The sequence below is a fragment of the Jiangella endophytica genome (assembly GCF_003427025.1).
In the GTDB taxonomy this organism is placed as follows: domain Bacteria; phylum Actinomycetota; class Actinomycetes; order Jiangellales; family Jiangellaceae; genus Jiangella; species Jiangella endophytica.
This window is the reverse complement of record NZ_QVAI01000009.1, coordinates 1-57,671: the sequence shown is the minus strand read 5'-3', so window position 1 is coordinate 57,671 and position 57,671 is coordinate 1. Positions and strand designations below refer to the sequence as shown.

The 57,671-nt window shown below is 73.1% G+C and carries 45 protein-coding genes and 1 pseudogene (1 of these 46 running past the window's edge); 20 read left to right on the top strand and 26 right to left on the bottom strand.

The window, feature by feature from the left end:
- The 5 genes in view from DZA62_RS18515 to DZA62_RS36920 are tightly spaced (at most 2 nt apart) and all read left to right on the top strand, a layout consistent with a single transcriptional unit that may run on beyond the window.
- Positions 1-767, top strand: the 3' portion of a protein-coding gene (locus DZA62_RS18515; RefSeq protein ID WP_116950398.1) for a carbohydrate ABC transporter permease. The gene continues 58 nt to the left of window position 1, outside the view; 767 of the gene's 825 nt are visible here — the last part of the coding sequence; its start codon lies off the left edge, out of view; its stop codon occupies positions 765-767.
- Positions 767-1,822 carry a Gfo/Idh/MocA family protein gene (locus DZA62_RS18510; RefSeq protein ID WP_198663933.1) on the top strand — a complete coding sequence of 352 codons (1,056 nt, stop codon included), beginning with the start codon at positions 767-769 and terminating at the stop codon, positions 1,820-1,822. Before DZA62_RS18515 ends, DZA62_RS18510 begins: the two co-directional genes overlap by 1 nt.
- 2 nt (positions 1,823-1,824) lie before the next feature.
- Positions 1,825-3,648, top strand: a complete 1,824-nt coding sequence (locus tag DZA62_RS18505) for a heparinase II/III family protein (protein WP_116950397.1) — start codon at positions 1,825-1,827, stop codon at positions 3,646-3,648.
- Positions 3,645-4,406, top strand: a complete 762-nt coding sequence (locus DZA62_RS18500) for an amidohydrolase family protein (RefSeq protein WP_116950598.1) — start codon at positions 3,645-3,647, stop codon at positions 4,404-4,406. The genes DZA62_RS18505 and DZA62_RS18500 overlap by 4 nt, the downstream gene beginning before the upstream one ends.
- A complete protein-coding gene (locus DZA62_RS36920; protein WP_116950396.1) occupies positions 4,403-5,239 on the top strand; it encodes an amidohydrolase family protein in 837 nt (278 codons plus the stop codon). Before DZA62_RS18500 ends, DZA62_RS36920 begins: the two co-directional genes overlap by 4 nt.
- 48 nt (positions 5,240-5,287) lie before the next feature.
- Here DZA62_RS36920 and DZA62_RS36915 read toward each other — a convergent pair.
- Together DZA62_RS36915 and DZA62_RS18485 are read right to left on the bottom strand one after the other, a co-directional pair.
- Positions 5,288-5,728 (bottom strand): annotated as a pseudogene (locus tag DZA62_RS36915) (helix-turn-helix domain-containing protein); the annotation flags it as partial.
- Positions 5,729-6,343: 615 nt separating this feature from the next.
- Positions 6,344-7,195 (bottom strand): fumarylacetoacetate hydrolase family protein, encoded by an 852-nt coding sequence (locus tag DZA62_RS18485; RefSeq protein ID WP_198663932.1) that lies wholly within the window; start codon positions 7,193-7,195, stop codon positions 6,344-6,346.
- A gap of 198 nt (positions 7,196-7,393) precedes the next feature.
- Here DZA62_RS18485 and DZA62_RS18480 point away from each other — a divergent pair, with 198 nt between their 5' ends.
- Together DZA62_RS18480 and DZA62_RS18475 are read left to right on the top strand one after the other, a co-directional pair.
- Complete coding sequence (locus DZA62_RS18480; RefSeq protein WP_198663931.1) at positions 7,394-8,707, top strand: aspartate aminotransferase family protein; 1,314 nt, start codon at positions 7,394-7,396, stop codon at positions 8,705-8,707.
- 74 nt (positions 8,708-8,781) lie between these two features.
- A complete protein-coding gene (locus tag DZA62_RS18475; RefSeq protein WP_116950393.1) occupies positions 8,782-10,080 on the top strand; it encodes a transcriptional regulator in 1,299 nt (432 codons plus the stop codon).
- Here the strand turns inward: DZA62_RS18475 and DZA62_RS18470 are convergent.
- The 3 genes from DZA62_RS18470 to DZA62_RS18460 are packed head-to-tail and all read right to left on the bottom strand — an operon-like array spanning position 10,056 to position 12,336.
- Positions 10,056-11,243, bottom strand: coding sequence for an alanine racemase (locus tag DZA62_RS18470; protein WP_116950392.1), 1,188 nt, complete (start codon positions 11,241-11,243; stop codon positions 10,056-10,058). The two genes, DZA62_RS18475 and DZA62_RS18470, sit on opposite strands and share 25 nt — an antisense overlap.
- Positions 11,240-11,626, bottom strand: a complete 387-nt coding sequence (locus DZA62_RS18465; RefSeq protein WP_116950391.1) for a Rid family hydrolase — start codon at positions 11,624-11,626, stop codon at positions 11,240-11,242. The genes DZA62_RS18470 and DZA62_RS18465 overlap by 4 nt, the downstream gene beginning before the upstream one ends.
- Positions 11,623-12,336 carry a FadR/GntR family transcriptional regulator gene (locus tag DZA62_RS18460; protein ID WP_198663930.1) on the bottom strand — a complete coding sequence of 238 codons (714 nt, stop codon included), beginning with the start codon at positions 12,334-12,336 and terminating at the stop codon, positions 11,623-11,625. Before DZA62_RS18460 ends, DZA62_RS18465 begins: the two co-directional genes overlap by 4 nt.
- A gap of 93 nt (positions 12,337-12,429) precedes the next feature.
- Here DZA62_RS18460 and DZA62_RS18455 point away from each other — a divergent pair, with 93 nt between their 5' ends.
- On the top strand, positions 12,430-13,125 hold the full coding sequence (locus tag DZA62_RS18455) for an RraA family protein (RefSeq protein ID WP_198663929.1): 696 nt from the start codon (positions 12,430-12,432) through the stop codon (positions 13,123-13,125).
- A 20-nt stretch (positions 13,126-13,145) separates the two neighbouring features.
- On the top strand, positions 13,146-13,931 hold the full coding sequence (locus DZA62_RS18450) for an SDR family NAD(P)-dependent oxidoreductase (RefSeq protein WP_157987754.1): 786 nt from the start codon (positions 13,146-13,148) through the stop codon (positions 13,929-13,931).
- Here the strand turns inward: DZA62_RS18450 and DZA62_RS18445 are convergent.
- From DZA62_RS18445 to DZA62_RS18425, 5 genes are read right to left on the bottom strand one after another with little or no spacing between them, the layout of a single operon-like run.
- Entirely contained in the window at positions 13,903-14,949 is a 1,047-nt protein-coding gene (locus tag DZA62_RS18445) for a lactonase family protein (protein WP_116950388.1), read from the bottom strand. The two genes, DZA62_RS18450 and DZA62_RS18445, sit on opposite strands and share 29 nt — an antisense overlap.
- 19 nt (positions 14,950-14,968) lie before the next feature.
- Entirely contained in the window at positions 14,969-15,703 is a 735-nt protein-coding gene (locus DZA62_RS18440) for an SDR family NAD(P)-dependent oxidoreductase (protein ID WP_198663928.1), read from the bottom strand.
- On the bottom strand, positions 15,703-16,974 hold the full coding sequence (eno, locus tag DZA62_RS18435) for a phosphopyruvate hydratase (protein ID WP_116950386.1): 1,272 nt from the start codon (positions 16,972-16,974) through the stop codon (positions 15,703-15,705). The genes DZA62_RS18440 and eno overlap by 1 nt, the downstream gene beginning before the upstream one ends.
- Positions 16,971-17,996, bottom strand: a complete 1,026-nt coding sequence (locus DZA62_RS18430; protein ID WP_116950385.1) for a phosphotransferase — start codon at positions 17,994-17,996, stop codon at positions 16,971-16,973. Before DZA62_RS18430 ends, eno begins: the two co-directional genes overlap by 4 nt.
- Complete coding sequence (locus tag DZA62_RS18425) at positions 17,993-18,727, bottom strand: GntR family transcriptional regulator (protein ID WP_198663927.1); 735 nt, start codon at positions 18,725-18,727, stop codon at positions 17,993-17,995. The genes DZA62_RS18430 and DZA62_RS18425 overlap by 4 nt, the downstream gene beginning before the upstream one ends.
- A gap of 169 nt (positions 18,728-18,896) precedes the next feature.
- On the opposite strand from DZA62_RS18425, the gene glnT reads away from it, so the two are divergent.
- From glnT to DZA62_RS18390, 7 genes are all read left to right on the top strand, one after another.
- Positions 18,897-20,249 carry a type III glutamate--ammonia ligase gene (gene glnT, locus DZA62_RS18420; RefSeq protein ID WP_116950383.1) on the top strand — a complete coding sequence of 451 codons (1,353 nt, stop codon included), beginning with the start codon at positions 18,897-18,899 and terminating at the stop codon, positions 20,247-20,249.
- Between the two features lie 19 nt (positions 20,250-20,268).
- A complete protein-coding gene (locus DZA62_RS18415) occupies positions 20,269-21,159 on the top strand; it encodes a class II glutamine amidotransferase domain-containing protein (RefSeq protein ID WP_116950382.1) in 891 nt (296 codons plus the stop codon).
- An 11-nt stretch (positions 21,160-21,170) separates the two neighbouring features.
- The gene (locus DZA62_RS18410; RefSeq protein WP_116950595.1) at positions 21,171-21,851 is read left to right on the top strand and encodes a glutamate synthase; all 681 of its coding nucleotides are present in this window, start codon (positions 21,171-21,173) and stop codon (positions 21,849-21,851) included.
- Between the two features lie 13 nt (positions 21,852-21,864).
- Positions 21,865-23,166 (top strand): FMN-binding glutamate synthase family protein, encoded by a 1,302-nt coding sequence (locus tag DZA62_RS18405; protein WP_116950594.1) that lies wholly within the window; start codon positions 21,865-21,867, stop codon positions 23,164-23,166.
- On the top strand, positions 23,163-24,290 hold the full coding sequence (locus DZA62_RS18400; protein ID WP_198663926.1) for an FAD-dependent oxidoreductase: 1,128 nt from the start codon (positions 23,163-23,165) through the stop codon (positions 24,288-24,290). Before DZA62_RS18405 ends, DZA62_RS18400 begins: the two co-directional genes overlap by 4 nt.
- Entirely contained in the window at positions 24,287-24,904 is a 618-nt protein-coding gene (locus DZA62_RS18395; RefSeq protein WP_116950381.1) for a helix-turn-helix domain-containing protein, read from the top strand. The genes DZA62_RS18400 and DZA62_RS18395 overlap by 4 nt, the downstream gene beginning before the upstream one ends.
- A gap of 68 nt (positions 24,905-24,972) precedes the next feature.
- Positions 24,973-26,571, top strand: coding sequence for a hypothetical protein (locus tag DZA62_RS18390; protein ID WP_116950380.1), 1,599 nt, complete (start codon positions 24,973-24,975; stop codon positions 26,569-26,571).
- A gap of 33 nt (positions 26,572-26,604) precedes the next feature.
- Here the strand turns inward: DZA62_RS18390 and DZA62_RS18385 are convergent, their stop codons facing one another.
- From DZA62_RS18385 to DZA62_RS18350, 8 genes are all read right to left on the bottom strand, one after another.
- Positions 26,605-28,047, bottom strand: coding sequence for a GH1 family beta-glucosidase (locus tag DZA62_RS18385; RefSeq protein WP_116950379.1), 1,443 nt, complete (start codon positions 28,045-28,047; stop codon positions 26,605-26,607).
- On the bottom strand, positions 28,044-30,389 hold the full coding sequence (yicI, locus tag DZA62_RS18380; RefSeq protein WP_116950378.1) for an alpha-xylosidase: 2,346 nt from the start codon (positions 30,387-30,389) through the stop codon (positions 28,044-28,046). Before yicI ends, DZA62_RS18385 begins: the two co-directional genes overlap by 4 nt.
- Positions 30,390-32,738, bottom strand: a complete 2,349-nt coding sequence (locus DZA62_RS18375; protein WP_116950377.1) for a glycosyl hydrolase family 95 catalytic domain-containing protein — start codon at positions 32,736-32,738, stop codon at positions 30,390-30,392. It lies immediately after the preceding gene.
- A 5-nt stretch (positions 32,739-32,743) separates the two neighbouring features.
- Positions 32,744-33,589 carry a carbohydrate ABC transporter permease gene (locus DZA62_RS18370; protein ID WP_116950376.1) on the bottom strand — a complete coding sequence of 282 codons (846 nt, stop codon included), beginning with the start codon at positions 33,587-33,589 and terminating at the stop codon, positions 32,744-32,746.
- Positions 33,586-34,527 carry a carbohydrate ABC transporter permease gene (locus tag DZA62_RS18365; protein ID WP_116950375.1) on the bottom strand — a complete coding sequence of 314 codons (942 nt, stop codon included), beginning with the start codon at positions 34,525-34,527 and terminating at the stop codon, positions 33,586-33,588. The genes DZA62_RS18370 and DZA62_RS18365 overlap by 4 nt, the downstream gene beginning before the upstream one ends.
- Complete coding sequence (locus tag DZA62_RS18360; RefSeq protein WP_157987753.1) at positions 34,524-35,825, bottom strand: ABC transporter substrate-binding protein; 1,302 nt, start codon at positions 35,823-35,825, stop codon at positions 34,524-34,526. Before DZA62_RS18360 ends, DZA62_RS18365 begins: the two co-directional genes overlap by 4 nt.
- A 65-nt stretch (positions 35,826-35,890) precedes the next feature.
- Complete coding sequence (locus DZA62_RS18355) at positions 35,891-37,942, bottom strand: beta-galactosidase (RefSeq protein ID WP_116950373.1); 2,052 nt, start codon at positions 37,940-37,942, stop codon at positions 35,891-35,893.
- Between the two features lie 79 nt (positions 37,943-38,021).
- Positions 38,022-39,053 (bottom strand): LacI family DNA-binding transcriptional regulator, encoded by a 1,032-nt coding sequence (locus DZA62_RS18350; RefSeq protein ID WP_116950372.1) that lies wholly within the window; start codon positions 39,051-39,053, stop codon positions 38,022-38,024.
- 263 nt (positions 39,054-39,316) lie between these two features.
- Between DZA62_RS18350 and DZA62_RS37255 the strand changes: the two genes are divergently transcribed.
- Genes DZA62_RS37255 through DZA62_RS18335 form a run of 3 tightly spaced genes read left to right on the top strand, consistent with a single transcriptional unit; the run spans position 39,317 to position 48,896 of the window.
- Positions 39,317-43,537: a S8 family serine peptidase gene (locus DZA62_RS37255; RefSeq protein ID WP_198663925.1), complete on the top strand. Its 4,221-nt coding sequence runs from the start codon at positions 39,317-39,319 to the stop codon at positions 43,535-43,537.
- Between the two features lie 53 nt (positions 43,538-43,590).
- The gene (locus tag DZA62_RS18340; protein WP_157987752.1) at positions 43,591-47,898 is read left to right on the top strand and encodes a S8 family serine peptidase; all 4,308 of its coding nucleotides are present in this window, start codon (positions 43,591-43,593) and stop codon (positions 47,896-47,898) included.
- Between the two features lie 50 nt (positions 47,899-47,948).
- Positions 47,949-48,896, top strand: coding sequence for a helix-turn-helix transcriptional regulator (locus DZA62_RS18335; protein WP_157987751.1), 948 nt, complete (start codon positions 47,949-47,951; stop codon positions 48,894-48,896).
- A gap of 86 nt (positions 48,897-48,982) precedes the next feature.
- Here the strand turns inward: DZA62_RS18335 and DZA62_RS18330 are convergent, their stop codons facing one another.
- The 7 genes from DZA62_RS18330 to DZA62_RS18300 are packed head-to-tail and all read right to left on the bottom strand — an operon-like array spanning position 48,983 to position 55,167.
- Complete coding sequence (locus tag DZA62_RS18330) at positions 48,983-49,906, bottom strand: amidohydrolase family protein (RefSeq protein ID WP_116950368.1); 924 nt, start codon at positions 49,904-49,906, stop codon at positions 48,983-48,985.
- Positions 49,906-50,838, bottom strand: coding sequence for an MBL fold metallo-hydrolase (locus DZA62_RS18325; RefSeq protein WP_116950367.1), 933 nt, complete (start codon positions 50,836-50,838; stop codon positions 49,906-49,908). The genes DZA62_RS18330 and DZA62_RS18325 overlap by 1 nt, the downstream gene beginning before the upstream one ends.
- A complete protein-coding gene (locus DZA62_RS18320) occupies positions 50,835-51,683 on the bottom strand; it encodes an ABC transporter ATP-binding protein (RefSeq protein ID WP_198663924.1) in 849 nt (282 codons plus the stop codon). The genes DZA62_RS18325 and DZA62_RS18320 overlap by 4 nt, the downstream gene beginning before the upstream one ends.
- A complete protein-coding gene (locus DZA62_RS18315) occupies positions 51,680-52,477 on the bottom strand; it encodes an ABC transporter permease (RefSeq protein WP_116950366.1) in 798 nt (265 codons plus the stop codon). The genes DZA62_RS18320 and DZA62_RS18315 overlap by 4 nt, the downstream gene beginning before the upstream one ends.
- The gene (locus DZA62_RS18310) at positions 52,474-53,370 is read right to left on the bottom strand and encodes an ABC transporter permease (RefSeq protein WP_116950365.1); all 897 of its coding nucleotides are present in this window, start codon (positions 53,368-53,370) and stop codon (positions 52,474-52,476) included. Before DZA62_RS18310 ends, DZA62_RS18315 begins: the two co-directional genes overlap by 4 nt.
- Positions 53,367-54,377 carry an ABC transporter substrate-binding protein gene (locus DZA62_RS18305; protein WP_116950364.1) on the bottom strand — a complete coding sequence of 337 codons (1,011 nt, stop codon included), beginning with the start codon at positions 54,375-54,377 and terminating at the stop codon, positions 53,367-53,369. The genes DZA62_RS18310 and DZA62_RS18305 overlap by 4 nt, the downstream gene beginning before the upstream one ends.
- Positions 54,378-54,429: 52 nt before the next feature.
- Complete coding sequence (locus DZA62_RS18300; RefSeq protein ID WP_116950363.1) at positions 54,430-55,167, bottom strand: class II aldolase/adducin family protein; 738 nt, start codon at positions 55,165-55,167, stop codon at positions 54,430-54,432.
- A 276-nt stretch (positions 55,168-55,443) separates the two neighbouring features.
- Here DZA62_RS18300 and DZA62_RS18295 point away from each other — a divergent pair, with 276 nt between their 5' ends.
- On the top strand, positions 55,444-56,166 hold the full coding sequence (locus tag DZA62_RS18295; RefSeq protein WP_198663923.1) for a Clp protease N-terminal domain-containing protein: 723 nt from the start codon (positions 55,444-55,446) through the stop codon (positions 56,164-56,166).
- Between the two features lie 252 nt (positions 56,167-56,418).
- Here the strand turns inward: DZA62_RS18295 and DZA62_RS18290 are convergent, their stop codons facing one another.
- Entirely contained in the window at positions 56,419-57,423 is a 1,005-nt protein-coding gene (locus DZA62_RS18290) for an AraC family transcriptional regulator (RefSeq protein WP_116950361.1), read from the bottom strand.
- Positions 57,424-57,671: the final 248 nt, after the last annotated feature.

The following is a 57,671-nucleotide window of genomic DNA, read 5'->3' as shown; positions in this document are numbered from 1 at the left end:
TGCTGTTCGTCGGCCCGTTCCTCATCCTGATCACCACCGCCTTCAAACCGGCCGGCCAGGCGGTGTTCAGCTTCCCGCCCGCGCTCGTGCCCTGGCCGCCGGCGATCGACCACCTGGTCGAGGCGTGGCACGCCATCCCGTTCGGCCGCTACCTGCTCAACTCGCTGATCTACGTCGCCGCGACGATCCCGCTGTACATCACGATCTCCGCACTGACGGCCTATCCGCTGGCCCGCTACGTCTTCCGCGGCCGGCAGCTGTGCTTCTACCTGATCCTCTCGATCCTCTTCCTGTCGCCGGAGGTCATGCTGATCCCGCGCTTCCTGGTGGTCTCCGAGCTCGGCCTCACGGACACGTTCCTGGGCGTGATCCTGCCGAGCGGGCTCTCCGCGAGCGGCGTCTTCCTGCTGCGCCAGGCGTTCGCCGCCATCCCGGCGGAGCTGCCCGACAGCGCACGGGTGGACGGCGCGAACGAGTTCAGGATCTTCTGGAACGTCATGCTGCCGCAGGTGCGGCCGACCCTCGCGGTGCTCGGGATCTTCGGTTTCGTCTCGGTGTGGAACAACTTCGTCTGGCCGATGGTCGTCCTCAAGGACTCGGACAAGTACCCGATCGCGCTGGGCCTGGCCTACCTGGACAGCACCCTGGGGGCGGACGCCAGGACCGTGGCCGCCGGAGCGGTGATCGCGCTGGCGCCCGTCGTCATCTTCTTCCTCGTAATGCAGCGGCATTTCATCGAGGGCATGCAGGGATCGATGAAGGGCTGATGAGCATGCTGCCAACCGACCACCCACGGCTCGGCGTCATCGGGACGGGGCTGATGGGACGGGCCGCCGCGATCGCGGCCGGCGCCCACCCCGGCGCCACCGTCACCGCCCTCGCCAACCGCACCCGGCCGAGCGCCGACAGCCTGGCCGACGCCCTGGTCGACGACGGACACGACCGGCCGGAGGTCTTCACGCGACTGGACGACCTGCTCGCCGCGGGGCTGGTCGACGCCCTCATCGTCGCCACGCCGGACGACCAGCACGCGGACGCCGTCGTCGCCGCGGCCGAGGCCGGTGTGCACGTCCTGGTCGAGAAGCCGTTCACCACGCGGGTCGATGACGCCGACCGTGCGCTGGACGCCGTCCGGCGGGCCGGCACGCTGGGCATGTGCCTGTTCAACCACCGGTGGGTGCCGGCCTACGCACAGGCCAAGGAGGTCGCGGCCGGCCTCGGCGCCCCGGTGCTGGCGTACGCACGCAAGAACGACACCCTGCACGTGCCCACCGAGATGCTGAGTTGGGCCGGGGACACCACGTGCGCGTGGTTCCTCTCCAGCCACGACATCGACCTCGTCACCTGGCTGTTCGACGACGACGTCGCCGAGGTGGTCGCCTCGGCGCGCAGCGGCGTCCTGCGCGGCCGGGGCATCGACACCCCCGACGCCGTGCAGATCCAGTGCCGCTTCGACGGCGGCGCCGTGGCGACGTTCGAGTCGTGCTGGGTCTACCCGGACACCTTCCCCACCATGACCGACAGCTTCGTCGAGGTGGTGTACGAGGGCGGGGTCATCCAGCTCGACCGGCTGGCCGAGAACATCACCGTCGCCGACCACTCGGCGTACCGCCATCCGCGCAACGTCCTGCTCCGCTCGCTGCACGGGCGCCCCTCCGGCGCCTACCACGACGCGATCGGCCATTTCCTCGACTGCGTCCAGACCGGGGCGCCGCCGCTCGTCACCCTCGAGAGCTCTCGCCACGTCACCGCCGTGCTGGCCGCCGCGCACGAGTCGCTGCGGACCGGCGGGCCGGTGCGGGTCCCATCGGCGGTGGTGTGACGATGCGCGCCACACCGGTCGAGCGGGCCGACCACGTCGACGCCGCCCGCATGCGGCACATCTCCCGGACGGACCTGCTGGCCGGGATCGGGGCCGCGGACGCCGACCTCCCGGAGGTAAGGCACCGGCTCGCCCGGCGGGTCGCCGCGCACCCGCCGGTGTGGGATCCGCGGCGGCGGGCCGACGAGCTCGACGACGACGCCCTCGCCGAGGAGATCGCCGCCGCCGACGAGCTGCTGGAGCGGCACACCGACTTCCTCTCCCCGCAGGCGGGACGCTCCGGCCTCTACGGCCTGCACTACCTCGGCTGGCTGCGGCCGCTGGTGACGGCATACCTGGCGACCGGCGACGACCGGTACGCCGCCGGGTTCGCTCGCCACTTCGACGACTGGTACGCCAGCCGCGATGACGTCGTCGGCGAGTGGCCCGGCCTCGACGTCGTCTGGTATTCGCTGGGCGTGTGGGCACGCGCCACCGTCGTGGCGCCGGCCGTCTCCGCGTTCGCCGAGACCGACGCGATGCCCGACGACACCATGGCGGCGGCGTTGGCGACGCTGCTCGGCGGAGCCCGCTGGGCGGCCGAGGAGCACGAAGCCTTCCGCCCGGGCAACTGGCAGCTGGTCTGCGCCGGGGAACTGCTGCACGTCGCCGGGCTGCTCCACGAGGCGCCGGAGGCGCCGCACTGGGTCGACGTCGGGCGGGCCAGGCTGGTCGAGCACCTCGATCGCGACTTCTACGCCGACGGCGGGCACCTCGAGCGCTCCCCCGGGTACCACGCGTTGTGCCTGGAGGCACTCCAGCGGGCGGCCGTGGTCGCCCGCCGCGACCACGGATTCGACCTCGCCGTGCACCCCACGTTCCGCGCCGCGCACCGCTGGCTGGCCGAGATGGCCACACCGGCGGGCTGGGTGCCGCCCTGGCAGGACAGCGGGACCGTCTGGCCCGGGGAGGCGCTCGAGCGAGCCGCCGGCATCCTGCCCGGGAGCGGCGTGGACGAGCCCGCGAGGCGGAGCGTCCACCTGGCGGACAGCGGGTACGTGGTGCTGCGCGGCGACGGGCCGTCGTCGCCGTTCCTCGCGCTCAACGCCGGACCGTACGTCGCGCACGAACTGGAGTCGCACAGCCACCTGGCCGCGACCGACGTCGTACTGTCGGCCTGGAGGGCTCCGCTCGCGCTGGAGGCGGGCGGGCCGGCGACCTACGACGACCCCCGTTACCAGGACTGGTACCGGTCGCCGTGGTCGCATAACACGGTGACCCTCGACGGCCACGAGATGTCCGAGGACCGCGACGCCGCCGTGGTGGTGGCCGACCTCGACGGCCCGGTCCAGGTGGTGGTGGCGCAGCACGACGGGTATCCGCTGCGCGTCACCCGGCGCGTCCTCTTCGTGTCGGCCGAGCCCGGCTACTGGCTGTTCTCGGATCGGGTCGACGGCGAGGCGCCGGCCACGTGGTCGATCCTGGCGCCGCGGCCGTGGCTGGCGCACGCCGGAGGCTTCCGCAGCGAGGGCGCGCCGTTCCTGTCCGTCGTACCTGCCGACCCGCCCGGCCAGGTGGTCACCGAGACGGGACCGGGGCAGGTGCCCGGCGCGGGCGCGGCGTCGTACCAGGAGCTGACCGCGCTGCGACTGCGCTCGGCGACCGGCCGTTTCGACGTGCTGCTCGCCCCGGGCCGGGAGGCCGGCGAACCGGCCTGGTCGCTACGGCGCGCCGGGGGCGGCTGGCTCGTCGAGAACGGCCTCGTCGCCGACCGGCTCACCGACGGCCTCTGGGAGCGGCGTACGTCGTCGGGCCGGCTGCTCGGGTCGGCGCGGTGGCGCGCATGACGGCGGCGGGCCCGCGGATGCGGCTGTATGACGCCAACTGCCTGATCGGCCCGACGCCGTGGGGGTTGCCGGGCGACCTGGACGTCGACGCCCTGGAGCGCCGCATGGACCGGTTCGGCATCGAACGGAGCCTGGTCAGCCACACCGTCTCGTGGCGGCACGACCCGGCGACCGGCAACGACCTGGCGGTGCGCGAGCTCGCCGGACACCCGCGGCTGCGGCCGTGCTGGGTCGGCGTCCCCAGCACGTGCGCGGAGGTGCCACCGGCCAAGGAGTTCGCCGAGCAGGCGCTCCAAGCGGGCGTGGGGGCGGTCCGGGTCTATCCGGGCGACCACGGGTTCGCCCTCGACGGCCCCGACTTCGCCGCGCACGCCGACGCCCTCGGCGAGGCGGGGCTGCCGCTCATCGTCGACGTCGAGTCCACGTCGTGGGAGGCCGTCGACCGGCTGCTGTTCGCGCACCCCGACCTCGTGGTCGTCGTGTGCGGCACCGGCTATCGAGGGATGCGTCAGGCGGCGGGCCTGCTCGACCGGCACGTCAACGTCCGGCTCGACCTGTCGGACCTCTCCACACACGAGGGATTCGAATGGGTGTGCGCGACGTTCGGGTCGCACCGGGTCGTGTTCGGCACGGGCGCGCCCCTGCGCGACCCGGCGGAGGCGGTGACGAGGCTGCTGTGGTCCGAGCTCGACGACTACGACGTCGCGCAGGTGGCCGCCGGCAACCTCGAGGCGCTGCTCCCCGAGGCGCCGCGATGAACGGCCGAGGAGAGGAACTCACCCGAGCGTTGTGGGAGCGGCGTCCACAGACCGCGGTCCGCATCGTCGACGCGCACGCTCACGCGGGGCCGTACTCGCTGTTCTTCATCCCCCGCAGCTCGCCGGAGGGCATGATCGCCGTCATGGACCGGTGCGGCGTGGCGACCGCGCTGATCTCGAGCAACCGCGCCATCCAGCTCGACGCGGCCAGCGGGAACGACGCGACCGCGGCCATGGTCCGGCGGCACCCGGGCCGGCTGCTCGGCTACGCCGTCGTCAACCCGTGGCGCGACCCCGTCGCCGAGCTGGAGCGCTGGCACGGCGACAGCCGAATCGCCGGGATCAAGGTGCACCCCGACCTGCACCACTACGCCCTCGACGGACCCCGCTACGCGCCGGTCTGGGACTACGCCGAGGCGACCGGTCAGCCCGTGCTGACGCACACCTGGCTCGGCAGCGAGTACGACGACCTCGCCCATGTCGCCCGCGTCGCCGAGCGGCGCCCGGGGGTCCGGATCGTCGCGGGCCACGCCGGCGTGCGCCGGGAAGGCATCGACCGGGTCATCGCGCTGGCCCGGGATCACCCCAATGTCTTCCTGGAGATCTGCGGGTCACGCGGCCACGGTGCGCTGCTCGCCCGGATGGTCGGCGAGGTGGGCGCCGACCGGGTGATCTACGGGTCGGACTTCCCGTTCATCGACATGCGCACGTCACTGGGCCGCGTGATCTTCGCAGGGCTGGGCGACGCCGATCTGGCCATGGTCCTCGGCGGCACAGCCGCCCGGCTCGTCCCCGCCCTGGCCGAGGTGCCCGGCGCGCCCGCGGGAGCGTAGTTCGCTCGGGCTCAGGCCGACCTCGCGCAGCATCGTCGCCCGGAACTGCCGCGTCGTCGCGAACCCGCAGCGACGGCCGACCTCCGCGACCGGCAGGTCGCCGCCGCCGAGCAGCCCGAGCGCCTTCCGGACGCGCAGCCCGGTGACGAGGCGCCGGAACGTCGTGGCGGAGTCCTGTCGCAGCGTGTGGGCCAGGTGGAACGGGCTGACACCGAGTTCGGCTGCGGCCCGGGAGAGGGTGAGCCGATCGTCGGTGAACCGCCGGCCCAGCAGCTCGTGGGCGCGCCCCGCCAGACCCGGGCGACCGGCGGGGCCGACGAGACCCGTCAGGGCCTCGAACCGGTCCAGCAGCCATTCGTGGACCTGACTGCGCTCGTGCAACTCGCTGAGCGCGACCAGGTCGGCCAGCGGGAGCAGGCCGAGCGTGCTGCGCCAGCGTGCGGAGCCGTCGGCGGCGCGACGTGGGTCGACGGCGGCCGCGACGTCCATGACCAGGCCGGGCAGCCAGCGGACGAAGACGTCACGCGCGGAGGCGCCGTGGCGCAGCAGCGTCTCGACCCACAGCTCCACGTGCGCGACCGCGTGCGCGGTCTCGCCGCGGCGCAACATCGCCAGGACGGGGCCGGTGATGTCGGGCGGCTCGACGGGCTCGCCGCCCGTCCACGCCGTGAGGATCTGGCCGCCGCCCCCGAGCACCTTGCCCGCCAGCGTCTCCCGTGCCTGCCGAGCCGCCCGCGCCTCCGCTCCGTGACCGTCGGCGACCGCGCTGAGGGCAACCGACGCCGTCGCCGACGTCGACGCGGCGATCCGGCGCCGGATGCGACTCGCGAGCTCCCGGGCCTCGTCGTGCAGGCCGTCGGGCGCCGCTCCGGTGAGCGTGACCATCCAGGAGTCGGGCGGTACCGTGCCGACGCGGCTCGCTCCGTGATCGGCGCAAGCAGCGGCGACGACGCGCTCGGCCTCCGCGCGGGCCTGCTCGGCCCAGTCCGGCCCCCGGCGCTGCGCCTGCACGAGGTAGTCGTCGAGGTCTACGCACAGCGCGACGACACAGCGGGACACCCAGCTAATAGTACGCGATAAAACCCGTATTACGGAAGGCCTTAATTACTTCCACTGCACCGGGCTCACCAGCGTCCCCAGGCCGTCGATGCTGGCGTGCATGACGTCGCCGTCCTGGACGGGAGCGATCCCCGCCGTGGTGCCCGTCGCGATCACGTCGCCCGGCAGCAGCGTCATCCCGTCGGTGAGGTCGGCGATCAGTCTCGGGATCCGGTGCACCATGTCGCCGGTGTGGGCGTGCTGGCGCACCTCCCCGTCGACGGTCAGGGTCATGGTCAGCGCGTGCGGGTCGGGCACCTCGTCGGGCGTCACCAGGAACGGCCCCAGCGGCGCGAACGTGTCGAACGCCTTCGAGTGGTCCCACGGCTCCTGCCGCCGCATGCTCTCGAGCTGCAGGTCGCGAGCCGTCATGTCGTTGACGATGGTGTAGCCGGCCACCACCTCGGCCCAGTCGCGCTCCGCAACGTCGCGGCACCGGCGGCCGATCACGACCGCCAGCTCGACCTCGTGCTCGACGTGAGCGGTGCGTTCCGGCGGCCGCACCGTCGCACCGTGCCCGACCAGCGCGCTCGGCGGCTTGAAGAAGAGCACCGGCACGGGCGGCACGTCCAGGCTGCTCTCGTCGGCGTGCGCGCGGTAGTTCAGCGCCAGACAGCACACCTTGGAGCAGGCGGCCACCGGCGTCTCGAAGATCACCTCGCTCACGGCCAGCCGCTCGCCGCCCACGGCGAGGCGCGCGGCCGCGGCTCGCAGCCCGTCCAGGCCGAGCCGGTCCAGTGCCGCCAGTGGGTCGCCCTCGGCGTCGACCTCCCGCAGCGACACCAGGGTCTGGTCGTCGAGCGCCGCCGCCAGCTCGACGGGCCCCTCGGGTGCCCTCCGGATCCGCGCAAGTCGCAAGGCTCTGCCTCCGAATCGATGGTTGGTGCGTCTGCCGGACAAGTCTTGCCGCGCCCGTGCCGCGCCGGTAGGACCAGTTGTTGCGGCCGCGTACGTCGGCTTGTGCGATCTGTTGACCCCCTCCGCACGGCTGCGGTGGTGTGGGCCGTGCCGCAAGGTGACGAGACGACATCGGAGGTCGCGCGTGGTGATGCAGTCGTGAACCGGGCCCAGGGTGCCAGCGAGTTGCTGAGGAAGCGGGCCGAGCGCGTGCTCGCCGGCGGCGTGTCCAGCGACGCCAGGCGACTGCCCAACGGCACGCTCTTCGTCGACCATGCCCGAGGCGCGTACCTCTACGACGTCGACGGCAACCGCTACATCGACTACGTCCTCGGTCAGGGACCGGCGCTGCTCGGCCACGCCGCCGGCCCCGTGGTCGAAGCCGTGGCGGCGCAGGCCGGCCGGGGCATCAGCTACTCCGCCCAGCACCGCGACGAGGTCGAGCTCGCCGAAGCGCTGGCGCGAGTGGTGCCGAGCGCCGAGAAGGTGCGGTTCAACTCGGTGGGCTCCGAGGCGGTCCATGGCGCGCTGCGGCTCGCCCGCGGGCACACGGGCCGCGGCAAGGTCGTCAAGTTCGAAGGGCACTATCACGGCTGGCTCGACCCCGTGCTCTACAGCGTGCATCCGCCGGTCGACGCGGCCGGCCCGGCCCGCCGGCCCCAGCTGGTCCCGGGCACCGGCGGCCAGCAGCTCAGCTCGGCCGCCGACGTGCTCCTCGCGCCGTGGAACGACATCGAGGCGCTCACGGAGCTGATGGAGCGGCACGGCGACGACGTCGCCGCCGTCATCATGGAGCCCGTGCTGTGCAACACCGGCGTGATCATGCCGGTCGAGGGCTACCTCCGGGCAGTCCGGGACCTGTGCCGCCGGACGGGAGCGCTGCTGGTCTTCGACGAGGTGATCACCGGCTTCCGGCTGGCCCTCGGCGGCGCACAGGAGTACCTCGGCGTGACACCGGACCTCGCGGTCTTCGGGAAGGCGATCGCCGGCGGCATGCAGCTCTCGGCGTTCACCGGACGGGCCGAGATCATGGACCGCATCTCGTCGGGCCAGGTCGCGCATGCCGGCACGTTCAACGCCCATCCGGTGGCCGTCGCCGCGGCCCGGGCCACGCTCGAGGTCCTCGAACGCGACCGCGACGACCTTTACCCGCGGGTGTTCCGCCTGGGCGCCCTCCTGGCCGACGGCCTGCGCGAGGCCGCCCGGCAGGCGGGCGTGCCGCTCGTCGTGACCGGCCCCGGGCCGATGATCCAGACCTACGTGACCGAGTCCGACGACGTGCGCGACTACCGCGATTTCGCCGCCACCGATCTGGCGGCGTCGGCACGGCTGCACGGGTTGCTGATGGATCGCGGCGTCAACATCGTTCCGCGCGGCCTGTGGTTCCTGTCGACGGCGCATACGGAGGCGGACGTGCACGAGACGGTGGCGGCCGCCGCCGACGCGCTGCGTGCTCTCGGCACTGGTCGCTAGAGTCGCACCATGGTAGTTTTGGTCGTGCATAATTCGCATTTCGCGCACGCCTCTTCGACTCCAGGAGGGCCGGAATGACCCCGCCGCGGCGACCGGGCGCCGTCCGCGTCGGTGTCGTCGGCCCCTCCGACTCCGTGCAGCGCATCGTCGACGTCGGACAGGCGATGGTGGGCCGCGACGTTCCGGCGATCAGCGTGGTCGCGGCCAGCTACACGAAGCAGTCTCAGATCGCGGCACGCGTCCGCGGCATGCTGGACCGCGTCGACGCCGTCCTGTTCGCCGGCCCGCTCCCCCACGACATCGCGCTCGCGGAGGGCGTGCTCACGCGCCCGGCCACCCATGTCGAGCTGACCGGGTCCTCGCTCTACGGCGCCATGATCCGCGCGATGCGCGAGGGCGTGATCGACGTCGAGCGCGTCAGCATCGACTCACTGCCGGCCGACGCCGTGGCCGAGGCCTACGAGGAGTGCCAGCTCTCGCGGCGGCGGGTCAGTTCCATGGCCTACGAGGCGGTCGACAGCGCCGCCCACTTCGCCGAGTTCCACGAGCGCCTCTACGCCAGCGGTCAGACCACGGGCGCCCTCACCACGGTCGGCGAGGTGACCGACCATCTCCGGGCCCGCGGCGTCCCGGTCGTCCGCATCCGGGCGACCAGCTCCACCCTGCGGACGTCGCTGCGCACGGCGGCGTTCCTCGGCGCGGGCAGCCTGCTCGAGTCCGCCGGCGTCGCCGTGGGCGTCGTCGAGATCCCCGACCTCCCCAAGGGCGCTCCCGGCGATGCGCGCCAGCCATGGCGTCTGCAGCAGCTCCGCCTCGAGGCGGTCAACGCGCTTCGGCCGGAGGCCGACCGCGCCAGCATCAGCGTCCTGCCCCGCGACGACCGCAGCATCATCCTCATGGCCACGGTCGCGTCCCTCGGGCACCTCACCGACCAGTTCAGCCGCGCCGCCTTCGTCGGCGCGGTGCAGAAGAGGACCGGAGTCACCCCACTGGTCGGCTTCGGCGTCGGCGAGACCGCCGCGGCCGCCGAGCGCCACGCGGAGCAGGCGCTGGCCGAGTCCCAGGGCAGCACGGTGATCAAGTTCGGTGACGGATCGACCCTGTCGCTCGCCGACGACGGCGCCGACGCCAGCCCGAGGCTGGTCGAGACCAAACACCTGGAGACGTTCCAGACGCTGCGCGGCGGCATCTCGGGCGCCGCCACGGTCGACGCCGAGTCCGCGGCGCAGGTACTCGGCGTCAGCGCCCGGACCGCACGGCGGGTCCTCCAGGACCTCGCGCGGGTGGGGCTCGCCTGGCCGGTGCCGCCCCCGGTCGACGTGGTGACGCCGGGCCGGCCACGGCAGACCTACCGGCTGGTCGACGCGATCTGATCCAGCAGACCGGCGCGATGGGCGCGGGTGACGAGCGGGTGCACCACCTCGACGGTCTCGCCGGCACCGTCGAGGACCGGGATCTGATCCCACTTGTCGAAGATCGTGCACGGATGCGACATGCCGAGGGCGACGGCATCACCCGGCCGCAGCTCCGCGTCCTCGGGGACAGCGAGGTACGAGTGGTGATCGTTCATGTCCGTGACCACGGCCCCGGCGATCGACCGTCGCTCCCCGCCGGGGCCGGCCGCCCGGAGCACCATCGGCAGGTGCAGGTCGTACGGGCATTCGCGTTTGCCGGCGCCGAGCAGGGCCAGCCCGGGTTCGGGCCTCGACAGCACCCGCGCCCAGAGCTCGGCCGCCGGCCGGAGGCTCGCGACGTCGCGCACGCGGTCGCCGAACGGTGACAGCTCCTGGTACGCGATGTGGTCGTGCGTGACGTACGCCCCGGGACGGAGCACGACGAGCGGCGCCTGCGAGAGTTCGATCTCGCCCAGGATCGCCGCGACCCGGTCGAGGTAGGCGCTCCCGCCCGCGGAGAGCACCGGCCGCTCGGCGAAGGCGCCGGCCCGATCGAGCTCGGTCGCGAGGCCGGCCAGCAGCCGGAGGAAGTCGTCGACCCGGGCGAGCCGGTCCGGCCCCGATCCGGCGACCACGCCCTCGTATCCTTCGACGCCTGCCAGCCGCAACTGCCGGGACGCCCTGACGGCTGCGGCGACGGCGATCGCCTCGGTGACGGTTCGCGCGCCGCAGCGCGCCCCCGGCGCTCCGAGCTCCACGAGCACGCGAAGGGGCCGGTCGAGCACCTGGTCCAGGTGCTCGACCCCGTCGACCGAGTCGACGAGGCAGGCGGCCCAGACCCCCTGCTCGTCGAGCTGGGCGAGGTAGCCCAGTCCGGACGGCTCCAGGACCTCGTTGGCGACCAGGACCCGCGGCGCTCCGAAATCGACGGCCCAGCGCGCTTGGTCGGCGGTGGCGACCGTCACGCCCCACGCGCCGGCGTCCAGCTGCCGTCGGGTGAGCTCGCCGGACAGGTGCGTCTTGATGTGCGGCGCGAGCAGGGTCCCGGTGCGCTCCGCGAACGCCGCCACGGTCGCGATGTTGTGCCGCAGCGCCGCGTCGTCGAGCACGAGGCGCGGCAGGTGCGGCGGCGGCAGTGTCACGGGTGCCGGACCGCGACGACGTCGATCTCGACGAGGATCCCGAACAGCTGAGAGCCCACGGTGGTACGCGCCGGGAACGGGGCGCTGAACGCCCGCTTGTACACGGCGTCGTAGGCGTGGAAGTCGCGCTCGAGGTGGGCGAGGTGGGTCGTGGTCTTCATGACGTCGGCCAGCCCGCTCCCCGCGGCGGCCAGGACCGCTGCCAGGTTGCGCAGCACCTGCTCGGTCTGTTCCGCCACGTCGGCGCCGACGATCTCGCCCGTCACCGGGTCGTGCGGGCCGATCCCCGCGGTCCAGACGAGGGTGTCGGTGCCGATGGCCTGGGAGTAGGACCCTCCTGGCGCCGGCGCTTCGTCGGTGCTGAAACGGATCCTGCTCGTCATGGGATCTCCTGTTCGTCGGGTGCGGACTGACCGCGCTTCCTGGCCGTCTCGAGCGCCCAGATGGCGGAACGGATGTGCTGCTCCATGGCACTGCGGGCGCGGCGAGCCGATCGCTCCTCGATGGCGACGGCGATCTGCTCGTGCTCGTGCAGGGCCCGCTCGGCCGCCTCGCGCAACGTGCCGGTGGCCTTCCTCGCGTGGCCCAGGAGGTCCGACATCGGTGCGAGCAGGCGTGCCAGGACCGGATTGCCGCTGGCCTGGGCGACGGCGTCGTGGAACGCGATGTCCTGCTCCCAGATGTTCTCGCCGAGCTCGAACGCGACCCTGAAGTGGCCCAGCGCTCGCCTGATGGCCAGGAGGTCGTCGTCCGTGCGGTGCTTCGCCGCCTTCGCCGCCGCCGCCGGCTCCAGGATCAGCCGGACGTCGTAGAGCTGGTCGACGGTCTCACCGCGCAACAGGTGCGAGATCGCGGCCGTCGCCAGGGCGTTGGGCGCAGCCGAGTCGATGACGCGAGCGCCGAGGCGCGGACGCACCTCGACGATGCCGAGGACGCGCAGCGTCTGCATGGCCTCCCGGACCGTGTTGCGCCCGACGCCGTACATCGCTCCCAGCTGCTGCTCGGAGGGCAGGGTGTCACCCGCGACGTACTCAGCACGCGCGATCCGAGCGAGAAGGTCGTCCGCGACGGACTTGCTGAGTCGTTCGGCCACGGCGGGCACCTCCAGCTGTGCGGCTCGCGACGGTCGGCGCACGCGAGTGCCTTGACGATATCTCAGAATCCGCCCTACGATCCCATTTATAGGATGAATGGGACTACGGCGAGAGGCAACGCGATGGGTTCCACGGCATTGGACGCCGACGTCCTGGCTCTGGTCCGGGAACGGCTCAACACCTCGGTCGTCGGCGACGTCCTGGACGCGCTCGGACGCGTCCACCAGGTGCTGCCCCCGGGGATACGTCCGCTGGAGCCGGGCGCGAAGCTCGCCGGCCGGGCGATGCCCGTGCTGAACGCCGACGTCCACGGTCCGCAGCGGCCACCGTTCGGCCTGCTCGCCGAGTCGCTGGACCAGCTCGAGCCGGACGAGGTGTACCTGGCCTGCGGCGGCACCATGAGGTGCGCCTACTGGGGCGAGCTGCTCACGGCCGCCGCCCGCACCCGGGGCGCGGCCGGCGCCGTCGTCGACGGCTACCACCGCGACACCACGAAGGTCCTCGACCAGCGCTGGCCCGTATTCAGCCGCGGCGCGTTCGCCCAGGACTCCGCGGTCCGCCTCGCGGCGATCGACTACCGCGTGCCGGTCGAGATCGGCGGCGTGGCGATCGCGCCGGGCGACATCGTGGTCGGCGACATCGACGGCGTCGTGGTCGTCCCCGCCGACGTCGAGGCCGAGGTGATCGAGCGGGCGCTGGAGAAGGCGAGCACGGAGAACGTCGTCCGCAAGGCGATCGAGAACGGCATGCCGGTGGTCGAGGCCCTCGACACGTACGGCGTGCTCTGAGCACCGGGAGAGGTCCCACCGTGAGCACGACGCGAACCGACCCGCGGCTGACGAGCAGCGTCGCGGTCGTCACCGGCGCGGCCGGCCACATCGGATCGGCCATCGTGCGCCGTCTGCTCGACGAGGGCGCCGCCGTGGTGGCGACGGACCGGGCCTTCCCGGCCGCGGAAGACGACGCCGCCCGCGTCACCCGGGTGCCGCTCGACCTGCGCGAACGCGGCGCCGGGCGGCGGCTCGTCGAGACCGCCGTAGAGCGATACGGGCGACTGGACATCGTCGTGGCCAACGCCGGCAAGGCGACCGACGGCGACCTCGATCAGGGTGACGAGGAACTCTGGAGCGACGACATCGAGGTCAACCTGACCGCCAACGTTGGCCTCCTCGGCGCCGCCGTCGCCGCGATGCGGACCGGGGGCTCGGGAGCGATCGTCGCGATCTCGTCCGTCAACGCGCACGCGGACTTCGGGAACCCCGCGTACTCCGCGGCCAAGGCGGGCCTGGAGTCACTCGTCCGGTCGGTGGCCGCCCGGCACGGCCGCGACGGCATCCGGGCGAACGCGCTGGTGCTCGGGACGGTGGCGACGCCCGCGTGGCAGGAACGCATCGACCGCGACCCCGACGTGTTCGAGAAGCTTCGCGCCTCCTTCCCGCTGGGTCGCCTGGGCCGGCCCGAGGAGATCGCCGGCGTCGTCGCGTTCCTGGTCTCCGGCGAGGCCGCCTGGATGACGGGCTCCTCGATCGTCCTCGACGGCGGGCTGCTGATCGCGAACCCGTCGTTCACCTCGACGGTGTTCGGCGCCGGCTGACGGGGACGACGCAGGCCGGGCTCGCCACGCCGGCCGCGCGGCCGGTGAACTGCGGAACACCGGTTCGAGAGTCGACGGCGAAGATCGTGACCGCATGCGAGCGCTCGTTGGCGACGTAGAGGTGATCACCGATGCGAGTGAGGTGGCGTGGCCACTCCCCCTCCACCGGCGTTTCCGCCACCGGCTCGACCGTCGTGGCGCCGATGCCGAACGTCGTCACGGTGTTCGCGCCGCGGTTCGCGACGTAGGCGAACCGGCCGTCCGGCGCGATGGTGATCTCGCTCGGATAGTTGCGTTCCCGGGGCGGCGAGAGCGTCGACGGCAGCGTGGCCCGCTCGCGCAGCTCGCCGGTCGCGTCCTCGGCGAAGACGCTGACCGTGGAGTCCAGCTCGTTGGTGACCAGCAGCCGCCCGTCGCGGTGGACGGCGAGGTGCCGCGGTCCGCTGCCCGGCCGGGCCGCGGCCACCGGCCCCGGCAGGAGCCGGCCCCGGTGCAGCCTGAATACCCGGATGGCGTCGGCACCGAGGTCCGTCACCCGTACCGTGCCGCCCGGCCCTGCCGAGACCTGGTGGACGTGCGCGCGGTCCTGACGATCGGCGTCGGGACCCGATCCCTCGAAGGAGACCAGGTCGGTGCGCTCCCCCACCTGACCCTGAGGACTCAGCCGGTGGACGCTGACCGAGCCCGATCCGTAGTGGGCCACGAGCACGTACCGTCCGTCCGGAGTGACCGTGAGGTGGCACGGGACGGCGCCGCCGGCCGGCCGCACACCGAGATCACGCAGCGCGCCCGAGCGTGCGACCGCGAAGGCCCGGACACCCCCGTCCGCCCAGCCGTCGAGCGCGTAGAGCACCCGCCCGCCCGGCCCGGCGGCGAGGAAGGTCGGCGCGTCCGCCGCCGCCGGACGTCCGACGCCGGTCAGTCCCCCGGTCCGGGCGTCGCGCGTGAACACGTGCACGCCCGTGCCCTCGCCACCCGCCGCCGGGGTGAACGTCCCGACACACACCAGCTCGGTCATGTCATCACCGCTGCCGGCGTCAGCCGGCGAGCAGACCGCCGTCGATCACGAGGTCGGTGCCGGTGACGTAGTCGGCGTCGTCCGACGCCAGATAGAGCGCCGCCCTGGCGACCTCGGCCGGCTGCCCGAGCCGGCCCATCGGCTGCCGCGCCGTCAGCTGCGCGTGCGCCGCGGCAGCGTCGGGCGCCTGTGCGAGCAGCCGCGCCACCCAGGGCGAGTCCACCGTCCCCGGCGACACGGAGTTGCAGCGCACCCCGGTGCCGGCGTACTGCACGGCGACGGCACGGGTGAACGAGACGACGGCGCCCTTGCTCGCGCAGTAGGCGGCGCGGTCCTTCAGCCCGGCCGACGCCGCGGCCGAGGCGGTGTTGACGATCGACCCGCGGCCGGCGGCCAGCATCGGCGGCAACGCGTACTTGGTGCACAGGAACACCCCGAGAGCGTTGACGTCGAACACGCGGCGCCACTCGTCGGCCGTGCACGAGACCGGGTCGGCGGTCGATCCGATGCCGGCGTTGTTACACAGCACGTCGAGACGGCCGGTGCCGGCGACCACCGTGTCCATGAGGTCACGCACCGCGGCCTCGTCCGTCACGTCGAGCTGGACCGGGTGCGTCCCCTCGGGCCGGGCGTCGCTCGTGCGGTCCGCCGCGAAGACCACGGCGCCCTCCGCGACGAACAGGCGAGCCATCTCGAACCCGATACCGGACGCCGCGCCGGTGACCACGACCGTTCGGCCGGCGAACCTGCTCATCACGTCACCTCTCGCCAGGGATTGCGGAACACGGTGTCGGCGGTGGCCTCCAGCTCCAGCAGCCGGTTCCACTTGGCACAGCGCTCGGACCGGTGCAGGGACCCCACCTTGATCTGGCCGGCTCCCCAGCCGACGGCGAGATCGGCCAGCCAGTCGTCCTCGGTGTCGCCGGACCTGGCCGAGACCACGGTCGCCCACCCGGCGCGCCGCGCCGACTCGAGCACCCCGCGGGCGCCCCGCAGCGTGCCGTTCTGGTTCACCTTGACCAGGACGGCGTTGGCCGCCTGCCGTCGCGTGCCCTCGGCCAGCCGGGAGTGATCGGTCGCGAACAGGTCGTCACCGACCACCTGGACGCCCGCCAGCCGCTCGGTCGCCATCGCCCAGCCCTCCCAGTCGTCCTCGCGCAGCACGTCCTCGACCGACACGACCGGGTGGCGCGCGACCCAGCCGGCGATCTCGTCGACCAACTCGCCGGCGGTCAGGGCGCGCCCCTCGGCGGCCAGCTCGTAGCCGTCACCGGTCCACAGCTGGTTGGCCGCGACGTCGATCGCCACCGCCAGCTGCGCTCCCGGCGTGAGACCGGCGGCCTCGATGGCACGGGTGAGCAGTTCCAGTGCGTCGGCGTTGCCGCCGACGGGCACGCCGAGGCCGCCCTCGTCGGCGACCAGCACCGCGGCGGCGTGGCCGTCGGCCAGGGCCAGGCGTCGCGCCTCCTCCCGGACCCGGGCGCACCATTCCAGCGCTTGCGCGAAGGAGTCCGCACCGACTGGGACGACGAGGAGGTCCTGGATGTCGATGGCCCGCCCCGCGTGCGCCCCGCCGGAGATGATGTTGATCATCGGCATCGGCAGTGGCAGCGCCCCGGGGCCGTGCAGCCGGCGCGCCAGCGACACGCCCGCGGCCGCCGCGGCTGCGCGGCCGGCGGCCACCGACACCGCCAGCACCGCGTTGCCACCGAGGCGGGCGTAACGGCTGTCGCCGTCGAGCTCCTCGAGGACGAGGTCGACGGCGTCCGGCTCGGCCGCGTCGACCCCGGTCACCGCGTCGGCCAGGGTGGTGTTCACGTGCTCCACCGCGCGGCGCACCCCCATACCGAAATAGCGGTCGCCACCGTCGCGCAACTCGAACGCCTCGTACGACCCCGTCGACGCACCCGACGGGACCACCGCCCGGCCGGACGAGCCGTCCGACAGCGACACCCGGCAGGCCACGGTCGGCCGGGCTCGCGAATCCAGCGCCTCCCAGGCCACCACTCGATCGATACGGGTCATCGCCCCTCCCTGACGAGTGCGTCCCAGACGTCCGCGATCGAGACGTCCGTGCCCTGCAGCAGCCGCAACGCGGCCCTCCGGACCTGGTCGAGCCCGGCCGCGGACAGATAGTCGACCGGCGACCGGCCGTCCACCCGCGCCAGCAACAGCGCGGCGACATGCCAGCCCGGCCGCGGCAACGGTGTCGTCGCGCCGGCTGCCGCGCGATAGGCGTCGCCGAACCGCTGCGTCGCCGCACGGAGCTCGGTCGCGGCGGACGCGTGAACCGACTTCAGCATCAGGTGCGCGATCATGAACGCCACGTCGAGCACCGGCGCTCCCGCCTTGGCCACCTCGGCGTCGACGACCCAGCAGAGGTCGTCGCCGACCAGGACGTTCTTGGGTGAGAAGTCACCGTGGACGAGGCATTCGCGCGTCCCGGTCAGGTCGTCGACGCACGCGTCGAGGGCGCCGCCCGCCGCGGGGTGGAGCCGCCGCACCTCGTGGTGGAACGGCGTCAGCCGCAGCTGGGTGAACGCCTCGTCGTCCTGGAACCGGCTCAGCAACCGCGCGTGGCCGCGCGTGTGGCGGTGCCACCGGCCGAGCGTCCGGCCGAGGATCTCGGGGAGGTCGCCCGCCGATGCGTGCGGGTCGGCCAGCAGCAGGGACTTCCAGTTCGCGACGTCGGGCGGCGCGGCCTCCATCACGAACGCCATCAGGGTCTCGTCGACCTCGACGACCTCGGGCACCCGATCGGGCGTGATGTCGCGATACGCCACCAGCGCCGCCGCTTCGCTGAGCGTCCGCCGCCGCTCGGCCGTCCACTCCGCCCGCACTCGCAGCCGGGGCAGCGCCTGCTTGACCACGACCGAGCGTCCGGCCGTGTCGACGCGCAGCACGACGCACGAGACCCCTCCGCTCAGCTCGCTCACCGTGCCGGCCGATCCGTCGATCACTCCCCGTTCGCGCAGGAAGCCCAAGACGGTGCCGGGTGTCAGGAGCGGTGCGGCGCCCTGGCCGGCGCCGGTCGCCGGGCCGGTCATGCGAAGTAGCCCGGGAACTCGCGCTTCAGCTCGGCCTTCAGGAGCGGGACGCGACGGGCGTGGGCGCGGACCCGCTCCTCGGCGGCCACGAGGTCGCCGGACTCGAGCGCGTCCACGATGCCCACGTGTTCGGTCAGGACACCGTCGACGAACGGGCGGTCGGGGAGTACGAGCCGTCGCATCCGATCGAGGTGGACCTTCGACCGCTTCACCGTCGTCCAGGCGCCCGGATAGCCGCTCAGCGCGAAGATCCGCGCGTGCAGCGTCTCGTCCAGCTCGAAGAAGCCCTCGGGGTCGCCGGCGTCGAGAGCCTGCCGCTGCCCGGCGATCACCTGCCGCAGATCGGCCGCGTCGCCGGGCGCCAGCGGCACCAGCTCCTTGACGGCGGCGACCTCGAGGCTCTCGCGGACGAACCGCGCCTCCTCCACCTCGGCCAGGCTGATGACCGACACGGTCGTGCCCACCTGCGGCACGACGTCGACGAGGCCGGCCTCGGCGAGGCGCGTGATCGCCTCCCGCACCGGGGTCCGGCTCACTCCGAGCTCCCGGGCGAGTTCGGTCTCGCTGATCGGCTGTCCCGGCAGCAGCCGCAGGCTTCGAACCGCCTCCAGCAGCTGCTCGAACACCTTGTCCGACGTACGGCCGCCGCGTCCCGAGCGCTCGATCAGCGACAGCACGGCGGCCCGCTCCCGATGCTCCGCGGCACCAGGCTCGCCGACTCGCCCATCCATGCGTTGAATACTTGCATACAAGTATGCGGACATCAAGGCCTCGGACCCAGCCACCCGGCGTTCCCGGCCGGCAACAGAGATTTACCTCGGTGTCACCTATGGCCATCGCGCTCCCGGCAATCTACTGCCATGAAACGTCGTCTACTGTGGTTCCACATTGGAGGGCCTGATGACTGACGTGGCCGAGCGCGACACGGACGTGATCGCGCCCGCGGCGCCGTCGTTGGCAGAGTCGGCCGAGACGGACGGGGTCGAGTTCCTGCTGGCCACGTTCGTGGACCTGAACGGCAAACCGTGCGCCAAGCTGGTGCCGGTCGAAGCGGTCGGCGAACTGGAGGCGGGCGCTCTGGGGTTCGCCGGGTTCGCGGCCGGGCCGATCGGGCAGCGGGCGCACGACCCGGACCTGCTGGTGCGGCCGGACCCGGCGTCGTACACGCCACTGACGTTCCTGCGGCCGGGTCTGGCGATGGTGCACTGCGACCCGTACGTCGCCGGTGAGCCGTGGCCGTACGCGCCCCGGGTGATCCTGCGGCGGGCGCTGGAGCGGCTCGCGGCCGCCGGCTACGACGCGAAGGTCGGCGCGGAGGTCGAGTACTTCCTGGTCGACCGCGCCGCGGACGGCTCGCTGCGGACGGCCGACGTCCGCGACACGGCGGCTCGGCCGTGCTACGACGCCAGAGGCGTCACCCGGATGTACGACCACCTGACCGCGACGTCGCGGGCGATGAACCGGCTGGGGTGGGGCAACTACGCCAACGACCACGAGGACGCCGCGGGGCAGTTCGAGCAGAACTTCACCTACGCCGACCCGCTGACCACGGCCGACCGCGTCATCACGCTGCGCTATCTGGTGCACATGCTGGCCGAGCGGGCGGACATGACGGCCACGTTCATGGCCAAGCCGTTCGCCGACCGCACCGGCAACGGGCTGCACCTGCACCTGTCGCTCTGGCGCGGCGACGAGCCGCTGTTCCCCGCGGCCGCCGACGACCGCGGTCTGGGCCTCTCCCCCGTCGCCTACGGGTTCGTCGGCGGGGTGCTGGAGCACGCTCCGGCGCTGACGGCGTTCCTGGCGCCGACGGTGAACTCCTACAAGCGCCGCGGCGCGACGTCGAGCGCGTCAGGCGCCACGTGGTCGCCGCGGGTGGCCGGCTACGGCGGCAACGACCGCACCCACTTCGTCCGAGTGCCCGACGGCGACCGGGTCGAGCTGCGCGGCGGCGACGGGTCGGCCAACCCGTACCTCGCCATCGCGGCGGCGCTCGTGGCGGGGCTGGACGGGGTGCGGCGAGGCGCCGACCCGGGTGCCCCGTGCGGGCCGGGCGCGGTGCCCGAGGACGCCGTCGCGCTGCCGCCGACCCTGCTGCACGCGGTCGAGGCGCTGCGATCGGACCCGCTGCTGTACGCGGCGTTCGGCGCCGAGGTCGGGGCCTACTACGCCGACGTCAAGGAGACCGAGTTCCTGGAGTGGCACCAGACCGTCACGCCCTGGGAGATCGACCACTACCTCACCGCCCACTGACGAACGAAGGAGCGAGCCGATGTGTGGCATTGCCGCGTTGCAGGTGCGCGATCCGGCCCTGCGGCCCCGGCTGGGCGCGCTGATGGCGGAGATGACCTGCCGGCTGGTCGACCGTGGCCCGGATGCGGCCGGCATCGCCGTCTACGACGCACCGGAGCTGCTGCCCGCGGGCTGGAGCGCCGTGAGTGTGCTGGATCCCGGCGAGGCCGGCTGGCGGGACTCGGTGTCGGCGGCGCTGGGCAGCGAGGTGGACGTCCGGCTGTTCGGCCCGACGGCGGTGCTGCGGGCCCGCGCCACGACGGCGGCACTCGCCGGCGCCGTCCGGTCCGCCGCGCCCGAGCTGACCAGGATCGGCCGCGGCGCGCACGCCGTCACCCTCAAGGGGGTCGGCCTGGCCGAGGAGCTCACCGAGGCGTTCGGCATCGGCGCGATGGGCGGCACGCAGGCCATCGCGCACACGCGCATGGCGACGGAGTCCGCGGTGGTGGCGTCCGGCTCGCACCCGTTCTCCGTCGACGACGACCTCTGCCTGGTGCACAACGGCTCGTTCTCCAACCACGCCAGCGTGCGCCGGACGCTGCGCCGGCAGGGCGTCGATTTCGACAGCGAGAACGACTCCGAGGTGGCCGCACGGTTCATCGGGCACCGGATGACGGCCGGTGACACGCTCACCGAGGCGCTGGATCGGGTCGTCGCCGTCTTCGACGGTTTCTACACGCTGGTCGTGACCACCGCGGACACCCTGGCCGTGCTGCGCGACCCGATCGCCTGCAAACCGGCCATCGTCGCCGAGACCCCCGCCTGGGTGGCGGTCGCGTCGGAGTACCGCGCGCTCGCCGAGCTGCCCTCGGTCGAGACGGCGCGCATCTTCGAGCCCGAGCCCGGGAGGGTCTACACGTGGACGTCCTGACCACGACCGCTATGACCGCCGTGACCGTCGACCTGGCCGCCACGCCCGTCCGCGAGCTGAACGCCGCACTGCACGCGCCGGCCCCGGCGCCACGGTGGCGGGTGACGCACCCGGCCGGTGCGCACAACGTCGCCGTCGGCATCGACGCGCCCGTGGCGGTGCAGATCGACGGGCCGGTCGGCTACTACTGCGCCGGCATGAACCAGCAGGCCGACGTGCTCGTACGCGGCAACGCCGGCACCGGGCTGGCGGAGAACGTCATGTCCGGGTCGGTCCGCGTCACGGGGTCGGCGTCGCAGTCCGTCGCGGCCTCCGGCTGCGGCGGCCTGGTGGTGGTCGACGGCGACACCGGCGCCCGCTGCGGCATCGCGCTGCGCGGCGCCGACGTCGTGGTGGGCGGGAGTGTGGGGCACATGAGCGCGTTCATGGCGCAGAGCGGCCGCATCGTCGTGTGCGGCGACGCCGGCCACTCGCTGGGCGACTCGATCTACGAGGCGCGCCTCTACGTCCGCGGCGCGGTCGCCTCGCTGGGCACCGACTGCGTCGAGAAGCCGATGCGCGACGAGCACCGGGCCGAGCTGGCCGGTCTGCTCGCGCGAGCCGGTCGCGACGACGACCCCGCGCTGTTCCGCCGGTACGGCTCGGCTCGGCGGCTCTACCACTTCGACTCCGCGAACCACGCGGCCTACTGAGAAACGGGTGACCATGCAGCTGCGCGAGTCCGCGACGTTCGACCGGCACGCGATCGCCGCGATCCAGCGCGCCGCCGACACCGGCGCCTACCGGATCCGCGGCTGGGGCGCCAAGCGGCCCCTGCCGCACTTCGACGACCTGCTGTTCCTGGGCGCGAGCATGTCCCGCTACCCGTTGGAGGGCTATCGCGAGCGGTGCGGCACCGACGTCACGCTCGGCGGCCGGCACGGTGCGACGCCGCTGCGGCTGGACGTCCCCGTCACCATCGCCGGCATGAGCTTCGGCGCGCTGTCGGCGCCGGCGAAGGAGGCACTCGGCCGGGGCGCCAGCGCCGTCGGAACCAGCACCACGACCGGCGACGGCGGCATGACACCGGAGGAGCGCGAGCACTCGGACTCGCTGATCTACCAGTACCTGCCGTCGCGCTACGGCATGAACCCGGACGACCTGCGCCGCGCCGACGCCATCGAGGTGGTCCTCGGGCAGGGCGCGAAGCCGGGCGGCGGCGGGATGCTGCTCGGGCGGAAGATCAGCGAACGGGTCGCGACGATGCGCACGCTGCCGGCCGGCATCGACCAGCGCTCGCCGTCGCGGCACCCGGACTGGACCGGCCCGGACGACCTCGCGATCAAGATCGAGGAGCTGCGCGAGGTGACCGACCGGCGGATCCCGGTCCTCGTCAAGATCGGCGCCTCCCGCCCGTACTACGACACCGCGCTGGCGGTGAAGGCCGGCGCCGACGCCGTCGTCCTCGACGGCATGCAGGGCGGCACCGCCGCGACGCAGGAGGTGTTCATCGAGCACGTCGGCATCCCGACGCTCGCCGCGATCCGGCCCGCCGTCGACGCCCTCGACGAGCTGGGGGTGCACCGCGAGGTCCAGCTCGTCGTGTCGGGCGGCATCCGGACCGGCGCCGACGTCGCGAAGGCCATCGCCCTGGGCGCCGACGCGGTCTCCGTCGGAACCGCCGCGCTCATCGCGCTGGGCGACAACCACCCGCGGTACGCGGCCGACTACGAGCAGCTCGGCTCGGCGCCCGGCTACTACGACGACTTCCAGGACGGCCGCGACCCGGCCGGCATCAGCACCCAGGATCCGGAGCTGACCGCCCGGCTGGACCCGGTCGAGGGCGGCCGGCGGGTCGCCAATTACCTGCGGGTGCTGACGATGGAGGCGCAGACGATCGCCCGGGCCTGCGGGAAGTCGCACCTGCACCACCTGGAGCCGGAGGACCTGGTGGCGCTGACGATGGAGGCGGCGGCCATGGCACGGGTCCCGCTGGCCGGCACCGGCTGGATCCCGGGAGCGCCGTGATCTCCGCCCGCTGCGCGGTGGTCGGCGCCGGTCTGGCCGGCGCCTCGGCCACCTGGCGGCTGGCCGCGAGCGGGGTCGAGACCGTCCTGCTGGAGGCCCGCACGCCCGCGCACGACGGCGGCAGCTCGCACGGCAGTGCCCGCATCTTCCGGCACGCCTACCCCGACCCCGAGTACGTCGCGCTCACGGTGCGGGCGCTGGCCGGCTGGCGGGAGCTGTCGGCGGCCGCGGGCGCCGGCCTGTTGCGGACCACCGGGGGCCTCGACACCGGCGCCGGCCGCGACCTGCCCGCGATCGCGGCGGCGCTGGACACCGCCGGCCTGGAGTACGAGCTGCTGCCCGCGGCCGCGGCCGGCGAGCGCTGGCCGCAGCTGGCCTTCGGCACCGACGTCCTCTACCAGCCCGGCGCCGGCGTGGTCGACGCCGCGGCGGCGGTCACGGCGATGGTCTCGCTCGCGGGCGCCGCCGGGGCCCAGGTGCGCACCGGCTGGCGGCTGGCGGGCCTCGAGCGACGCGGCGGCGGTGCTGGCTGGCGGCTCACCCCGCGGGACGGCGGCGAGCCGGTCGAGTGCGAGCTGCTGGTCCTGTGCGCCGGGCCGTGGCTGCCGGAGCTGGTCCGTGCGGCCGAGCTGGCCCCGGTGCGCGCCGCCCTGCCCGACCTGCGCGTCACCCAACAGAGCGTCGTCCACTTCCCGTTCCCCGGCGACGCACCCGCGGACTGGCCGGTGTGGGTGCACAAGGACGAGCTCGACGTCTACGCGCTGCCCGGTGGCCGCGACGCCGGCCATCACGGCTTCAAGATCGCCGAGCACGACGCCGGACGACCGGTCACCGCGACCACCCGCGACGGCGTCGTCGACCCTGCGGCGCGGCGGCGCCTCGTCGACTACGTCCGGCGCTTCCTCCCCGGGGTCCCACCCGAGCCCTACGCCGCCACCACCTGCCTCTACACGTCCACGCCCGATGCGGACTTCGTCCTCGACCGCGTCGGCGACGTCGTCATGGTGTCGGCCTGCTCGGGTCACGGGGCCAAGTTCGCGCCGCTCGTCGGCGAGCTCGCGGCCGACCTCGCCGCCGGACGCGACACCCCGCGCCGGTTCCGCCGGTTAGGCTCGCCGCCGTGACCACCACCCCGTCCGGCGCGGCCGAGCCCGGCACCCGCCGGCTCGAGGACGTCATCGCCGTCCAGCTGCGCCACTACCGGCAGGCCGCCGGCCTGACCACCAGCGAACTGGCGGCGCGGACCGGCCTGTCGAAGGCGATGATCTCCAAGATCGAGGCCGCGCAGACGTCGGCCAGCCTCACCTCGCTGCAGCGGCTCGCGGAGGGCCTGGCCATCCCCGTCACGTCGCTGTTCCGCGGCGCCGACAGCGAGCGCGAGGCGGTCTTCACCCGGGCCGGCCAGGGCGCCGCCACCGTCCGCAGCGGCACCCGGCTCGGCCACGAGTACCAGCTTCTCGGCGCCCTGCGCCGGGTCCCGGGGGCGCTCGAGCCGACCCTGGTCACGCTCACCCGCAAGTCCGACACGTTCCCGCTCTTCCAGCACCCCGGCAGCGAGTTCCTGTACATGCTCGAAGGCCGCATGATCTACAGCCACGGGCCGTACGAGTACACCCTCTCCCCCGGCGACTCTCTGCTCATCGACGGCGAAGGACCCCACGGCCCGCAGGAGCTGCTGGAGACCCCGATCCGGTTCCTCGCCATCGCCCAGAGCGCCACGGGCGGCAGCACGGCCTGACAGAGAACAACGAAGATCGGAGGTCCTCCAGCCGTCTCAGCGGGCGTGTTCCTGCTTATCGTCGACTCGTGCCGATCGTGTTCACTGATCGTGCCGCCGGCTCGTCCACGACGACACCGGGTGTCGCACTCAGGGCCGCCGGCCGGATCCTGTCGGGGCGGGTCGCCGGCCTCAGGCACCCGGCCGGCCCGACGATCGCGCTCGCGCTGCTCACTCTCGCCCTGCACCTCCTCTACGTGAACGGCCCGCTGCTGTCCGACGAGGGCGGCTTCGCGATGGTGGCGCGCTGGTGGGGCAGCGGCGGCGATCACCTCTACGGTCCGCAGTGGGTCGACCGGCCGCCGGGCCTGATCGCCGTCTTCTGGGTCGCGAACCTCCTGGGCCCCCACGGAGTTCGCATCGTCGCGGGCCTCATGGCGACGGGATTCGTTCTGGCCGCGGGCTGGGCCGGGTGGGCCGCCCGCGGTACGCGTGCCGCGGCGTGGTCGGCCGGGACGGCGTTCTTCCTGATGAACACCCCGGTGACGCAGACCTTCGCGCTGAACGGCGAACTGGTGGCGGCGACCTGGACCATGATCAGCGTGGCCGCGTGGATCCACGCGGTTCGCCGCCGGCCCTCCCGCGCGGCCGCCCTGCGCCTCGGTGTGCTCGCCGGGGCAGCCGCCTCCATGGCCGTGCTGACGAAGCAGAACTTCGTGGACGCGGCCGTGTTCCTCCTCGTGCTCGGACTCGCCGAGGGCCTGATCGTTCGCGAGCGCCGCCGCCGGCTCCTGGCGCTCGGAGGCTGCGCGGCGGCCGGATTCGCGCTGCCGGCGCTGGTCGCCGCCGGTTGGGCGTACGCCCACACCGGTCTCGGCGACCTCGTCTACGCCATGTACGGATTCAGGGTGGACGCCTCGGGCGTGATCGCCCGCTGGTCACAGTTCGCGCCGGACGGCCGCATGCGCGGGCTGCTGGGGATCGCGCTGCTGAGCGGCATCGCGACCCTCGCGATCGCCCTTGTCGTCGCAGGGGGCCGATACATCAGCCGGCGCTCGCCCCTGTTCCTGGCGTGCATGGCCGCCGGACTCGTCGAGATCGCGGGCGTGATCCTCGGCGGCAACTACTCGCCTCACTACCTCATCGGCCTCGCCCCCATGCTGACGCTGGCGGCCGGGGTGCTCGCGGTCCAGCCGGGCAGCGGCCGGTGGCTGGTGCGGCTGTTCGTCATCGCGCCCGTCATCGTGACCCTGGGCGTCTCTCCCGCCGCCGCCGTTCAGGTGACCAAGGAGAACGCCGTGCGGGCCACCGGCGAATGGCTGGCGCGGTCCTCGGAGCCGGGAGACTCCCTGGTGGTCCTCTACACCCACGCGAACCTCATCGACGCCTCGGGACTTCGCCCCGGCTATCCGTACGCATGGAGCCTCCCGATCCGGACGCTCGATCCTCGGCTCGATCTGCTCGCCGCGACACTGACCGATCCGAAGCGCGCCCCGACCTGGGTCGTCGGGTGGGACGACCTGCAGATATGGGGACTGGACGCCCGCCACCACGTTGCAGAGGCCCTCGCCACGGACTACATCAGGTTCGCGACCGTCTGTGGCCATCCGATCTGGCTCCGCCGCGGCCTCGACCGGACGCACCTGCCCGCCCCGCTGTGCGGCGGCAGGGAGATCCGTGAGTGGTGATCCCTCGCCGCGACCTGCGGAAAGGGCCCGGCGTCAGATGGCCAGACCCGGGACCGGCGGTATGGTCCGGGTGCGGACCAGTTCGGCGTACCAGTACGCGCTGTCCTTGGGCAGCCGCTCCAGGGTGTCGTAGTCGACCCGGACGATGCCGAACCGCTTCGAGTACCCGTAGCCCCACTCGAAGTTGTCGAACAGCGACCACACCTGGTAACCGCGCAGGTCGACGCCGCGGTGCAGGGCCCGGTGCGCGGCGGCGAAGTGCCGGCGCAGGTAGTCGGTGCGGTCGACGTCGTGGATCCGGCCGTCCACGACGACGTCGTCGAACGCGGCGCCGTTCTCGGTGACCATCAGCGGCAGGCCGGGGAACTGCTCGGACAGCGAGACCAGCAGCTCCTCGAGACCCTCGGGGGCGATGTTCCAGCCCATCGCCGTGTACGGCCCGGGCTGTTCGAGGAACTCGATGTCGTCGGCGCCAGGCCAGGGCGAGCCGCCCATGTCCTTGTGTCCGTCGTTGGTCTGCCGTGGGCCGGTGCCGTCCCAGACCCGCACCGTCGCGGTGGAGTAGTAGTTCACCCCGAGCAGGTCGATCGGCTGGTGCACCGCGGCCAGGTCGTCGTCCTGGACGAACGACCAGTCGGTGACGGACGCGGTGTCCGTGACGAGGTCGGCCGGGTAGGCCCCCCGCAGCATCGGGCCGGTGAAGGCACGATTGGCCAGCGCGTCGATGCGGCGCTTCGCCTCGTGCGCGGTCCCGTCGACGCCACGCAGCACGTGGAAGTTGAGGGTGACGGAGAACCGGGCGTCGTCCTTGGTCACGACCTCGCGCAGCTCCCGCAGCGCCAGGCCGTGGCCCAGGTTGAGGTGATGCACCGCGCGCAGGGCGTCGGCGCCGTCGGTGCGGCCCGGTGCGTGCGCTCCGGAGCCGTACCCGAGGTAGGCCGAGCACCACGGCTCGTTGAGGGTCGTCCAGGTGTCGACGCGGTCGCCGAGGGCGGCGCCGACGTGAGCGGCGTACTCGGCGAAGCGGTACGCGGTGTCACGAGCCGGCCAGCCGCCGGCGTCCTCCAGTGGCTGCGGCAGATCCCAGTGGTAGAGCGTGACGACGGGCGCGATTCCCCGCTCCAGCAGCCCGTCGACGAGCCGGGAGTAGAAGTCCAGGCCCTTCGGGTTTACCGGACCGGACCCACCCGGCTGGATGCGCGGCCAGGCGACGGAGAACCGGTACGCCTGCAGCCCGAGGCCGCGCATGAGGTCGAGGTCGGCGTCGAGACGGTGGTAGTGGTCCACGGCCACGTCGCCGGTGTCGCCGTTCCACACCTTGCCGGGGATCCTGCTGAACGTGTCCCAGATCGACGGTCCGCGGCCGTCCTCCTCGGCCGCGCCCTCCACCTGGTACGACGCGGTCGCGGAGCCGAAGACGAAGCCGTCCGGGAAGACGAGCCCGGAGTCGCGGTAGTCGGCGGCGTCGGTGCTCATGCGGCGATCTCCAGTTCTCCGGTGCTGGTCGACACGGTGGTACCGCCGGGGGTCCGTGCGGTGAACTCTGCCAGGTCGGACGAGGCGATCCGGACGGTCCCGCCGCGGCGGGCGACGAGGAAGCGCGCCTCCCGGCCGGTGGGCGTGGTGACGTGCAGCTCGCTGTCGCCGTCCGGGCCGGGGAAGACCCGCAGCGTCAGCCCGTCGGTGTACTCCACGTCGGGACGTTCCTCGCTCGGCCCGAACGGGATCACCGCTCCCGGCCGGACGTAGAGCGGAAGGCTGTCGAACGCGTGCACCTCGCGCTGCCAGCCGCCGCCCTCGACGGACTCACCCGTCAGCAGGTGGGTCCACCGGCCCGGCGGCAGGTAGAAGTCGACGGCGCCGTCGGTGCTGAAGACCGGCGCGACCAGCAGGTCCGGACCCAGCAGGTACTGCCGGTCCAGATGCTCCACCGCGGGGTCGCCGGGGAAGGCCAGCTGCATCGGCCGCAGCACCGGCAGCCCGGTCCGGGTCGCGTCCAGGCCGGCCTGGAACAGGTACGGCATCAGCGCGATCTTGAGCCGGGTGAAGCGGCGCATCACCGACACCGCGCTCTGCGGATCCGCCTCGTCGCGGCCCTCGGCCTCGTCGAACAGCCACGGCACCCGGTAGGTGGTCGAGGCGTGCAGCCGCGTGTGGCTGGAGAGCAGGCCGAACACCGTCCACCGCTTGAACACCGCCGGGTCCGGCATCCCCTCGAAGCCGCCGACGTCGTGGCTCCAGTGCGCGAACCCGCTCAGCGCCAAGGACAGCCCGGCGCGCAGCGTCTCGGCCATCGACTCGTAGGTCGAGGAGTTGTCGCCGCCCCAGTGCACCGGCATCCGCTGCCCGCCGGCGGTGGCCGCCCGGGCGAAGACCACGGCCTCACCGGCGCCACGTTCCTTCTCGAGGACGTCGAAGACCGCCCGGTTGTACAGCTGGGCGTACCAGTTGTGCATGTCGCCGGGGCGCGAGCCGTCGTGCCACACGACGTCGGTGGGGACACGCTCGCCGAAGTCGGTCTTGATCGCGTCGACGCCCTGGCGCAGCAGGCCGCGCAGCTTCTCCTGGTACCACCGGGTCGCCTCCGGGTGGGTGAAGTCGACCAGGCCCATGCCGGCCTGCCACATGTCCCACTGCCAGACCGAGCCGTCGGCGCGGCGCACCAGATAGCCGCGGTCGCGGGCCTCGGCGAACAGGGCCGAGCGCTGGGCGATGTAGGGGTTGATCCACGCGCTCACCCGAAGGCCGCGCTGGTGCAGCCGGCTGAGCGTGCCCTCGGGGTCGGGGAAGACCCGCGGGTCCCACTCGAAGTCGGTCCAGTTGAACTCGCGCATCCAGAAGCAGTCGAAGTGGAAGACGCTCAGCGGGATGTCGCGCTCGCGCATGCCGTCGACGAACGACGTCACCGTCACCTCGTCGTAGTCGGTGGTGAAGCTGGTCGACAGCCACAGCCCGTAGGACCACGCCGGGACGGCGGCGGGGCGGCCGGTGAGCGCGGTGTAGCGCTCCAGGACGCGCTCCGGCGTCGGCCCGTACACGACCATGAACTCCAGGCTCTCACCGGCGACGGAGAACTGCACCTGCTCGACCGCCTCGGACCCGACCTCGAACGAGACGTGGTCGCGGTGGTTGACCAGGACGCCGTAGCCGCGATTGGTCAGGTAGAACGGGACGTTCTTGTACGACTGGTCGCTGGACGTGCCGCCGTCGGAGTTCCAGATGTCCACCGTCTGGCCGTTCTTGACCAGAGGGCCGAACCGTTCGCCCAGGCCGTAGACGAGTTCGCCGACGCCGAGGGAGAGCTGGCCGTGCAGGTAGGTCGGCGACGCCGCCAGCCCGGTGCCGGTGACTCCGGTGAGGCCGGTCGGCTCCGCGGGGACGGCGGCGCCGGGCGCGAGCCGGACGAAGCCGAGCGACTTCGGGCCGCTGTGCGTCAGCGGCCGCCCGTCGGCGGCGAAGCTGAGGTCCCACGGCGCGCCCGGGGCGATCCGGGCCTCCAACGGGCCGGAGCGCAGCACCCCGCCGGTCTCGTCGACGGTGGCGGTGCCCGCGCCCTCGACCGCGCCGACCAGGTCGAAGCCGGGGTCGGCGGGCGCGCCGGTGTGCCGCTCGACGCGCACCCGGACGACGCCCTCCAACGGGCTGGACAGGGTGACGGTGAGCAGGGGGCGGTTCAGGGTGTCACCGCGTCGCGTGATGACCTTCGTCGGCGCCGAGACGACGATGCTGTCGTCGCGGCGTTCGATGTCGTACGCCTCCTGGGCGTACAGCGCGTCGACTCCCGGGCGCAGGGTCCAGAATCCGTCGGTGAACTTCAACTACTGCTCCTGAGTCGGGGTGGTGCCGGGTGAACGGTCCCAGTCGACGGTGACCGGGTGGTCGGCGGCGACGTCGACGAGCCGGCTGGTGGCGCCGTGGCGCACCAGCCGTGGCCCGGCCTGTCGCGGGCCGAGGGCATGCAGGGTGACGGTCACCGGGACGCCGTCGTGCCACGCCAGGTCGACACTGATGCCCGGCTCGGCGACGAGCCCGCGCACCGATCCGGCGCCGAGCGCCGCCGGCCACCCGGGCAGCAGGTCGATGACGCCCCGGTGACCCTGCACGAGGGCCTCGCACACGGCGGCGGTGTACCCGAGGTTGCCGTCGATCTGGAACGGAGGATGGGCGGCGAACAGGTTGGCGTAGAGCCCGCCGGCGTGCGCGGCGCCGTCGGTGGCCGGACGCACCAGGTATCGCAGCAGGGCGCCGAAGCGTTCGCCGTCGTGCAGCCGGGCGCGCAGCGCGAGCTTCCAGGCCAGCGACCAGCCGGTCGAGTCGTCTCCGCGCGCGTCGAGGGTGCGGGCGACGGCGGCCGCGAGCTCGTCGTCGAGTTCGGTGCCGCCGGGATAGGCGAACACCAGGTGGGAGAGGTGGCGGTGATGCGGTTCCACGTCCGCCGCACCCGGGTGCCACTCCTGGACCGTGCCGCCGGCGCTCACCACCGGCGGCCGTAGCCGCCTCCCGGCGGCCGCGGCCCGGGCGACGACGGGGTGGTCGGTGCGGCCGAGCTCGGCGGCGACGTCGCCGACGAGCGAGAACAGTTCGGCGGCGAGCGCGCGGTCCATGCCGCTGCCGGTGGTCAGGGCGGCCGGGCCGTCGGGGGTCGCGTAGCGGTTCTCCGGGGACGTGGACGGGAAGGTCGCGAGGTGGCCGTCGTCGCCCGGTTCGAGCAGGTCGAGCACGAATTCGGCGGCACCGGCGGCGAGCGGCCAGAACCGCTCCAGCCAGGCCCGGTCGGCGGCGCCGAACCGGCGCCGCCGGTCCAGTTGGCACACCATCCACGCGCCGCCCGTCGGCCACTGCGACCACGACGCGTCTCCCGAGGTGGGCGCGGTGAACGCCCAGGCATCGGTGTTGTGGTGGGTCGTCCAGCCGCCGGCACCGTACAGCCGGGCCGCGGTCTCCGCGCCTCGCTCGGCGAGCGCCTCGACCAGGTCCAGCAGCGGCTGCTCGGTCTCGGGCAGGCCGAGCGGACCGGCTGCCCAGTAGTTCATCTCGGTGTTGATGTTCAGCGTGTACGCCGACGACCACGGTGGCTGCAGCTGCTCGTTCCACAGGCCCTGCAGCGTCGCCGGCAGCCCGCCCGGGCGCGACGAGCTGACCAGCAGGTACCGCCCGTAGTCGAACAGCGCCTCCAGCAGCGCCGGATCGGCGGTGGCGTCAGGACCCAGCTCGGCCACCCGGCGGTCCGGGTCGGTGAGGACTCCGGCGACGGCACCGGCCGGGTCGCCGGGCACGTCCAGATGCAGGGCGGTCCGGTCGTACAACTCGCGGTGCGCCACCACGTGGCGCGAGCGCAGCTCCTCGAGGTCGTGCGACAGCGCCGCGGCCACCCGGTCCTCGGCGGCACGGGCCGCGTCGTCGGCGGTGCCGTCCGGCGGGCGGCCGGCGGCGGTGAACGTCGTCGCGGTCGCCACGACGAGACGCAGGGACCGGACGCCCCGGACACCGAGCCCTTCGTCGCCGGGCGAGCCGTCGTGGACGATCCCCACGACCGCCGCGCCCTGCACCGGGTCGACGCCCTCGAGGTGCCACCGCAGCGGCGGCTCGCCCGGTTCGTGGCCCGGTGCCACGTCGGCGGGCAGCGCCAGCCGCAGCCGGACTCGGCCGGCGGCCACCTCCCGGCCGAGTTCGCGCAGCGGCGTCGTGACGGCGATGGTCAGGTCGACCGGTTCCGCGGCGGTGAGCTGGTGCACCAGAACCCGGTCGGCGGCGCTGACGAACGTCTCGTGCCGGATCCGGCCGGCCGACGCGACGTGCACCGCGTCGGCGAGATCCAGCGTCCGCTCGACGTCGCCGGCCGGCACATGGCGCACCTCGACGTCGGCGAACGGCAGATACGCCTGGGCGTAGCGGGCCTGCAACGCCTGCAGCGCCCGCTCCGCCGCGACCGCCCGGCCGGCGGCCAGCGACCGGCGGGCCTCGATGCGGGCCGCCGCGGCGGTGGCCGCGTCGACCCGTCCGCGCCGGTGCTCGCTGGCCGGCGAACCGGACCACGCGGTGCCGTCGTTGAGCTGCAGGCGGACGCCGTCGGCGGCGGCCAGGACCATGGCACCGGTCCGGCCGTCGCCGAGCGGCAAGCCGTCCAGCCAGTCTCTCGACGGCCGGCGGTAGTGGAGCGCGCGCATGCGGGTCAGAGCTTCAATCCGCCGGCGGCCAGTCCCGAGCGCCAGTAGCGCTGCAGCGACACGAAGACGACGACGATCGGCACGATCGAGACCAGTGCGCCGACGATCACCAGGGTCTGCAGGCCGGGGATGGTGATGGCGGCCTGGCTCCAGCCGGACAGCCCCACGGTCACCGGCTGCAGCCGCGGATCGCTGAGCACCAGCAGCGGCAGCATGAAGTTGTTCCAGCTGCCGATGAACGCGAACAGCAGGATCGTCACCGAGCCGGGGCTGAGCAGCTTGAGGGCGATGGAGAAGAACGCCCGCCATTCGCTGGCGCCGTCCATCCGAGCCGCCTCCAGCAGCTCCGGCGGCACGCTGGACCTGGCGTAGACGAAACCCAGCATCACCCCGAACGGGTAGACCAGGCTGGGCAGCAGGACCCCCAGCATGGTGTTGCTCAGGCCGATCTCGACCAGCAGGGTGTAGGTCGGCTGGGCCAGCACCGTCTGCGGCACGAGCATGCTGCCGATGACGGCGGCCAGCACGATCCGGCGGCCACGGAACTCGTACATCGCGAGCGCGTAGCCGGAGATCACGCTGATGAACGTCATCAGCACGCTGCCGAGGCCGGAGTAGATCACCGAGTTGAGCATCCACCGCCAGAAGATGCCGCCGTCCCGCTGGCTCAGGTCGACGAGGTTCTGCCAGAGGTTGAAGTCGGCGAACCAGAACCCCGGCGTGGAGAACAGGTCGCTGGTCGACTTCGTCGAAGCCACGATCAGCCAGTACACCGGCGCCAGGAAGTAGAGCCCGACGGCGATCATGAACAGCCAGCCGAGCAGGCGGGCGCGGCGGCTCGGCCCGGTCATCGGGTCGCCCCTCTCCTGCGGTTGGACACGACCGAGACGAGGATCGACAACCCGAACGTCACCAGGCCGAGGATGATCGCCATCGCCGAGCCGAGGTTGATGTTGCCGCCCAGCGTCGTGGCCGTGAAGACCGACATGTTCGGCGTGTAGTCGCCGGTCACGTTGGAGGTGATCGAGCGCAGCGTCATCGGCTCGTTGAACAGCTGCAGCGTCCCGATGATCGAGAAGAGCGTCGTCAGGAAGATCGCCGGGAGTACCATCGGCAGCTTGATCTGCAGCGCCATCCGCAGCTCACCGGCGCCGTCGAGCCGGGCCGCCTCGTACATGTCGCGGGGAACGGTCTGCAGCGCGGCGAAGATGATGATCATGTTGACGCCGGTGACCGACCAGATCGTCACGTTGGCGATCGACCACAGCACCGTGCCCGGCGCGAGGAAGTTCGCGCTCACCCCGAGGGACTCCAGCAGTTCGACGATCGGGCTCACCCGCGGCTGGTACAGGAACCCCCAGAGCAGCGTGGCCACGACCGCCGGGACGGCGTACGGGATGAAGACGCTGAGCTGGAAGAAGCGCTTCCACCGCACGACCGCGGAGTCGAAGACCAGCGCGAGCGCGATCGACAGCGCCAGCATCACCGGCACCTGCACGACACCGAAGAGCAGCACCCGCCCGAAGCTGGAGACGAACCCGCTGTCGGACAGCGCCCGGACGTAGTTGTCGAACCCGACGAAGACGCTCTCGTTCGCGTTGCCGAACCCCAGTCCGCTGCGCTCGACCGCGAAGAAGCTGGTGTACAGCGCGGTCACGATCGGCGCGACGAGGAAGACCAGGAACAGCAGGACGAACGGCGTGAGGAAGACGTACGGCGCCCAGCGGATCCCGCCGCTGCGCAGGGCGCGGCGGGATCCGGCCGGTCGAACGGAGGTGCCGGTGCTCATTCGCTGACGCTCAGGCCCATGCCGGTGAGGTCGGCCACGGTCCGGCTCTCCAGGTCGGCCAGCGCCTGGGCGAACGTCTTGCGGCCGTTCGCCACCTGGGCGAACTCGTCCTTGAGGGCGTTCTGGGTGAGCTCGAACGTCGGGCCGTCGACCCAGGTGGCCGGCACCTGGAGGGCGGCGTCGGCGAAGACCTCGTTGATGACCTGGCCGCCGAAGAACGGCTCCTCGACCATCAGCGCCTCGTGCTCCAGACCGGCCACCGCGGACGGGAAGATGCCACCGTTGATCAGGTGCTCCAGCCCTTCGTCGCTGGTGTTGAGCCACTCGACGAAGGCCGCGGCCTGCTCGACGTGCTCGGTGCCGGCCGGGATGACGTTGACGCTGCCGCCGGTGTCGCCGGCCGACTCCTCGCCGTCGAACGTCGGGCTCGGTGCGACCGCCCAGTTGCCGGCCGTGGCGCCGGCGCTCTCCTCCAGCAGGACCGGGAACCACGCGGCGTAGTTGACCGTGGCGATGGTGCCGGCGTTGATCGCCGCCCAGTACTCGGGCGTCCACATCTCGACGGTGGTGACCAGTTCCTCGTCGAGCAGGGTCTGCCACACCTCGGCCACCTCGAGGCTGTGCTCGTCGGCGACGTTCACCGTCCACGCGTCACCGTCGATGCCGTTCCAGCTGCCGCCGTTCTGCCAGACGCTCTGGATCCAGAAGCCGGTCTCGTTGGGTGAGAACTGCGCGATCGTGAGGGCGGGGTCGGCGGCCTTGAGCGCCCGGCCGGCCTCGACGAACTCCGTCCAGGTCGTGGGAACCTCGACGCCGTGCTGGGCGAAGATGTCCGTGCGGTACATCAGCCCGGTCGGCCCGGAGTCCTGCGGGATCGCGTACAGCGCGCCGTCGAACACCACGGAGCCCCAGGAGCTCGGCGTGAAGCGGTCCTCCCAGTCGCCGGCGATGTCCGTCAGCTCGGTGAGCCGGTTGTTGACGATGTGACCCGGGATGGAGTGCACCGACATCTGCACGACGTCGGGGGCGGTGCCGGCGTCGATCGCGGCCGGGATCTTGTCGCCGTCGTCACCGGTCATCCGGAAGAACTCGACCTGGACGTCCGGGTTCTCCTCGTTCCACTGGGCCACGGCCTCCTCCAGGCCGGGGACCCAGCCCCAGAACTCGATGGTGACCGGACCCTCGTTCGCCGCCGCGCCGGAGTCGTCGTCCCCGCCGCCACAGGCGGCCAGGAACAGCACCGGGCCGGTTGCCAAGGCGAGCGCGGTCGTGAGCCTGCTCTTCAACTTCCGTGCCATCGTCGGCACTCCTTTCTGGTGCTCCACCCGGGGGGTGGCGCTCGGCGGGGCGGTCGCCCGCTCGGTCAGGGGGTGCTGCCGGTCTCGCGGACGACGACGGCGGCACCGGCCGCCAGCTCGACCGGGCCGTCGAACTCGCGTCCGGTCAGCAGGTCCGTCCCGGTGAGGACGAGCGTGCGCGTCTCGGACGTGTGGTTGAGGACGAAGAGGTAGTCGCGGTCCGCGGCGCGGCGGCGGACCACCTCGAGGCCGTGCCCGGCCGCCTCGTGGGCGCGGGACACCCCGGCCTCGGACCGGATCCGGTCGAGGTGGCGTTCGAGTGCGTCCGGGGCCAGCCGGGTCGACAGGTAGTGCGCGACGCCGGCGCCGCGGCGGTGCCGGGTGATCGCCGGCGCTCCCGGCGGGATCACCAGATGCGTGCCGGCGCCGTAGCCGGCGACGCTCTGCGCACCGGCGAGATGGACGAGTTCGGTCCAGGCTCCGGCGGTGCTGCCGTCGTCGAGGGCGACCGTGTCGTCCGGCGCGAGCGGGACGTGCTCCTCGACCCGCACGCCCAGGGTGGGCGCGAAGGCGCCGGAGTAACCGCCGGGGCGGACCCGCAGGTGCTCGTCGGTGCTGCCGGCGAAGTGCCAGACGACGAGGTGCCCGCCGGCGCGGACGTACGCGTCGAACGCACCGGCCTGATCGTCGCTGACCGCCAGCATGCTCGGCACGAGCACGAGGTCGTAGCGGGCGAGGTCGCCGTCGGGGTCGACGACGTCGGTGTTGACGCCGAGGTTCCACAGCGCCGTGTGCGCGCGCCGGACGGCGTCGAGGAAGCCGATGTCGGACGAGGGCATCGCCCGGGTGTCGGCGGCCCACCAGGCGTCGGGTTGCCACACGATGGCGACCCGGTGGTCGTTGACGGGCCCGATGTCCGGCGGCTCGGCCAGCTCGGCCAGCCGGAGCAGGTCCGCGCCCAGCTCGGTGACCTCCCGGAAGATCCGGGTGTCGGGGCCGGCGTGCGGCACCATCGCGGAGTGGAAGAACTCCGCACCGACCTGCGGGGAACGCCATTGGAAGAACAGCGAGCCGGTGGCGCCGCGGGCCAGGTACTGCAGGGTGTTGCGGCGCATGCGGCCCGGCTCCTTCGGATGCATGCGGCCGCCGGCGTAGTCGTAGACCAGGGTGGTGGCCTGCTCCATGAGCAACCACGGCCGGCCGGCGTTGAAGCTGCGGGCGAGGTCGGCGCCGAACGCGACGTGGGTCTCCCCCGCCGGCCCGCGGTCGTCGAGGTAGTGATCGATCGAGACCTGGTCGACGCGCCGGGCGAACGCCCACTGGTCGTAGTGGTTCCAGGTGGGCAGCATGAAGTTGGTGGTGACGGGAACGCCCGGCGTCACCTCGCGCAGGATCGCGAGCTGGTCGTCGAGGCAGCCGGTCAGCAGGTCGGCGCTGAACCGCTTGAAGTCGAGCACGTGCGCCGGGTTCGGCAGGTACTGCGTGGCCTGCGGCGCGAAGATCTCCTCCCACCGGCCGTAGCGCTGCGACCAGAACGCCGTGTTCCACGTCCGGTTCAAGGCGCCGAGGTCGCCGTAGCGCCGCGTGAGCCAGGCCCGGAACGCCTCGTCGGTCACCGGCCCGTAGGAGACGGTCCCGTACTCGTTGTGGACGTGCCACAGGGCCAGCGCGGGGTGGTCGGCGTAGCGTTCGGCGAGCGCGCGGGTGATGCGCCGGGCGGCTGCGCGGTAGGCGGGCGCGGCGGGGTTGTAGGTGTCGCGGCTGCCGTGGATGAGCCGGACGCCGGTCGGGGTGATGGGCAGCGCCTCGGGGTGCGCCAGCGTGAACCACGGCGGCGGAGCGGCGGTCGGGGTGGCGAGGACGGCCTTGATGTCGTTGTCGTGCAGCAGGTCCATCACCCGGTCGAGCCAGCCGAACTCGTGGACGCCCTCCTCCGGCTCGAGCATCGACCAGGAGAAGACGCCGATGGTGGCGGTGTCGACGCCGGCCGTGCGCATCAGCGCCACGTCCTCGTGCCAGACCTCCTCCGGCCACTGTTCCGGGTTGTAGTCGCCGCCGTAGGCGAGGCGGCCGGTCCAGCGGGCCAGCCGGCGCGCGCTCAGCTCATCGGGCACCATGGACCTCCGGGGCCGAGGTACGTCGAAGCGTTTCGATCATGGCGCTGCGTCTCTCTGCGGGGGTGGGCGGGCGAGGGTTCTACGGTGCCGCGGGCGCGGCCGCGATCTGCGGCCGGCCGACGGAGCCGTGGGAGTGGTAGGCCGGCTCGAGGAGTTCCACGGCCGGATCGAGCGGGTGGTCCAGGGCGCGCATCATCAGGTCGACGGCACGGTCGCAGGACTCGGCCGGCACCAGCGGGATGACGTCGAGCGGGGGCGAGAACTTCGACGTGTCGAAGGTCGAGGCGGCCGAGATGACCGAGAGGTCGGCAGGGATGCTCAGGCCGGTCCCGGCCAGGTGCTCCATGACCGCCAGCTGGATGGTCTCGGCGCACTGCATGACCAGGCCGGTCGGGCGCGGCACGGCGGCGAGGGCGGCGTCGACGACAGCACGCAGCTCGACCAGGTTGCGCGACGACTCCGCGAAGGTCGAGGTGATCCCGCGTTCGGCGGCTCGCGCCGCGAAAGCGTCGCGGAAGCGGCGCGGGAAGTTGGAGCCACGCTCGTAGATGCCATGCGGATCGCCGATCAGCGCGATCGACGTGTGGCCCTCGTCGGCGAGGCTGTCGACGGCGAGCCGCGCCGCGGCCTCGAAGTCGAGGTCGACACAGACGAGACCGTCGGTGTCACCCGGAACGCCGACCAGGACGGCCGGGATGCTGAGGTCGCGCACGAGCCCCACCCGGCGGTCGTCGACGGCGACGTCGAGCACGATGATGCCGTCGACCAGCTTCGTCGACGTGACCCGCCTGAGGCCACCGGTGGCCTCCTCCTCGGTGAGCAGGACGACGTCGTAGTCGTAGCGGCGCGCGGCCGTGACGACGGCGAGGACGAACGCCATGTGCGCCGGCGTCGAGGTCTCCGCGTGCAGCGGCGCGGTGAGGGCGAGCAGCTGGGTCCGCCGTCCGGCGAGCATCCGAGCGCCGGCGTTCGGCTGGTATCCGAGCTCGTCGGCGATCGCCGCGATGCGCGACCGGGTCGCCTCGGCGACCGGGCGCTTGCCGCTCAGCGCGTAGGACACGGTACTGATCGACACGCCGGCCGCCTGGGCCACGTCGTGGATCGATGCCATGTCGGACTCCGTCGTCGAACGTTCGGCGCACACTATCGAAGCGTTTCGCTTCGGTAGCCGCCGAACCTACGTCAGGTCTGGGCGCCGTGCAAATCGCCGCCCTGGGCCCGGCACAGCCAGGCACCGGCCCCGGGCGGGCGCGATGACCACTTCGTGTCATTGGCATTCTCCGGCCACGCCACCGGCCGTCGCGCGCCATAGTCTCGTGGCCGCCGCCCCCAGCCTGTCGTGGGCGATCGATGGTCACCACCTCGGGAGCAGACATGAATCGGTGGACCCGAACGAGCCTCGCAGCGGCTGTCGTGCTGGTCGCGGCGCTGGCGGTTCCGATCACCGCGACGCCCGAGCAGACGACCGGCAACGCCCGGGTGATCGTGGAGCTGACCGCTCCGCCGGCTCTGGCCGTGGTCCGCGCCGACGGGTCCCGCGATCGCGCCCGCGAGTACGGCGTCACGGTGCTGCGGGCCCAGGATGCCGTGCTCGGTCAGGCCGACGAGACCGGCCTGGACGTGGACGTCGTCCACCGGCTCACCGCGGCATACAGCGGCCTCGTGGTGGACGTGCCGGCGGACCAGGTCCAGGAGCTGGCCGGCCTCGACGGCGTCCGCGCCGTGCACCCGGACGCGTCCTACGCGCTGGCGCTCGAGGACAGCGTGCCGCTGGTCGGCGCACCCGAGGCGTGGGACACGACCGCTCCCGACGGCCGGGCTGTCACGGGGACCGGCATCACGGTCGCGGTCCTGGACAGCGGCATCGACTACTCGCATCCGGACCTCGGCGGCGGCTTCGGGCCGGACCACAAGGTCGTGGCCGGCTACGACCTGGTGAACGACGATGCCGACCCGATGGACGACAACGGCCATGGCACCCACGTCGCGGGCATCGTGGCCGCCGACGGTGCCGTCCGAGGGGTGGCGCCGGGTGCGACGCTCACCGCGTACAAGGTGATGAACAGCAGCGGCAACGGCCAGTTGTCCGACATCATCGCCGGCTTGGACGCGGCCGTCGCGCCGGACAACCCGCATCGCGCCGATGTCGTCAACCTCAGCCTCAGCGGCCCCGGCGACGGCACGGACCCGCTCTCGACGGCCGTCCGCAGCGCCGTCGAGGCCGGAGTCGTCGTGACGGTCTCCGCCGGTAACGCCGGGCCGGGCGCGCACTCGGTGCAGTCACCGGCCGCCGCCGACGGTGCCCTGGCCGTCGGCGCCAGCACCAGCGGCGTGTGGGTCCCGCGAGCACGGATGGTCGCACCGGGCGAGCAGGACCTGCGGGCCGTGCGTGCGGAGGTCTCGGCGGCCGCGCCCGCCGACCCGCTGCGGGTGGCCGTGGTCGACGTCGGCGAGGGCCGGCCCGCGGACTACGAGGGCGTCGACGTCACCGACAAGGCGGTCCTGGTGATCGACGACGGTGACGCGTTCGGGCTGGCCGCCGCGGCCGAGGCACGTGGCGCGGCCGCGGCGCTGATCTACACGCCCGACTTCTGGCGCCCGCGACCAGCCGCCGCGGAACCCGTGGCAGGCGCACCGACGACCGATCCGGCGCCCAGTGACGAGTTCACCACCGGGATGACCGACGACGGCAGGGTCGGATCGCTGGTGGCGCTGCGGATCCCCGGCGCCAGCGCAGCCACGCTGCAGTCGCACCTGAGCGAGAAGGTCGAGATCGAGATCACCGGCGGCGAGGGGACCGATCTGCTGGCCGACTTCAGCTCCCGCGGCCCGACAGCGCGCTTCACCGCCAAGCCGGACCTCGTCGCGCCGGGGGTCGAGATCCTGTCGACGCTGCCCGGGCAGCGGCACGGCCGGGCGAGCGGCACCAGCATGGCCGCCCCCCATGTGGCGGGCGCGGCCGCGCTCGTGCGCCAACGGCACCCGGACTGGACGCCGGCGCAGGTCGGCGCCGCCCTGGCCGGCACGGCTCGTCCGCTGCGCGATGACGCCGGCCCGCTCGCGCAGGGCGCCGGCCGGCTGGACGTCTCGCGTGCTGTCGACGCCGAGGTCCTGGCGACGCCCACGACGCTGTCATTCGGCCTGGCCGACCTGGATGCGGCCGCGCAGCGGCAGCTCACCGGGACCGCCCGGCTCACCCTCGAGAACCTCGGAACGCAGACCACGCCCCTCGGCCTGACGGCGACCGTCACGGACGGCGCCGGCACAGTCACCGTCGAGCCCGCGGAGCTCTCCCTCACACCCGGCGGCACCGGCGCCGTCACCGTCCGGCTGACCGCCGACCGGACCACCGCCGACACCGATGTCTCCGGCTGGGTGGAGATCGAGGGTCACGGCCGCGTGCCGTTCCTGCTCTCGGCGCGGCACCTGACCGTCCATGTCACCCCTGATCCCGTGCCGGTGGGCGCCCAGACCTCCCTGTACGTGAGCAGCCCGGCTCCACTCGCGAGTCCGCCCGTGCTGGAGGTCACCTGCCCCGGGCTGGAGCCGCGGCGGCCGGAGCTGGCGCCCCACGGCACGGGCTCCTGGCACGCCACGATGACGGTCGCCGATGCCGGACGGTGCGACGCCACCGTCACCGGCACCGCGACCTCCGAGTACGGAGCGGCAGGCCTCACCGGCGCCGCGGCGTTCGAGGTCGCCGCACCGGTGACCGGCCGTACCGGCGTCTCCACCTGGCAGCAGATCGGGCCGAGCGCCGAGGCCGGCTGGCTCGCCTTCGACGCCGGCCGTGACCGCCGTCGCACCGCCGTCGTCCCGCTCGGCTCGCCGAGCGTCTTCGTCACCGAGGATCGGATGCGCACCTGGCGCGAGCTGCGCACCATGCCGATGTCGGGCGGCAGCGCCGCCGACGTCGAGGTCGACCCGCGCGGCAGCGGTGCCATGTACGTCGCGATGAACGGTGGCGCGGCCGACCCGAGCTACGAGGGCAGAATCGTGCACACCGCTGACGGCGGCGGGTCGTGGCGGGTGCTGCCCGGCTGGGACCGGCACATCGACGAACTGGCACTGGACCCCACCGGCCGGGCCCTGGTCGTCAGCGGCGGCGGCATGGTGCGGATCACCCACGACGACGGCGCCACCTGGGCGGAGCTGCCCAGCATCGGCGCGAACCCCCGCGACCTGCACTGGATCGGCCCTGACGTGTACGCCGCCACGAACAGCGGCCTGGTCGTCATCCGCGACGCTCTCGGACCGGCGCCGTCGAGGTCGGAGGTCGTGTACCGGCCGGGCGTGCTGGGCTGGGCCGGCCGGGTCGCCGGCGACACCGAGAGCATCTTCGTCACCGCCTACCCCAGCGCCTGGGTCTACGCCTCACACGACGGCGGTGCCACGTTCCAGCTGGTGCTGCAGTCCACGGGTAGCAGCTTCCAGGCGCTGGACCTGGTCGGCGACACGCTCTACGGCATCAGCGGCACCGGCACCTGGGTGGGCCGCGACCGCGGCGCCCGCTGGGAGCAGTGGGGCGACCCCATGCCGCCGTCGGTCGAGTTCGACATCGGCGGCTGGCCCGGCACCGGCGGCGACCTGTACGTGGCGTCGTCCGGCGCCGGCATCTACCGAGCCGGCGCGCCGGGAGAGTTCGAACGGGTCGGCATCCCGGCCGCACGGGTGTACGACCTGGCGATCGCCCAGGACGCGACCGGTCCGGTCCTGGTGGCCGGCACCTACCGCGACACCTTCCGCACGCCGCTGACCGGCGGCGACTCGATCCGTCCGGCCGACCTGGAGTGGGAGTCCGGCGGCGAGGGCCTGTTCGGCGTCGCGGCGGAGTACGTGGCGGTGTCTTCGACGGATCCGTCCGTCGTCTACAAGGTCAGCAAGGACCCGGTGCTGACGTTCAGCATCCAGCGCAGCTCGGACGGCGGGGCGACGTGGGAGCGGGTCTCGCAGCCGTCGGAGTTCCCCCACTCGCTTCTGGTGCACCCCGCCGACCCGGATCGCGTCTACGCGGGCTACTCCAGCCTGACCGGTGCCGGTCTGGTGGTCAGCGAGGACGGTGGCGGAACCTGGCGCAAGCTGGACCAGGGCCGGGTGTTCCGGGCGCTCGCCGGCGACCCGGCCGACCCGCAGCGCATCTGGGCCGGCGATCACGAGGGCCTGTACCGATCCGACGACGGCGGAGTGACGTTCGAGCGGCTGGCCGACGTGCCGGTGACGGCCATCGCGGCCGACCCGGACGAGCCCGGGCACCTGACCGTCGGCGGCCGCACGCTGTACACCAGCGCCGACGGCGGGGAGACGCTCGTGCCCGCGGACACCCCCGGCCTCGACATGTGGGTCACCGACCTGCTGTACGAGCCGGGCCCCGGCCGGCGGGTGTTCGCGTCGGCGGGCTCGTTCTACGACGAGTTCGGTGTCGTCGAGTCCGGCCGCGGCGTGCTCGTCAGCGGCGACGGCGGCGCCTCCTGGACGTCGATGAGCGCCGGACTGAGCAACTCGAACGTGACCAGCCTCGCGCTGGACCAGGGCCGGCGCCACCTCTACGCCGGCACGTTCGGCGGCAGCGTGCACCGCATCAAGCTCCCGAACTGAGCACCGGCGACGACGCCCGGGCAGGTCCGTCCCCATCACCAGTGAGGTCAGCCATGCGTAGTCGTCCACGCCTTACCCGCCGATCCGCCCGCGCGCATGCGGCCGCCGGTGCCCTCGGCGTCCTCGTGGTGCTCGCGCCGGTGGTCACCTCACCGGCGACCGCAAGCAGCCCGGCGGCCGCGCTTCGCACGGCCGTCGTCGATCCGGAGCTGCGCGCCGAGGTCGCCGGCACCGCACCGGGTGAGGAGATCGACTATCTGCTCTCGCTGCGCGCCGCCCCCGACCTCGCCGCGATCGAGAACGACCACGACGCCGTCGTCGCCGCGCTCCGGAAGGCAGCCGAGGAGAGCCAGCCCGCGGTCATCGACGAGATCGAGGACCGCGGCGCCGAGGTCCTGAACACCTTCTGGATCGGCAACCTCGTCCTCGTCCGGTCCACCGCCGAGGTGCTCGCCGCGCTCAGCAACGAGCCCGCGGTCTCCCGCGCTCTGGCCGTCCAGGAGATGACCATCCCGGAGCCGGCGCGGGACCTGGTACCCGCCGACGCCGACGACGTCACCTGGGGTCTCGATCGCATCGGCGCCGACGACGTCTGGGACGAGTTCGGCGTCACCGGGTCCGGCGTGCGCGTCGCGGTCCTCGACACCGGCGTCAACGCCAGGCACCCCGAGCTGTCCGACCGGCTGGCCACCGACGTTCCCGGCGACCCGTATCACCCCGGCGGCTGGATGGAGTGGGACGCGAACGGCGTCCCGCGGCACACGCTCCCCGCCGACACCAACGGACACGGCACCCATGTCTCCGGCACGGTGCTGGGCGGCGCTGCGGGCGGTACCCACATCGGCGTCGCGCCGGGTGCTGTGCTCATGAGCGGCCGTGTGCTGCCCAGCGGCTCGGGCACCACGCCGCAGATCATCGCCGGCATGCAATGGGCGATGGATCCCTACGATCAGGCCGGGAACCCGGCCGGCGAGCCCGCGGACGTGGTCAACATGTCGTTCAGCCCTGCGACCGGCGGCGTCATCGACGCCATGGTCCAACCCCTCAGGAACATGGCCGCCGCCGGCGTGCTGCCGGTCGCCGCCGCGGGCAACTGCGGCGAGGGGTGCCACGGCGGCCCCGGTGACATCCCGGAGGCGCTCACCGTCGGCGCCACGGACGTCGCCGACGACGTGGCCGCGTTCTCCAGCGGCGCCACCGTGACGACGGCGGAGTTCCAGCAGCCGCCCGCCGACTGGCCGGACTCCTGGGTCGTGCCCGACGTGTCCGCGCCCGGCGTCGACATCCACTCGTCCAGCTCCAACGGCTTCGGCGGCATCGTCTACGGGCGCAGCAGCGGCACGTCCATGGCCGCGCCGCATGTCGCGGGCGTGGCCGCTCTGATGCTGTCGGCCGATCCGACGCTGACCGTCGCGCAGATCGCCGAGACACTGCGCGCCACGTCGTTCTTCGACGACCGCTACGGCCTTGCGCGGCCCAACACCCGGTACGGCCAGGGTCGCGTCGACGCCCGCCAGGCCGTGGCCCACGTCGCCCTCCACACCGGCGTGACCGGCACCGTCGTCGACGCCGCCACCCGGGCGCCGGTCTCCGGCGTCGTCGTCAGCGTGACAGGTCTCGGGATCTCCCAGCGAACGTCGGCGGACGGACGTTTCGATATCCGCCTTCCCTCTGGGACGTACTCGCTCGAAGCGGCCTGGGAGGGCCGGCTCGTCGCCACCGTGCGGGCCCTCACGGTGACCGACGCGGTCCGGTCGGCCGACATCGCACTGAGCGGCGTGGCCGGACAGGTGACGGACGCCGTGAACGGCAGGCCCGCGTCGAACACCGCCGTCACCGCAACCGGCGCCGGTGACGCCGGCGCGCCCGGCGTCACGACCACCACCGCGGACGACGGCAGCTACCGTCTGTACCTTTCCCCCGGCACCTACACGCTCACCGCCAGCAGGTTCGGCTTCTCCGATCTCTCCAGCCCCGGCACGGTCGTCACCGGCGACGAGGTCACCCGGCGCGACCTCGCCCTGTCCCCGCTGCCCACCGACACGATCACCGGCGTGGTCTCGTACGCCGCGAGCGGAACCGGTGTCCCCGGCGTCACCGTCGAACTCGCCGACGGTCCGCGCTCGGCCGTCACGGACTCCGCCGGTCGCTACACGATCGGCGACGTTCCCCGCGGCACGCACCGGGTCGTCGCAAGACCCGACCTGTTCGCCGAACCCGCACCGGTCACCGTGACCACCACGGCCGGGAGCGCGAACACGGTGGACTTCGCCCTCACCTGTGGTGGCGAGTGCTCCGGGCTGTGGGTCGTTCGCGAGCACGGCCCGGTGGCCGCCGGGCAGGACTTCGCCGGCGCCGCGGTGGTCAGCGCGGACGGCCGCCGGTTGTACGTCGCGGGCACCAGTTCCGGCGAGGGCAGCCAGGTCGACTACCTCACCGTCGCCTACGACACCGCGACCGGCCGCACGCTGTGGCGGGCCCGCTACGACGGCCCGGCGCACGGCCAGGACGGAGCCAACGACATCGCGTTGAGCCCGGACGGTACCCGCGTGTACGTCACCGGCCTGAGCGTGGGCCGCGGAGTGGGCGCCTCCGGCGGCGACTACGCGACGCTCGCGTACGACGCTTCCACGGGCGACGAGCTGTGGCTCGCCCGCTACAACGGTCCCGGCGACGACTTCGACAACGCCCGGGCGGTGGGTGTCAGCCCGGACGGCGGCACCGTGCTCGTCACCGGCCAGGTGCAACTGCGCACAGGCGCCACGTCGCACACCGACTACGGGACGGTCGCGTACGACGCCGCGACCGGCCTCCAGCGCTGGGTCGCCCTCTATGACGGTCCGGCCACCGGTTTCGACTCGGCGAACGACCTGGCCGTGAGCCCGCGGGGCGACGTCGTGTTCGTCACGGGACACAGCCCCGGCGCCACCTCGGGCTGGGACCACGCGACGGTCGCGTACTCCGTCCCCACGGGCGAGCAGGTCTGGGCGGCGCGCTACGACGGGCCGGCCGGTGGGAGCGACGATGCCGTCGCCCTCGCCGTGAGCCCGGACGGTGACCGGCTCTTCGTCACCGGCACCACGCGCGGGGACCGGGGCCTGCCCGACTACGCGACCGCCGCCTACGGCACGGACGACGGCACCAGGGTCTGGACCGCGACCTTCGACGGACCGGGCGGCTCCGTCGACCGGGCCGCCGCGGTCGCCGTGAGCCCGGACGGCAGCGGCGTCTACGTCACCGGGCAGAGCTCCGCGGGCTCGACCAGCGCCTCCGCCGACTACGCGACCGTCCGGTACGCCGCCGCCACCGGCGCGACCTCCTGGGTCTCCAGCTACTCGGGCCCTGCCGGGGGCGTCGACGCCGCCGCTGCCGTCGCCGTGAGCCGCGACGGCTCGCAGGTCGTCGTCACCGGGACGAGCGCCGGCGAGGACAGCGGTGACGACTTCGCCACCGTCGCCTACGAGGCCGCCGGCGGCACGCAACGCTGGGCCGCGCGCTACGACGGACCCGCCGGCGATGACGACGACGCGGCCGCGGTCACGGTCAGCCCGGACGGCGCGCGCGTGTTCGTCACCGGAGGCAGCGACCTGGGCGTCGGCGACGACCCACTCGTCGCGCCGTCGGACTTCGCGACCATCGCCTACGACGCGGCCGGCAACGCCCGGACGCCGGTGTTCGTCAGCCACGCCGTCCGTGCGGTCCCGCCGGTCGTCCCGGCCGGCGACCCCCTGCACACCGTCGCCGAGGTCACGAACGTGGGCCTGGCCACCGGCTCGCACGCGGCCACGCTGGTGCTCGACGGCGTCGCCGCCATGACGACCGACGTCGCGCTCGGCCCCGGCGAGAGCACCACCGTCGTCTGGGACCTGGGCCCGATCGCGGCGGGGACGCACGAACTGCGGGTCGGCACCTCGAGCTCGCACGTCATGGCGGTCGCCTGCGACCGGACGCTGACCGGCCAGCACCGCGGTCCCCTGAGCGTGGACTCCGGGACCACCTGCCTCGACGACGGCGCCCGGGTCACCGGCGGGGTCACGGTCGGGGCCGGCGCCGCGCTCCTGGCCACGAGAGCATCGGTCACGGGATCGGTCCGGGCCGTCGGCGCCGCGGTCCTCGGCCTCGACGACGTGTCCGTCTCGGGACCGGTCACGGCGACCGGCACCACGCGGGCGCTGTCGATCGTGGGCAGCCGCACCGGGCCACTCACGATCCAGGACAACGCTCCTCACCTGCCCGCGGCCGTCTCGGGCAATGACGTCCACGGACCGCTGACGTGCACGGGCAACGCACCCGCTCCCATCGACCTCGGTGACCCCAACGAGGCGGCCGGCCGGGCCGGCGGGCAGTGTTCGGTGAGGTAGCGGACCGGGACCGTCACCACGACGTCATGCGACGCCGCTATCCTGCGACCGTGCTGCAGGGTCTCGGCCTGTCCGACGTCGACGAGAGCGTCTATCGCGCAGTGCTGCGGCGCCGGTCCGGTTCGCTCGCCGAGCTCGCCCGCACGCTCGAGATCAGCCGGCACCGTGTCGAGAAGGCGATCCAGCACCTGCGGGCGGAGGGCCTCATCCAGCCCGGCGTTCCCGGCCGGCCGCCGACCGCGGCCGACCCCGAGATCGCCGTCCCGGCGCTCCTGCGCCGCCGGCACGAGCAACTGGAGGACGTCAACGCGCACCTGCCGGCCCTGGCCGCCGAGCATCGGCTCGCCGCGTTCGGCGACGCCCACCACCAGGCCGTGGAGGTCATCGTCGGCAGCGACGAGATCCGCGACAGAACGGCCGCGCTCGCCGCGGCGGCGAGCGAGTTCCTCATCTTCGACCGTCCGCCGTACGCCTACGCCCTGTCGGGCGAGGTCGAGGGCGAACTGCCGTTCCTCGAACGCGGCGTGAACATCCGGGTCGTCTACGACTCCACGGCGTTGCAGGACCCGCTGCGGCTGGCCAACGTCCGCACCCTCGTCGCGCACGGCGAGCAGGCCCGCGTGCTGCCCAAGGTCCCGCTCAAGCTGACGATCTTCGACCAGCACACCGCGGTCGTGCCACTGACCCGCGAGGAGGTGTCCGAGTCGGTCGCGCTGGTGCACGAGTCCGGACTGCTCGACGCGCTCCTGGCCCTCTTCGAGACGCTGTGGTCGTCCGCTCCGGTCCTCGACCGGCCGCACGACGCCGCGCCCATCCCACCTGACGACGCCGACCTGCTCACCCTGCTGGCCATGGGCCTGAAGGACGCGGCGGTGGCGCGCCAGCTGGGGGTGAGCATCCGCACCGCTCGGCGCCGCATCTCCGGCATCATGGACGGCCTCGGCGCCACCAGCCGCTTCCAGGCAGGGCGCGAAGCCGAGCGCCGCGGCTGGCTCTGACCACTGGGGTCCGGACCACGATCGGGCCGTTGCCGGCACGGCCGGTCAGGCACACCACGGCCGGGCCGAGCCCCCGCCGGTCGCGATCAGGGCGGCGACGACCTCACGAGTCGCAGCGCCGTCCCGCCGGCGACCAGGTCGGCCTCGTCCGGCGCGAGCCCGGCGGCCGCGAGCACCGCCTCGACGCGGTCGCGGCTGGCCCCGCGGACGCCGATCGGCCAGTCGCTGCCGACCAGCACGTGGTCGGCGCCGAGCAGCTCCGTCGCGAACCGCACCGCCGCCGGCACGAACCCCATCGTGTCGACGTAGACCTGGGCCCGCAACGCGTCGCCGTCGTCGGCCGCGGCGGCGAGGGACAATCCGGCGATGCCGAGCATCGGGAACACGACGTGCAGCTCCGGCAGCTCCGCCAGGACGCCGTCGGCCAGCAGCGACAGCAGGGCGGCCGCGTTGATGGTGCCGCGGGCCAACGACGTCCCGTACCGGCCGAGCCCGGCGAACGCCGTCGTCAGCACGTCGGGGCTGATCGGGTGGGCGAACACCGGCACGCCCAGCTCGGCGGCCGCCGTCAGCGCCGGCCGCGCCGAAGGGTCGCTGAGCAGCCGGCCGTCGGTGGCGCAGTCGACCACGATGCCGGACAGCCCCAGCTCGCGGACCGCCCGCACCGCCTCGGCCGCGGCCGGTTCGCCGCCGAACGCGTCGACGGTGGCGAGCCCGGCCAGCCGCTCCGGGACGGACGCCACCGCCTCGGCGAGGTGGTCGTTGATCCGGCGCTGGTCGTCGGGGGCGGTCCGCTCGCCCGCCGGGGTGACCAGCGACGGCGGCGCGCTGAGGACCCGCAGGTCGATGTCGTCGCGGCCGGTCTCGCCGAGCAGGTCGTCGAGGTCGGCGATCCGCCGCGCCAGCCCGGCCCATCGGGTCTCCAGCACGGCCGCGGAGTTCCGCGGCAGCAGCGCCGGGTACTCGGGGTTGGCGTAATGGGTGTGGAAGTCGGCGATGTAGCGCGGCATCACACGTCGATGAAGGTGTAGGTGAACCCGCGCTCGGCCCGGCTCACGTACCCGGCGGCCGGGAACGGGAAGTGCGCCGGGATCAGCAGGTCTCCGGTGTCGGCGACCCGCTCCAGCAGCCTGCGACGCTGGTCGGCGGAGTCACCGGGCAGGACGCAGTAGCGGATGCTCCACTCCGGGCGCTCCAACTGGACGCCGTGGTGCAGCATGTCGCCGGCGAAGAGCGCGCGCTTCCCGGCCGACTCGACCTCGACGTAGACGTTGCCCGGGGTGTGCCCGAACGCCGGCACCAGCCGGACGCCCGGCGCGACCCGGTGGTCGGCGGCGACCAGGTCGAGCACCCCCGCGTCGCGCAGCGGCAGGATGCTGTCGGCGATGTAGTCGCCGGTCCGCTCCAGCGCACGGGCGCCATCGGCGCTCGTCCACCAGTCGAACTCCGGCCGCACCACGAGGTAGCGGGCGTTCGGGAACGTCGGCACCCAGCCGCCGTCGCCGTCGGCGCTGGTGGCGAAGCCGACGTGGTCGACGTGCAGGTGGGTGAAGACGACGGTGTCGATGTCCTCCAGCGCCACCCCGGCCCGCGGGAACTGCTCGAGGAACGGCCGGTCGGTGCGGTCGTACACACTGCCGCCGCGCCGCGCCTTGCCGTTGCCGCCGCCGGCGTCGACGAGGATGCGCCGGTCCCCCACCTTGAGCAGGTGCGCCTCCTGGTTGAGCAGGATGCGCCCGTCGCGGGTGAACGGCTCGCGGGTGTAGAATGCGCCGTCGGTCCAGGACTCCGTCTCCAGCTGCGGGAAGAAGTCCGTGGGCGCCGGGAGGTAGTCGACCTCCCGGATCGGGAACACCTCGACGTCGCCGACGCGGAAGGACCACAGCGGACCCTCCCCGCCGCCGGTGTCGACCCAGCGGGGAGCGGGATCGGGGCTGCTCATGTCGTCACGGTCTCCTGTCGGATGGATGCGGAGGCGACGGGGCCGGCGTCCGCGGGCGGGCGGCGGATCTGGGCGTAGACCTGCGCGCGCAGCTCGGCGAAGCGCGGGTCGGAGCGGGTGCTGAGCTGGTCGCGCTCGGCCGGCAGGTCGACGGCGATCTCGGCCCGGACGGCGGCCGGCGCGGACCCGAGGACGACGACGCGCTCGCTCAGGTAGACGGCCTCGTCGATGTCGTGGGTGATGAACAGGACGGTGATCGCGTAGCGCCGCCACAGCCGGGCCAGCAGATCCTCCAGGTCGCCGCGGGTCTGGGCGTCGACGGCGGAGAACGGCTCGTCCATGAGCAGCAGCCGAGGCCGGTAGGCGATCGCCCGCGCGATCGCGACCCGCTGCTGCATGCCGCCGGACAGCTGCCATGGGTAGGCCGTGCCGACACCGTCGAGCCCCACCGCCTCCAGCGCCTCGTCGACCAGCGCCCGCCGCTCGGCCTTGGGCGTACGCCGCTGCCGCAGCGGCAGCTCGACGTTCTCACGGACGGTCTTCCAGGCGAACAGGCTGCGGCCGTACTCCTGGAAGACGATCCCGAGCTCGGCCGGCGGCTCGGTGACCCGCCGCCCGCCCAGCACGACCTCTCCCGCCGTCGCCGGCAGCAGCCCCGCCACGATCTTCAGCAGCGTCGTCTTGCCGCCGCCCGACGGCCCGACGACGGAGACGAACTCGCCGTCGCGCACGGCCAGGTCGATGCCGGCCAGCGCCTGCACCGTCCGTTCCCGCGACACGTAGGTCTTGCCGACGCCGTCGACGCGCAACAGCACGCTGCCGCCGTCACCCGATCCGCTCGTCACGATGATCCCTCCTGCCGTCCGGTGAGTCCCCGGTGCCACCGCAGCGCGTACCGTTCGACCAGCTCGAAGAGCTTGGCGAGGACGAAGCCGAGGACGCCGAGGAGGAGGACTCCGCTCCACATCTCCGGGAAGGCGAACGTCCGCTGGAACTGGATGACGGTGAAGCCGAGCCCGTCGGTGCTCATGAGCATCTCGCTGACCACCATGAGGATGATCGCGACGCCGAGGGCCTGCCGGGCGCCGGCGAAGATCTGCGGGCTGGCCGCGCGCAGGACCAGCCGGTGCCGGGCCCACCCGGTGAGCCGGTACGCCGCCGCCGTCTCCAGCGTCACCTCGTCGACACCGCGGACGCCGTCGGCGGTGTTGAGCAGGATCGGCCACAGCGCACCGAACGCGATCACGATCAGCTTGGTGGTGTCGCCGATGCCGACGGCGACCAGCAGGACCGGGATGATCACCGGCGCCGGGAGGACCCGGAAGTACGCCAGCGCCGGGCTGGCCAGCGCGCGGACGACGGCCCACCGCCCGATCACGTACCCGGCGGCCACGCCCGCCAGCAGCGCGGCGCCGTACCCGGCGGCCAGGCGCCACAGGCTGGGCACGACGTCGTGGACGAACACGTCGGAGAACCAGACCCGGCCGAACGCGTCCAGGATCTCGCGCAGCGAGGGCAGGAAGATGTTCGCACTGCCGTCGCCGGCCACCCACCACAAGGCCAGCAGGACCACCGGCAGCCCGAGCGCGTACCCGACGCCGCGTGCCCCGGCGAGGGCGCGGCTGCGACGCGCCGTCATCGGACCAGCTCCCGCCGGGTCGCGACGTGCCAGTGCAACAGCCGCCGCTCGGCCAGCCGGGCCAGCGTGTCCAGCACGATGCCGATGGCACCGGTCAGCAGCACCAGCGCGTACATGGCCGCCACCTCGCCGGCCTCCTGGCTGGCCCAGATCAGCTCTCCGAGACCGGCCGCGCCCATCACCAGCCCGCCGGTCAGCGCCAGTGCCAGCGCGACCGACACCATCAGCCGGAACGCGGTCGCCAGGTACGGCAGGACGGTCGGCCAGACGACGTGCACCGTGCGCGCCGCCCGGCCGAGGCGGAAGCTTCGGGCGGTCTCGACGGCGACGGGGTCGACGTCACGCAGGCCGTACAGCACCTGGAAGAGGACGATCCAGAAGCACGACACCGCGACCAGCAGCACCGTGATCTCGGCGACGTCCAGGACCAGCACCAGCACCGGGATCAGCACGATCGACGGCACCGGCCGCAGGAAGTCCAGCGTCGACGACGTCACCTTCAGCAGCCACGGCACGGAGCCGATGCCGAAGCCGATCGCGATTCCCGCGACGGCGGCGATGACCAGGCCGATCGCCGACACCGCGAGGGTCCGGCCGGTCGCCGTCCAGAACTCCGGGTCGGTGAGCAGCCCGCCGGCCTCCGGCACGATGTCGCCCAGTGGGGGCACGTGCCGAGGCGAGAAGAAGGCCCTGGTCACGACCTCGTAGCCGGCCGCGGTGACGACCAGGCCGAGGAGCCCGAGGACCCGGCCGTACCCCTGCGCCGGCTGCGGCTGCGGCTCCGGGCCCGGATGCGCCGGCGGCTCCGGGTGACCCATCGGCAGGGCGCCGCCCGCCAGGCCCGCGGCGGCGGCAGCGGCTGCCGCCGTCGCCGCCGGGCTGCTCTGACTCACGGGAGGATCAGTGCGTCGAGGTCGGGCGCCTCGGTGATCAGTTCGTCGCGGATCGCGTAGTCGACCAGCTTCTCCGCGGCCTGGCGGCTGACCTCGTCGCGCCAGCCGGTGATCGTGATGCGATCGGCCACCTCGGGCGGGATCTCGGTGAAGGTCGGGATGATCGCACGGACCTCGTCCTCGTGCTCGCGGGCATAGGCGTACGCGTCGCGGATCGCGTCCCGGAAGGCCGTGACCGTCTCCGCGTTGTCGGCCGCGAAGGCGCCGGACGAGTACCAGGCCGACACCGTCAGGTCCTCCGCGAGGTCGGTGAAGCCCCAGCCGATGGGCACCGCGCCCTCCGCCTTCGCCGCGGACAGGAACGGCTCGACCACCCAGGCGCCGTCGACCTGACCGGAGCTGATGGCGGCCGGCACCTGCGGGAACGGCAGCTCCACCAGCTCGATCGCCTCCGGGTCGCCGCCGTCCGCGCTGATCGCCTCGCGCGCCGCGGCGGCCGCGATGTTGGTGAGGATGTTGACGGCGACGGTCCTGCCCTCGAGCTGCTTCGGGCTCGTGATGCCCGAGTCGCCGGCGACGACCAGCGCGCCGTAGTCCTCGCCCGCGACGCCGGTGGACGCCGACGCCGGCACGACCGCCTTGACATCGAGGCCCTTCGACCGCGCGACGATGAGCGTCGTCAGGTCTCCGGTGGCGAAGTCGACCTTGCCCGCGAGCACGGACGGCACCGAGGTGAGGTCCGACGTCTCCGTGTCGACCTCGACCTCCAGGCCGTGCTCGGCGAAGATGCCGTTCTCCTGCGCGAGGTAGACGGGCGCCAGGTGGCCGAGCGGCGCGGAGGCGAGCGTGACGGTGGTCGGCTCGCCGCCGTCGCCGGTGGCGCCGGCCGCGGACTCCGTCGTCGTCTCGTCGTCACCGCCACCGCAGGCGGCCAGCACGAGACCGAGCAGCAGGGTGGCGGCCGTCGCGGCTGTCGACCGGCGGTGGGATCGGGTCCAGATAGACATGGCGGATCTCGCTTTCGGAGGTCTCGGACCTCGGCCTCGAGGTCTCGTGGTGTCAGAACAGGCGGAGGTTCAGGTCGCGCACGTAGTCCGGGAAGGCGACCGGACCGCCCAGCGGCGCGGCGGCGAGGCCGGACACGGCGGCCTCCTCGATCGCGGTGACCAGGCCGGCGGCGTGCACAGCGGTGTCGCCGGCGACGAGCAGGCCGTGATTGCCCAGCAGCACGCCGTACGTCTCGGGATGCGCCCGGTAGGTGCCGGCGATGGCCTGGACCGCCTCGGCGGTGCCGCGTGGCGCCCAGGGCACCACCGGCACGTCGACCGGCTGGCCGTGGATGAGCAGGGCCTCGTACCGTGCCGGCAGCGTCACCCCGGCCAGCGCGTACGCGGTGGCGTACGGCGAGTGGGTGTGGATCACGGCGGTGACGTCGGGCTTGGTCTGGTAGACGCCGATGTGCATCTTGAGGATCGAGGCCACCGACGGCGACGGTGTCCCGTAGAGCACCTCGCCGTCCAGGCGCACCACGACCACATCGTCGTTGACGGTGCGCAACCCGGCGACGCCGACCCGCAGGTCGCCGCCCGGCCATGGCCGGAGCAGTTCGCCCGCGTTGACCGCGAGCAGGTCGTCGTGCCCGGGCAGCCGAACGCTGATGTTCCCGTGGCCGCTGGCCGACATCACCGACGCGGCGAACAGCCGGTTGATCCCCGTCGTCAGGTCGGTCCGGGCGGCATCGAGCTCGTCCGCGCCGAACGGCACGGTTCCGTCGAGGGCAGGGTGAAGCCGGGTCATCGCATCGCAGCCTTTGTCATGAGGGCCTCGGGACGCGCGACGACGGTCCCCGTGCTCGAGGTGGGTGCCCGTGGTCGCCGCCCGAATCGCGGCCGGAGAGATCAGAACGATGAGGTCGATCAGCGACCGCGACAGAGCGCGCTGGCCACGTGACCGTAGTCGACGGCGCGGCGGCGAGTCAGAAGCGCGGGCATATTCCTACTATAACCCTGGGGTTAGAGTGATATCAATCCCGACCGTCCCTTTTCGTCCCCGATGCCGCGACAGGATGCGCCCGTGCCCAAGGTCAACGTCTATCTGCCCGACGCCCTCGCCGACCGCGTCCGCGAGGCCCGGCTGCCTGTGTCGCGGATCTGCCAGGTCGCCCTCACCCAGGCCCTCGAGAGCACGGGCGACGTCGCCGGCTTCTCCCCCGTCGACCCCGGCCTGCCAGGGTGGGCCGGACTCACGCCGCCGCCCAACCACCACGTGGCACAGATGCTGCGCCAGGCCTACGATGCCGCCCGGGCTCGCGGTGCCGCCGAGGTCGACACCGGCGACATCCTGCAGGCCCTCCTGGACGAGGGCGAGAGCCTGGCACTCAACGCCGTCGAGTTGCTCGGCTTCCCGCGCGCGTCCATCCGCGGCGCGCTGAAGCAGGCGATCGGCTCGCACCGGACGGCGCCCGGAGCGGACGCCGTCGAGGCCCCCGCGCTCGCCGCCGGCACCCGGGCCGCACTCGCCGTCGGCGCCGCCCAGGCCGCCGAACACGGCTCCGACGCCACCACCGCCAGCCACCTCCTGCTGGGCCTCATCCAGGACGACGGCCCGGCCGGCGAAGCCATGCGCCTCGCCGGCGTCACCGAGACGGTCACGCCCGCCGCCCTCTCGGCCTTCTACTACGGCGTCTCCTTCGGCCGCATCCAGCTCGAACGAGACGTCGAGGAGACCTGGCTCCGCGGCACGCTGGCCGACCTCACCGACCGCCTCGCCCGGATCGAGGACCACCTCGGCGCCTGAGCAGCGCCTGCGCGGCGCCCTCAGACCGCGACCACTATGGACGGCCGAACAGACGGAAGCGGATCACCTTGCGTTCCCACGGGCGAGGGGTGCTTCTCCGTAGCCCGGCGGGACACGAACCCGCGCGACCGCCCCGAGCCGGCGGCATGCACGCGGTGGTTCCCACCCGGCCCTGGACCAGGACCGACCGACCACGACGCATCGGCCAACTCACCCTCACCGGGCCTCACCCCTGGCCGCGTGCCGGCGCCGTCACGTCTTGCCCCCGGCAGCCGAGCGGACGACGTCAGGAGTGGTGCCCGTCCATCCTTTGAAGGCTCGGTAGAACGAGTTGGTGTCGTCGTAGCCGAGCAGGAAGGCGATCTCCGCCGTGCGCAGGTTGCCGGCGCCGAGGTAGTGCCGGGCGAGGCTCTCGCGCGTGCCGGCCAGGACGGCCTGGAAGGATGTGCCCTCCTGGGTGAGCCGCCGCTGCAGCGTACGTGCGCTGGTGGCGAGTTGGCCGGTCACCGCGCCGATGGAGGCATCGCCGGCCGGCAGTGTCTCGACGAGGGCAGCGCGCACGCGGTCCGCGACCGTGGCCGACACCTGGAGATCAGCCAGCCGCCGGCGAAGGTCCGGCGCGAAGACGCGCCACATCTGCGCGTTCTCGGTGAGGAAGGGCCGACCGGCGTCGGCGGACGCGAAGGCGATCGAGTAGTCCGAGCCCGCGCGGACCCGCGTGCCGAAATAGGTGTCGACCGACGTCGAGGAGACCGTCGCTCCGGGCACGGTGACCCGAGCCGGCCGAACCCGCTCCCGTGTGGCGATGCGGGCCAGCGCGACCCAGAAGATCAGCTCGGTGATGCCGAGGAGCGCGGGCGGCGTCGAGCCGGACGGCCAGACGCAGGTGATCCGTAACCCGTCCGTGGCATCGATGTCGAGTCGAAGTGGGCCGATCAGCGGCTTGTAGGTAGCCAGCCGTTCCGCGGCCGTGGTGAGGTCAGGGCTGCAGAGTGCCGCGAAGATCGGCGGCGAGAACAGCTCGGCCGAGATCGCCGCACCGATGTCGACCGCGAGATCACGAGGCCCGGCCACATCGCCTTCGGCGTCCAGCGCCACCCAGAACCGGTAGTACTCCGGGGTGGTCAACTCGATGGGACGGCGAGCGAACAGGTCGGCCGGCAACGCGGCTCGGCGAAGGACGCGAGCCGGCGATATGCCGAGGTCGTGGAGGAGGGCCTTGACAGCCGGTTCCAGCTCGAAACGCTCGCCCGCCATGCCTCGATCGTAGTCGTCCGCCTACGTGACCCACCTGCATCAGCCGCCACCGGACTTGCCGATCACGACGAACCGAAGGTGGCGCGAATCGCAAGTAGGTCGGCGCCCTGCGCTAGTGGCATCACCACGCGCACCTCCTAACGTGGACTCAGGCTCGCCAGCCGGCGTCCGACGCCAGGTGCCGATCGGAAGCCGCGCAGGCACCCTCCACGAAAGGACGTCGTCACCATGCGCACCACAGACGGAAG

What these genes read in the sequence shown, in the direction of transcription:
- DZA62_RS18500 (WP_116950598.1), top strand. Translation starts at nt 3,645, where the DNA reads ATGACGGCGGCGGGCCCGCGGATGCGGCTGTATGACGCCAACTGCCTG.
- DZA62_RS18315 (WP_116950366.1), bottom strand. Translation starts at nt 52,477, where the DNA reads ATGACGGCGCGTCGCAGCCGCGCCCTCGCCGGGGCACGCGGCGTCGGG.
- DZA62_RS18425 (WP_198663927.1), bottom strand. Translation starts at nt 18,727, where the DNA reads ATGGATGGGCGAGTCGGCGAGCCTGGTGCCGCGGAGCATCGGGAGCGG.
- DZA62_RS18340 (WP_157987752.1), top strand. Translation starts at nt 43,591, where the DNA reads ATGCGTAGTCGTCCACGCCTTACCCGCCGATCCGCCCGCGCGCATGCG.
- DZA62_RS18430 (WP_116950385.1), bottom strand. Translation starts at nt 17,996, where the DNA reads ATGACCGGCCCGGCGACCGGCGCCGGCCAGGGCGCCGCACCGCTCCTG.
- DZA62_RS18415 (WP_116950382.1), top strand. Translation starts at nt 20,269, where the DNA reads ATGTGTGGCATTGCCGCGTTGCAGGTGCGCGATCCGGCCCTGCGGCCC.
- DZA62_RS18300 (WP_116950363.1), bottom strand. Translation starts at nt 55,167, where the DNA reads ATGACCCGGCTTCACCCTGCCCTCGACGGAACCGTGCCGTTCGGCGCG.
- DZA62_RS18355 (WP_116950373.1), bottom strand. Translation starts at nt 37,942, where the DNA reads ATGGTGCCCGATGAGCTGAGCGCGCGCCGGCTGGCCCGCTGGACCGGC.
- DZA62_RS18350 (WP_116950372.1), bottom strand. Translation starts at nt 39,053, where the DNA reads ATGGCATCGATCCACGACGTGGCCCAGGCGGCCGGCGTGTCGATCAGT.
- DZA62_RS18410 (WP_116950595.1), top strand. Translation starts at nt 21,171, where the DNA reads ATGACCGCCGTGACCGTCGACCTGGCCGCCACGCCCGTCCGCGAGCTG.
- DZA62_RS18440 (WP_198663928.1), bottom strand. Translation starts at nt 15,703, where the DNA reads ATGAGCAGGTTCGCCGGCCGAACGGTCGTGGTCACCGGCGCGGCGTCC.
- DZA62_RS18375 (WP_116950377.1), bottom strand. Translation starts at nt 32,738, where the DNA reads ATGCGCGCGCTCCACTACCGCCGGCCGTCGAGAGACTGGCTGGACGGC.
- eno (WP_116950386.1), bottom strand. Translation starts at nt 16,974, where the DNA reads ATGACCCGTATCGATCGAGTGGTGGCCTGGGAGGCGCTGGATTCGCGA.
- glnT (WP_116950383.1), top strand. Translation starts at nt 18,897, where the DNA reads ATGACTGACGTGGCCGAGCGCGACACGGACGTGATCGCGCCCGCGGCG.
- DZA62_RS18405 (WP_116950594.1), top strand. Translation starts at nt 21,865, where the DNA reads ATGCAGCTGCGCGAGTCCGCGACGTTCGACCGGCACGCGATCGCCGCG.
- DZA62_RS18325 (WP_116950367.1), bottom strand. Translation starts at nt 50,838, where the DNA reads ATGAGCAGCCCCGATCCCGCTCCCCGCTGGGTCGACACCGGCGGCGGG.
- DZA62_RS18305 (WP_116950364.1), bottom strand. Translation starts at nt 54,377, where the DNA reads ATGTCTATCTGGACCCGATCCCACCGCCGGTCGACAGCCGCGACGGCC.
- DZA62_RS36920 (WP_116950396.1), top strand. Translation starts at nt 4,403, where the DNA reads ATGAACGGCCGAGGAGAGGAACTCACCCGAGCGTTGTGGGAGCGGCGT.
- DZA62_RS18465 (WP_116950391.1), bottom strand. Translation starts at nt 11,626, where the DNA reads ATGACGAGCAGGATCCGTTTCAGCACCGACGAAGCGCCGGCGCCAGGA.
- DZA62_RS18330 (WP_116950368.1), bottom strand. Translation starts at nt 49,906, where the DNA reads ATGCCGCGCTACATCGCCGACTTCCACACCCATTACGCCAACCCCGAG.
- DZA62_RS18370 (WP_116950376.1), bottom strand. Translation starts at nt 33,589, where the DNA reads ATGACCGGGCCGAGCCGCCGCGCCCGCCTGCTCGGCTGGCTGTTCATG.
- DZA62_RS18455 (WP_198663929.1), top strand. Translation starts at nt 12,430, where the DNA reads ATGAATGGGACTACGGCGAGAGGCAACGCGATGGGTTCCACGGCATTG.
- DZA62_RS18385 (WP_116950379.1), bottom strand. Translation starts at nt 28,047, where the DNA reads ATGAGCACCGACGCCGCCGACTACCGCGACTCCGGGCTCGTCTTCCCG.
- DZA62_RS18360 (WP_157987753.1), bottom strand. Translation starts at nt 35,825, where the DNA reads ATGGCACGGAAGTTGAAGAGCAGGCTCACGACCGCGCTCGCCTTGGCA.
- DZA62_RS18510 (WP_198663933.1), top strand. Translation starts at nt 767, where the DNA reads ATGAGCATGCTGCCAACCGACCACCCACGGCTCGGCGTCATCGGGACG.
- DZA62_RS18290 (WP_116950361.1), bottom strand. Translation starts at nt 57,423, where the DNA reads ATGGCGGGCGAGCGTTTCGAGCTGGAACCGGCTGTCAAGGCCCTCCTC.
- DZA62_RS18365 (WP_116950375.1), bottom strand. Translation starts at nt 34,527, where the DNA reads ATGAGCACCGGCACCTCCGTTCGACCGGCCGGATCCCGCCGCGCCCTG.
- DZA62_RS18475 (WP_116950393.1), top strand. Translation starts at nt 8,782, where the DNA reads ATGACCCCGCCGCGGCGACCGGGCGCCGTCCGCGTCGGTGTCGTCGGC.
- DZA62_RS18445 (WP_116950388.1), bottom strand. Translation starts at nt 14,949, where the DNA reads ATGACCGAGCTGGTGTGTGTCGGGACGTTCACCCCGGCGGCGGGTGGC.
- DZA62_RS37255 (WP_198663925.1), top strand. Translation starts at nt 39,317, where the DNA reads ATGAATCGGTGGACCCGAACGAGCCTCGCAGCGGCTGTCGTGCTGGTC.
- DZA62_RS18505 (WP_116950397.1), top strand. Translation starts at nt 1,825, where the DNA reads ATGCGCGCCACACCGGTCGAGCGGGCCGACCACGTCGACGCCGCCCGC.